The organism is Streptomyces sp. NPDC059499 (assembly GCF_042749285.1).
Lineage (GTDB): Bacteria > Actinomycetota > Actinomycetes > Streptomycetales > Streptomycetaceae > Streptomyces.
In genome coordinates, this window is record NZ_JBHYTT010000029.1 from 1 (window position 1) to 52,521 (window position 52,521).

Here is a 52,521-nt window from a genome sequence, read left to right on the forward strand (position 1 = left end):
ATGGCAGATTCAGATTGTCCCGCCGGGCGCGGCCGTTCGCGTGTCCGGGTGGCCGCCTCTCCGGTCCCTCTCGGCCCGCCCGCCACGGAGCCGCCGCCGGCGTGTCGGGCCGGAGGCCGGTGCGGCCTCCGGCCGAAAGCCGCTGCGGGTGACCCGCCGGGGCTGCGATGATCACCCGCATGACCGGCATCAACCACCCCGCGCAGTCGACGCGTTCTCCTCGGATAGCCGGCCTCGAATGGGGCCTGATGGAGATCGAAGGCCTTGCCCCCGGCAAGGACTTCGTCCTGTATCCGGGCGGCGGACACCCTTGGGACTGGGCCGAGCACGGCACCCGGCACATCCCGGGGATCCAGCCCGGGGACGTCCAGGAGCTTCTCGGACGAGGCGTCGAGGTCGTCGTCCTCGGCCTGGGTATGGAGCGGCGGCTGCAGGTCGCCCCACCGGCCCTCGAACTGCTCCGGCAGTCCGGGGCGGAGGTGCACATGGACGCGACCCGGGCTGCCGTCGAGCTCTACCACGCGCTGACAGCCGGGGACCGGCCCGTGGGCGGCCTCTTCCACTCGACCTGCTGAGGCCGGGCGCACGGCCGCGACCGCTGACCGGCCGCGCCCCCGGCATGCTCGTCCCGGTGCCCAGGACTCACAGCCGCGCCGCCTTCAGCGACATGTGCAGCAGCAGCCGGTCCTCGCCGTCGTTCAGGTCGAGCCCGGTGAGCTCCTGGACCCGGGCGAGGCGGTAGTAGAGCGTCTGGCGGTGGATGCCCAGCTCGCCCGCCGTACGGCTCGCCTGGCCCGCGCAGTCGAGGAACACCTCGGCGGTGCGGGCCAGTTCCGCGTGCGGCGGGGTCAGCAGGGTGCGGACCGTGTGGTCCGGGTCGGCGTCCCGGTCCGGGGGCAGCGAGGCCAGCAGCCGGTACGGGCCGATGGCCCGCCAGTCGGCGACCGGACCGAAGCGGGACTCCGCGGAGGCCGCGCGGGCCGCTGACAGGGCCTCGTGCCAGGAGTCGGCCAGCTCCGCCAGACCCCGGCGGGCGACCGCGATCCCGCCCGTGGCGGTGGCCCCCGCGGTGGCGCGCAGGCGGTCGGCTGCCGTCGTCGCCGGGTCCAGGGTGTCGGGGGAGCGCAGCCGTACCAGCGCGGCCAGCGAGTGCGTGCCCGCCACGGCGACCGTGGCGAGGGCCGCCGCTGAGGGCACCGTACGGACCGAGGGTGCCTCGTCCGGCCACGGGGTCACGCACACCACGGTGTGCAGCCCGTCCGCGTCCGGGCCCAGCGCCTCGTGCAGCGCCGCCACCGCCATGTCGCGCTGCCATCCCCGCCCTGCCGCGAGCACGGCGCCGAACTCCCGGGACAGGTCGGCCCCCGCCCGCGCCTCGTCGGAGAGCAGCCCCCCGATCCGGGCCGCCACCTCCATCGCCGCCGTCAGCCGGCCGGAGGTCGGCCGGGGGTCGGCGTCGAGCAGCCATACGTATCCGAGTACGACACCCCTATGGCGTACCGGAAGGCAGATCCGGTCCCGGAACACTCCGGCCTCCGGGGCCGCCGGAATGTGGACCGGGCCGGTCGCGCGGGCGATGCCGAAGCCCTCGAACCAGGCACGGACCGCGGGGGTGGAGCGCCGGGTGAGGATCGAGCGCGTACGGACGGGGTCCATCGCCTTGTCGTCGTCGCTGTCGTGGGCCCCGAAGGCCACCAGGACGAAATCCCGGTTCTCCAGGATCGCGGGGGCGCCGAGCAGCGCGGAGATCTCGTCGACCAGCTCCTGGTAATCGCCCTTCACCCGGCCAGTCTCCCACCTCCTCAGACATATGTCTGAAGTAGTGACCACAGATGCGTGACAGGTGTCGATGGCACACGATCGGAAGGATCCTTAGATTTCACGGTGGTTCTCCGTGCCGTCCCGGTCTGTTCACATGCATGCCGGTACGGCCCTCGTTCGTACATTTCCGTGGAGGTGCCCCGTGCTGGGTCCCGTGATTCTCGCCGCGTCCCGCAGCGACAAGATGCGTCGTTTCATCTCGGCCGCCCCGGGCACCAAGCAGGTCGTCGCCCGGTTCATCGCCGGTGAGGCCGTCGACCAGGTGGTCCAGGTGGTCCAGGACTCGGCCGACCACGGCCTCGAGGTCACCCTGGACGTCGTGGGTGAGGACATCACCACCCCCGAGCAGGCCGCCGCCGCGCGCGACGCCTACCTGGAGCTGATCGGCCGCCTCGAGCAGCTCGGGCTCGGCACCAAGGCCGAGATGTCGGTCAAGCTGTCGATGTTCGGCCAGTCCCTCGACGGCGGCCACGAGCTGGCGCTGGCCAACATCCGGCCGGTCGTCGAGGCCGCCGCCGCGATCGGCACCACGGTCACGCTGGACGCCGAGGACCACACCACCCTCGACTCGATGTTCGCCATCCACGAGGAGCTGCGGAAGGACTTCCCGCAGACCGGCTGCGTGATCCAGGCCTACCTGTTCCGCACCGAGGACGACGCCCGCCGCCTCGCCGACGCCGGCAGCCGGGTCCGCCTGGTGAAGGGCGCGTACAAGGAGCCCGCCTCCGTCGCGTACCAGCAGAAGCCGGAGATCGACAAGGCGTTCGTCCGGATCCTGAAGATCCTCATGGTGGGCGACGGCTACCCGATGATCGGCTCCCACGACCCGCGTCTCATCGCGATCGGCCAGGAGCTCGCCCGCCAGGCCGGGCGCAAACTGGACGAGTACGAGTTCCAGATGCTGTACGGCATTCGCAGCGACGAGCAGATCCGGCTCGCGGCCGAGGGCCACCGGATGCGCGTCTACACGGCGTACGGCACCGACTGGTACGGCTACTTCATGCGCCGCCTCGCGGAGAAGCCGGCCAACCTGCTGTTCTTCGCCCGCTCCATCCTCACCAAGGGCTGAACCAAGGGCTGACCTGCCCGGCCGACCACCCACCCCAACCAAGGAGACAAGGCACTCATGGACGCTGTCACCCAGGTCCCCGCGCCGGTCAACGAGCCGGTCCACTCCTACGCCCCGGGTTCCCCCGAGCGGGCCCGCCTCGAGGCGAAGCTCAAGGAGCTCGCCGAGAACCCCATCGACCTGCCGATGACCATCGGCGGCGAGAAGCGGATGGGTGGCGGCGAGCGCTTCGACGTCGTACAGCCGCACAACCACAAGGCCGTCATCGGCACCTCCGCCGGCGCCACGGAGCAGGACGCCCAGGACGCGATCGACGCCGCCCTCGCCGCCGCCCCGGCCTGGCGCGCGATGTCCTTCGACGACCGCGCCGCGATCATCCTGCGCGCCGCCGAGCTGCTGTCCGGCCCCTGGCGCGAGACGCTGGCCGCGTCCACGATGCTCGGCCAGTCCAAGACCGCCCAGCAGGCCGAGATCGACTGTCCCTGCGAGCTCGTCGACTTCTGGCGCTTCAACGTGCACTACGCCCGCCAGATCCTCGCCGAGCAGCCCCCGGCGAACTCTCCCGGCGTGTGGAACCGCATGGACCACCGCCCGCTCGAGGGCTTCGTCTACGCGATCACGCCCTTCAACTTCACCGCCATCGCGGGCAACCTGCCCACCGCGCCCGCCCTCATGGGCAACGTCGTGGTGTGGAAGCCGTCCCCGACGCAGACCCACGCCGCCGTGCTGCTGATGCAGCTCCTGGAAGAGGCGGGTCTGCCCAAGGGCGTCATCAACCTGGTCACGGGCGACGGCAAGGCCGTCTCCGAGGTGGCGCTGAACCACCGCGACCTGGCCGGCATCCACTTCACCGGCTCGACCCCGACCTTCCAGCACCTGTGGAAGACGGTCGGCAACAACATCGCCAACTACCGCACCTACCCGCGGCTCGTCGGCGAGACCGGTGGCAAGGACTTCGTCGTCGCGCACCCGAGCGCGGACCGCGCCGTCCTGAAGACCGCGCTGACCCGTGGCTCCTTCGAGTACCAGGGCCAGAAGTGCTCCGCGTCCTCCCGTGCGTACGTCCCGGCCTCCATCTGGAACTCCGGTTTCAAGGAGGAGTTCGCGGCCGAGGTCGACTCCATCACCCAGGGTGACGTCACCGACCTGTCGCACTTCATCGGTGCCGTCATCGACGAGCGCTCGTTCGCGAAGAACAAGGCCGCGATCGACCGCGCGAAGGCCGACCCGACCTGCACGATCGTCGCGGGCGGTACGTACGACGACTCCGTCGGCTACTTCGTCCGCCCGACCGTCATCGCGTGCGACGACCCGGCCAACGAGGTCTTCACGACCGAGTACTTCGGCCCGATCCTCGCCGTGCACGTCTACGAGGACGAGAAGTACGACGCCATGCTGGAGCAGATGGAGTCGGTCTCCGACTACGCGCTCACCGGCGCCGTCATCTCCAACGACCGTGCGGCGGCCGCGTACACGATGGACAAGCTCCGCTACGCCGCGGGCAACTTCTACATCAACGACAAGTCGACCGGAGCCGTCGTCGGCCAGCAGCCCTTCGGTGGCGGCCGTGCCTCGGGCACCAACGACAAGGCGGGCGCCCCGCAGAACCTGCAGCGCTGGACGCTGACCCGCGCCATCAAGGAGACGCTGGTCCCGCCGACCGACTACACCTACCCCCACCAGGGCTGACGCCCTCCGGGGCGCCCACCGCGGCGCCCCGCCCCGTACACCGCCTCCCGACCGGCCCCCCTGCCGGCCGGGAGGCGGTTTCCATTTCCCGGTGCCGTGGTCTCAGTCCTTCACGGTGAAGCCCGCCCGCAGGAGGGCGTCCTCGCGCGAGGACGGGCCGACGAGCAGCTCGAAGTCGCCCGCCTCGACGACCCGGGCGCCCTCGGCGTCCACGAGCGTGCACGCGGCGACGGGCAGCTCGACGAGGACCTCGCGCGATTCGCCCGGGGCGAGCTCCACCTGCCGGTACGCCTTCAGCTCCTTCTCGGCCCAGGTCACCGAGGTCACCGTGTCGCTCACGTACACCTGCACGGTCTCCCGCACGGGCCGGTCACCGGTGTTGCTGACCGTGACCCGGGCCTGCACCGTGTCGGACGCGCCGACGCTCGTCGTGAGCACCTCCAGATCCGCGTACGTGACGGTCGTGTAGCTCAGGCCCTCGCCGAAGACGAACTCGGGACTCTGGGTGAGATCGGCGTACCGCGTGCCGTGCTGGCCGCGGATCTGGTTGTAGTACGTCGGCTGCTGGCCCGCGTGCCGGGCGAAGGAGACAGGCAGTCGCCCCGACGGCTCGATGAGCCCGAGCACCAGCTCGGCCACGGCCCGGCCGCCCTGCATACCCGGGTTGAAGGCGTGCACGATCGCCGCCGCACCGAGCGCGGACGGCGGCAGCACCAGCGGCTTGGAGCTGATGACGACGACGACCAGCGGCTTGCCGGTCGCGGCGAGGGCGTCGAGCAGCGCGACCTGGTCGCCGACCAGCTCCAGGGTCGCGGTCGAGCGCCCCTCGCCGACCAGCTCGATGCGGTCGCCCACGACCGCGACGACGTGGTCGGCGGCCTCGGCGGCCGCCACCGCCTCGGCGACCAGGGCGGCGGAGGGCTGTGCCGGGACGACGACATGGGGCCGGGGCTGTCCGTCGGGGAAGAACTCCCCGTCCGGGTCGGGACCCACCGTGAGGATCTCGGCGCCACGGGCGTACGAGACGGTCCAGCTCTCGGGGGCCTGCTCGCGGAACCCGTCGAGCACCGTACGGATCATCGCGCGCGGTTGGCCGTCCGGCAGCCAGTCCGCCTGGCCCGAAGAGCCCGCCCAGTCGCCGAGCTGGGTCTGGGCGTCGTCGGCGTTGGGCCCGATCACGGCGACCGTGCGCGGAGCCGAGCCGGGGGCGGCGAGAGCGCGGCCGTCCGGTCCCGGCTCGAAGCCGCCGGCCAGCGGCAGGGTGCCGTCGTTCGTGAGCAGGACCAGCGAGCGGCGGGCGGCCTCCAGGTTCAGCGCGGCGTGCTCGGCGCTGCCGATGACCGCGGCCTGCCGCTCGGCGTCGGGGTGGCGCGGGTTCTCGAAGAGGCCGAGTTCGAACTTCAGCGTCAGGATGCGCCGGACCGCCGCGTCGATCTCCGCCTCGTCGAGGGTGCCCCGGGCGACCGCCTCCTGCGCGCCCTCGAAGAACTTAGGCGTCGCCATCACCATGTCGTTGCCGGCGCGGACCGCCGCGGCGGCGGCCTGGGCGTAGTCGGCGTGGATCCGCTGCTCCCACACCATGCGGCCGACGTTGTCCCAGTCGGTCACCAGGGTGCCGGTGTAGCCCCACTCGCCGCGCAGCACCTCGTTCAGCAGCCAGTTGTTCACCGTGACCGGCACACCGTCCATGGACTGGTAGCCGAGCATGAACGTGCGGCAGCCCTCCCGGGCGACCCGCTCGAACGGGGGAAGGAACCAGGAGCGCAGTTTGCGCCGCGAGATGTCGGCCTCGCTCGCGTCACGGCCGCCCTGCGTCTCGGAGTAGCCCGCGAAGTGCTTGGCGCACGCGAGGATCGCCGTCGGGTCGCTCAGGCCCTCGCCCTGGTAGCCGCGCACCATCGCCGAGGCGAGCTCGCCGATGAGGAAGGGGTCCTCGCCGAAGGTCTCGCTGACCCGGCCCCAGCGCAGATCGCGCGTGATGCAGAGCACCGGGGAGAACGTCCAGTGGACCCCGCTCGCCGCGACCTCCACGGCGGTCGCCCTGGCGATGCGCTGTACGAGCTCCGGGTCCCACGTCGCGGCCATGCCGAGCTGGGTCGGATAGATCGTGGCCCCCTCCCAGAAGGAGTGCCCGTGGATGCAGTCCTCGGCGACCAGCAGCGGGATGCGCAGCCGGGTGCGTTCGGTGAGCTCCGCCGCCTCGAGGACGCGGTCGGGCGAGGCGTGGAGGATCGAACCCGCGTGCAGGTCCTCGATGAGGTGCCGCACCCCGTCCTTGGCGTTCAGCTGGAGCATCTGGCCGGTCTTCTCCGCCAGCGTCATGCGGCCGAGGAGGTCACCGACCCGCTCCGCGACGGACAGCGCGGGGTCGAGGTAGGGCGGGGTGGGTGTGGGGGACACGAGGGGGTCCTTTCGCGACGCGGTTCGGGTTCACCATAGAGTGAATACCGACCACCTGGTAAGTAACTACAGGTGATCGAATCCGATCGTCGATTCCGGCCGGCCAGATCCGGCCGCAAGGACCGGGAGGTGGCACGTGACCGCTGAAGTGCGGCGTGGTTACGCGAAAGGCCGCGCGAAGCGTCGCGAGATCCTCGACCAGGCCATGTCCCTGTTCGGCGAGGCCGGGTACCGGGGGGCATCGCTGCGGGTCATCGCGACCCGGTGCGGAATCTCGCACACCGGTCTGATGCACCACTTCCCGACCAAGGAGAACCTGCTGCTCGCGGTGCTCGAACACCGCGACGAAGTGGACGGCGAGTGGCTCTCGTCCTCCGCGGTCACCGGCGTCGACCGGCTCCGCAGGTTCGTCGATCTGGCCGAGCTGAACGCCACGCGCCGCGGGATCGTCGAGCTGTTCACGGTGGTCTCCGCGGAGGCGACCTCGGCCGAGCACCCGGCCCACGGCTACTTCGTACGGCGGTACAGGGACTCGGTGTCGGGGGCGGAGGACGCCTACGCCCAGGTGCGCACGGAGGGCGCGCTGCGCGAGGGCATCGACCCCGCGGCTGCCGGACAGCAGCTGATCGCCCTGATGGACGGGCTCCAGGTGCAGTGGCTCCTGGCCGACGGCGGGACGGACATGGCGGCCGTCCTGCGCGCCCATGTCCGGGCGCAGCTCACCGTGCCCTTCTGAGGCCGCCCGCAGGGGTGCCCGTAGCACGTTCCGCTCGCGTGCCCGTCTCAGATAGTAGGAAGTCCGAGTATCTGTAGAGACAGATGGGCCGGGCTGTCCTAACTTTGTAGAAGCCGAACGACTCGCACGATCCAGCGACTGGCGGTCGCGAGCACGTGCCCCGAAGCAGGCAACCCCTGCGGCACCTCTCCCCGCCCCTTCCGGCGCCTCGAAATCCTGATCTCGACATCGCATTTTCCGAAGTCCCGATCTCGAAATCCACGCGATCTCAAGGAGTCGATCCACCATGGCCGAGACCACTGTCCGCCGCGTCCGTCACACCTCCCGCCCGGCCGATTCGGACCGGAAGAACGCTGCCGCCGCTCTGCAGCGCGCCCTCGACCGCCGTGACAACGGCGGCTCCACCGGCCACTGACGGTCCTTGGCCCACCCTCCGTCCGTGCTCGGCGCGCGCCCGCGCCATCCGTTCCAGGTGTCCGTATCGTGGACAACGGATGTCATTGGGTGGGACGGAGGGCTAGGGTGCCGTTATGTCTCGCAGCCTCAATCTCGCAGTGATCCCCGGCGACGGTATCGGCCAGGAGGTCGTCACCCAGGGCCTCAAGGTCCTCAACGCTGTTCTCCCGCAGGATGTGAAGCTGGAGACCAAGGAGTACGACCTCGGCGCCCAGCGCTGGCACCGCACCGGTGAAACCCTCCCGGACGCGGAGCTGGAGGCCCTCAAGGGCCACGACGCCATCCTGCTCGGCGCCATCGGAGACCCCTCCGTGCCGTCGGGCGTGCTGGAGCGCGGGCTGCTGCTGAAACTGCGCTTCGAGTTCGACCACTACATCAACCTGCGGCCGTCGAAGCTCTTCCCGAACACCGCGACGCCGCTGGCCGGCAGCCCCGAGATCGACTTCGTCGTCGTCCGCGAGGGCACCGAGGGTCCGTACACGGGCAACGGTGGTTCCCTGCGCACCGGTACGGAGCACGAGGTCGCCACCGAGGTCAGCGTCAACACGGCCTACGGTGTCGAGCGCGTCGTCCGGGACGCCTTCGCGCGTGCCGCCGCCCGTCCGCGCAAGAAGCTGACGCTGGTCCACAAGAACAACGTCCTCGTGTACGCGGGCCACCTGTGGAAGAACACCTTCGACAAGGTCGCGGCCGAGTACCCCGAGATCACCACCGACTACCTGCACGTCGACGCCGCGACGATCTTCTTCGTCACCCAGCCGGAGCGCTTCGACGTCATCGTCACCGACAACCTCTTCGGTGACATCCTCACGGACCTCGCCGCAGCCGTTACCGGCGGTATCGGCCTGGCCGCGTCCGGCAACATCAACCCGACGGGCGCGTTCCCGTCGATGTTCGAGCCGGTCCACGGCACTGCCCCCGACATCGCGGGCCAGGGCAAGGCCGACCCGACCGCCACGATCCTGTCCGTCGCTCTCCTGCTGCGCCACCTCGGTCACGAGGCCGAGGCCGTGCGCATCGAGGAGGCCGTCTCCGCCGACCTCGCGGAGCGCGACGGGAAGACGACGCGCACCACCGACGAGATCGGTGACGCGCTCGCGGTACGCGTAGCGAGCTGACCCGACGCCTCCACTTCGAAGCCGCCGGGTCGCATCCGCACCCGGCGGCTTCACCTTGCGGTCACCGGGTGCCACCATCGACCCCGGACCGCAATCACGCCACCGCAAGCGCCTCATTTCGTGCACGGCCACCCGCGAGAGATAATCGAACGCGGGGCCGTGGCTTGCGGGAGAGCTCGGACGTCCTACAACCTGTCTGAGATGTCGGACGGGGAGCGGGCGTGAGCGCGGTCCATCACACACAAGACCGGTGAAGGACACGCACTCATGACGACGCCCACGATCGAGCTCAAGCCCTCCTCGAACCCGCTGTCCGACGCGGAGCGCGAGGCGATCCTGGCCAGCCCCGGATTCGGCCGCCACTTCACCGATCACATGGTGACGATCAGCTGGACCGAGGGGCGCGGCTGGCACGACGCCCAGCTCGTCCCCTACGGACCGCTGTCGATCGACCCGGCCAACATGACACTGCACTACGCGCAGGAGATCTTCGAGGGTCTCAAGGCCTACCGCCAGAGCGACGGAACGGTCGCCACGTTCCGCCCGGAGGCCAACGCCGCGCGCTTCCAGCGGTCCGCCGCCCGGCTCGCCATGCCCGAGCTGCCCGCCGAGACGTTCATCGCGGCGTGCGACGCCCTGGTCCAGCAGGACAAGGACTGGGTTCCGGCGCACGGCGGCGAGGAGTCCCTCTACCTGCGCCCGTTCATGATCGCTTCCGAGGTCGGTCTGGGTGTGCGGCCCGCCAACTCGTACCTCTTCCTCGTCATCGCCTCGCCCGCCGGCGCCTACTTCCCCGGTGGCGTGAAGCCGGTCTCCATCTGGCTCTCCCAGGACAGGGTGCGTGCCGTCCCCGGCGGCATGGGCGACGCCAAGACCGGCGGCAACTACGCCGCTTCCCTCCTCGCCCAGGCCGAGGCCGCCGCGAAGGGCTGCGACCAGGTCGCCTACCTTGACGCCGTCGAACACACGTGGGTCGAGGAACTGGGCGGCATGAACCTCTACTTCGTGTACGACCAGGAGGACGGCGGCAAGCGGATCGTCACCCCCTCCCTCACCGGCTCGCTGCTCGCCGGCGTCACGCGTGACTCGCTCCTCACCGTCGCCCGGGACCTCGGTTACGCCTCCGAGGAGGGCCGCGTCTCCATCGACCAGTGGCGGGACGACACCGCGAACGGCACCCTGACCGAGGTGTTCGCCTGCGGCACCGCCGCCGTCATCACGCCCGTCGGAACCGTGAAGTCCGCGGACGGCGAGTGGATCCAGGGCGACGGCACGCCCGGCGAGGTCACCCTCAGGCTGCGCGAGCGCCTCCTGGACATCCAGCGCGGCATCGCCGAGGACACCCACGGCTGGATGCACCCCCTCGGCTAGGCGCCCGCACGCGCGAGTGGCCGCGCCCCGTACAGAGGGCGCGGCCACTCGCGCGAGCCCGCCCCTGCACAGAGGGCGCGGCCACTCGCGCGAACCGCCCCCGTACAGGGGCCGCGGCCGCCCGTGCGTTCCACCCCTCGCACCCCTTCGGTGCGGCGGACGTCACGACCGCATCCTGAGACGGGGCGGGGCACGAACGGGGTGCTGTGCAAGACTGCGTGCGTGTCCTCGTTCGCCATGATTATCGGCAGCAGGCGCGCCGGTCCGCAGTGACCGTCCCGTACCACCTCGTACGGCACGGCCATCGTGCCCCAGACCCGCGCGCAGACCTCTCGCACCCGCGAGGGGTTTTTTCGTTTTCCGGCCCCCACCACGGCCGGGGCGAGGCACGCGAGATGATGGGGGCAAGTGGAGCCGATTCGTCCGGATCCGCTCACCCGACAGGAGTCAGACAGCATGACCACCAAGGCCACGGCCCCCGACGACAGTTTCCATGTCTTCGACACCACGCTGCGCGACGGTGCGCAGCGTGAAGGCATCAACCTGACGGTTGCGGACAAGCTGACCATCGCCCGGCATCTGGACGACTTCGGTGTGGGCTTCATCGAGGGCGGCTGGCCGGGTGCCAACCCCCGCGACACCGAGTTCTTCGCCCGCGCGCAGCAGGAGATCGAGTTCCGGCACGCCCAGCTCGTCGCCTTCGGCGCCACCCGCAGAGCGGGCGGCAAGGCCGCCGAGGACCCTCAGGTCCAGGCGCTCCTCGCATCGGGCGCCCCGGTGATCACGCTGGTCGCCAAGTCCCATGACCGCCATGTGGAACTGGCCCTGCGCACCACCCTCGAGGAGAACCTGGAGATGGTCAGCGACACCGTCTCCCACCTCCGCGAACAGGGCCGCCGGGTCTTCGTCGACTGCGAGCACTTCTTCGACGGCTACCGCGCCAACCCCGAGTACGCCAAGTCGGTCGTGCGCACCGCCTACGAGGCCGGCGCCGACGTGGTCATCCTCTGCGACACCAACGGCGGCATGCTCCCCGCGCAGGTCCAGGCGGTCGTCGCCACCGTCCTCGCCGACACCGGGGCCCGCCTCGGCATCCACGCCCAGGACGACACCGGCTGTGCGGTCGCCAACACCCTTGCCGCCGTGGACGCGGGCGCCACCCACGTCCAGTGCACCGCCAACGGCTACGGCGAGCGGGTCGGCAACGCCAACCTCTTCCCCGTCGTGGCCGCCCTGGAACTCAAGTACGGCAAGACCGTCCTGCCCGCGGGCGCGCTCGCCGACATGACCCGCATCTCGCACGCGATCGCCGAGGTCGTCAACCTCACCCCCTCCACCCACCAGCCCTACGTGGGTGTCTCGGCCTTCGCGCACAAGGCCGGGCTGCACGCCTCCGCGATCAAGGTCGACCCGGACCTGTACCAGCACATCGATCCGGAACTCGTCGGCAACACCATGCGGATGCTCGTCTCCGACATGGCGGGCCGTGCGTCCATCGAGCTCAAGGGCAAGGAGCTCGGGATCGACCTGGGCGACGACCGCGCGCTCGTCGGACGGGTCGTCGAGCGGGTCAAGGAGCGCGAACTCAGGGGCTACACCTACGAGGCGGCCGACGCGTCCTTCGAGCTGCTGCTGCGTGCGGAGGTCGAAGGCAGGCCCCGCCGCTACTTCCGCGTCGAGTCCTGGCGGGCGATCGTCGAGAACCGTCCCGACGGCACCCACGCCAACGAGGCGACCGTGAAGCTCTGGGCGAAGGGCGAGCGGATCGTCGCCACGGCCGAGGGCAACGGCCCCGTCAACGCCCTGGACCGGGCGCTGCGCGTCGGCCTGGAGCGGATCTACCCGCAGCTGGCCAAGCTGGAACTGGTCGACTACAAGGTCCGCATCCTGGAGGGCCGCACCGGCACCGAATCCACCACCCGGGTGCTGATCACCACGGGCGACGGATCCGGCGACTGGGCGACGGTCGGCGTGGCCGAGAACGTCATCGCCGCGTCCTGGCAGGCACTGGAGGACGCGTACACCTACGGCCTGCTGCGGGCCGGCGTCGAGCCCACCGACTAGTACGGGTCCCTACTGGAGCCGCCACTTCTGGTTGGCGGCTCCGGTGCAGGTCCAGATCTGGGCGCGAGCACCGTTCGCCGAGGACTGGCCGGTCACGTCGAGGCACTTGTCCGCGGCCGTGTTCACCACGTCCCCGGTCGAGGAGTTGTACGTCCAGCGCTGCGCTCCCGACCCGTTGCAGGTGTACAGCTGGACCTTTGCTCCGTCGGCCGTGGACCCCGAGGTCACGTCCAGGCAGGCGCCGAGAACCTTGATCGAACCGTCGCCGGAGACCGTCCAGCGCTGGTTGGCCGCGCCCGTGCAGTCCCAGATCTGGACCGGCGTGCCGTCCGCCCCGGTGTTGCCGGTCGCGTCCAGGCACTTGCCCCCGATGCCGGCGAGGGCTCCCGAGCTTCCGGAGGAGCCGGACTGGGTGCCCGCCCAGGTGAACGTCGCCGAGGTGCGGCCGGGCAGCGAGTAGGTGAACTTCTGCCCGCCCCAGTTGACCGTGACCTGCTGCGCCGACGCCGAACCGTTGTAGGCGATCAGGGCCTTGGAGCCGTCCGGGTTGCGCCAGGCCACGTTGGGCACGGTGGAGCTCGCGGTGGAGGAGATGCGGGCGGCGCCCGGCCGGACGTACTTCGTCAGGTGGCCCATCGTGTAGTACTCGACGGTGTAGTCGACCTGGCCGTGCCTGCTGTCCCCGTTGTGCACGGTGACCAGCCCGTCGCAGGTGCCGCAACCGCCATTGTGCGGGCCGCGGTTCTGGTCCACGGCGAGCGACCACTTGGTCACCGACTTCGCCCAGTTGCGGGTGTAGTCGATGATGTTGAGCATGTCCTCGCGCTGCTGGTCGGCGATCCAGGTGCCGCCCGAGTGCTCGGTCTGGAAGGCGTCCAGCTCCGGGTACCGGTTGTGCACGGCGGTCTGCTTCGCGATGTCTCCGCCGTATCCGTGCCAGGCGATCCCGCCGAAGTTGGGGTGGCTGCGCACCGCGGCGTCGTCGACCGTCGCGGCGGCGTACGCGTCGTAGGTGTCCCAGTTCCAGTCGTGGGCCAGCACCTTGGTGGGGAGGCCGGCGGCCTGGAGCCTGGGCAGCAGCTCGCTCTTGGTGAAGTACGCGAGCCCCGAGCCGTTCCAGCTCATCGAGGGGTAGCCCGAGCAGCATGTCGGCTCGTTCTGCGCGGTGACGTAGTCGACCGGGACGCCCTGGTCACGGTAGGCCTGGAGGTACTTCACGAAGTAGCCGGCGTACGCGCCGTAGTTCTCGGCCTTCAGCCAGCCCCCGTTCAGCTGCCCGTTGTCCTTCATCCAGGCCGGCGCGGTCCACGGGGAGGCGACCGTCGTGAGGGCCGGGTTGAGCTGCTTGGCCTGCCTGGTGAGCGGCAGCACGTCCTGCAGATCGTGTGCGATCGAGAAGTTGTCGAGATTCGGGTCCGTCTGCCCGGCCGGCATGTCGTCGTACGTGTAGCCGAACCGCGCGAGGTCGGAACCGCCCATCGGATTGCGTACGAACGAGAGCCCGATGCCGTCCGTGGGGGAGAACAGCTTCCTCATCGTCTCGTCGCGGGTCGCCTGACTGAGCGCGCCGCTGCCCTTCATCAGCCACGCCGCCGTGTCCGTGAACGAGGCGCCGCCGCCGGTGAAGGTCTGGTACCGGGTGTTCTCGTCGACCGTGATGTTCGTGCCCGAGCCGCCGTTTCCGGCGGCGAAGGCGACCGGTGTCTGTGCCTGGAGGCCGCGGGTCACATGGCGGCCACCGGCGTCGTCCGTCGTGGTCAGCACGATGTTCACGGTCTCGCCGGCCGCCTGTGCGGTGCCGGAGGAGAGCCCGGCCAGGCCTGTGGTCGCGAGCGCCGTGGCGACGATGACTCTCGCCGCTCTGCTTGTTCGAATCATGGGCTGCTGCCTTTCTCGGCAGGGGCGTGGGGGAAGTGCCGTCGAACGAGGCGTGAGTGAACTGCTCTTACGTGTTCGCGTCAAGAGGTAGGCGCGTTCAAGAAGTGAACGAATGGCCTGTCGGACCTGCTTCGACGATGGGTACGGACCAATCTCGGTGTGAAGTATTGACGGCCCTGTTCCGGCGGGGTTAACTCCAGCCGCAACGCCGGTACCGGTTCCGGTACCGGTTGCGGAACCGGTACCGAAGTCGTGGTCCACCGCTTGCCCTGCCCTGTCCTGCCTTGTCCCCGGAGGCCCCGTTGCGTGTCACCATCGCCGATGTCGCCCGTGAGGCCGGCGTCAGCAAGACGACCGTGTCCCGGGTCATCAACACCAAGGGCGAGGTCGACGGTTCAACGGCAGCCCGCGTTCGTGAAGTGATCGCCAACCTCGGCTATGTGCCCAGCTCGGGCGCCGTCGGACTGGCCCGCGGCAGCAGCCGCACGGTCGGGATGCTGGTGCCCTCGCTGACCTGGCCGTGGATGGGCGAAGTGCTCCAGGGCGTCGTCGACACGGTGGAGGCCGCCGACTACGGACTGCTGCTCTTCACCTGCAACCGGGGTGCCGAGTCCGTGGAGCGCTTCACCAGCCAGGTGTCGGCGCGCGCCTTCGACGGACTCGTCGTCGTCGAACCGGAGAACACCCTGGCCCACCTCACCGAGCTGCACCGGTCCGGTCTGCCGATCGTGCTCATCGACGATCGCGGCCACCACCCCGAATTCCCCTCCGTCGTGACCACCAACCACGAGGGGGGCGCGTCCGCCGCCCGCCATCTGCAGGCAGCCGGACGCACCAGGCCCCTGGTCCTCACCGGACCCGAGCACTTCGGCTGCGTCCGCGAACGGCTCGCGGGGTTCCGGTCGGTCCTGCCCACCGATCTGGTCGTGAGCGGAGACTTCACCGAACGCTGCGGCCGACTGGCGGTGGAACAACTCCTCGCCTCCGGCATGGAGTTCGACTCGGTCTTCGCCCACAACGACATCAGTGCCGCAGGCGTCCTGCGGGCCCTGCGGGCCGCGGGACGCCGCGTGCCGGAAGACATCGCCGTGGTCGGCTTCGACGACATCCCGATGGCCGAACACACCGAACCGCCTCTCACCACCGTGCACCAGCCCACCCGGCAGATGGGCGAGACGGCGGCACGGCTGCTGCTCTCCCACCTCGGCGGCACCGCCGTACCGGACGGACCGGTTGTGCTGCCCACCGAACTGGTCGTGCGCCAGTCGGCGCCGTAACGGGCAGGGCCCCGACGGGCCCCGTCCGTTCCTGAAGTCCTCCACGACGCACCACCCGTAAGTCGCACCGCCCGTCACCGGCGCGCCGAGCGCTGTCCGTTTCCCGGATCTCCCAGACCCGCAGTCTTCCTGGAGTCGCCATGTCCGCACGCCGTCACACCACGCTCAGAGCGGTCGCTGTCGCCACCGCCGTGGTCGCACTCGCCACCGGTTGCTCGTCCGCCAACTCGGGCGCCAACAAAGGGGGCGGCGCCGGTGCCTCCGGCGTACTGACCCTCGGAAAGCCGGACGGACCGCAGACGAACAACAGCAACCCGTTCCTCGCGACCTCGGCGAGCGCCACCCTCGGCTACCGGTACATGATCTACGAGCCGCTGGCGATGACGAACCAGATCCGCCCCACGGACAAGGCGGACGCGTGGCTGGCGACCGCGTGGGACTGGGAGTCCAACTTCACCAAGCTCACCTTCACCCTGGACGAGCGGGCGAAGTGGGCCGACGGCAAGCCGCTGACCGCCGCGGACGTCGCGTTCACCTTCGAACTGCTCAAGAAGCACCCGGCGCTCAACGGCAACGGCATCCCGTACGACGGCATCACCGTCGAGGGCAAGAAGGTCGTCCTGACCTTCAAGGACTCCCAGTTCGTCAACCAGAACAAGATCATCACGACCTATGTCGTGCCCAAGCACATCTGGGAGAAGGTCGAGAACCCGGAGACCTGGCCCAACCGCACCCCGGTCGGCTCGGGTCCGTACAAGCTGAAGACGTTCACCCCGCAGACCACCACCCTGACCGCCACGCCCACCTACTGGAAGGGCGAGACCAAGGTCAAGGAGCTGCGCTACACCGCGTACAACGACAACAGCGCGGCGACCACGGCCCTGGCGAGCGGCAAGGTCGAGTGGTCGTTCGTCTTCATGCCGAACTACAAGCAGCTGTACGTGGCCAAGGACCCGAAGAACCACAAGCTGTGGTTCCCCTCCGGGCTCGGCATCCACGGCCTGTGGTTCAACACCGCCCGCAAGCCGTTCGACAACCCGGCGCTTCGCAAGGCGATGGCCATGGTCGTCGACCGCAGGGCGATCCACGTCCAGGCCCAGGCGACGCTCTACCCGGAGATCACCAACCCGACCGGCATCCCGCTGCCCGCGGGTGAGTCGTTCCTCGCGCCCGAGTACAAGGACGCCACCACCAAGCCCGATGTCGCCGGGGCCAAGAAGATCCTCGACGAGGCGGGATTCAAGCTCAGCGGGGGAGTCCTGAAGGACCCGAGCGGCAAGCCCGTGAAGCTGACCTTCACCGACCCGGCCGGCTGGAACGACTACATCACCGGGCTGTCGATCATCAAGGACAGCATCAAGCAGCTGGGCATCGAGGCGAAGGTCAAGACGCAGACCGCCGAGGCCTGGGGCACCGACGTGGCCACCGGCAACTTCGACGCCACCCTGCACTGGACCAACAGCGGTGCCACGCCGTACGACATGTACCAGAACATCATGGACGGGGCGATTCTCCAGCCCATCGGCAAGACCGCCCAGCTCGGCAACTTCGGCCGCTTCAAGAGCCCCGAGGCCACCGCCGCGCTCAAGGAGTACGCCAACGCCACCGACGACGCCACGCGCACCAAGGCCATCCACGCGCTCCAGAAGATCATGGTCGAGCAGGTGCCGATGATCCCGACGGCCGCGGCCCCCATCGGTGCGGAGTACTCCACGAAGAACTGGGTGGGCTGGCCGACCGAGTCCTCCCCGTACGCCGCCCCGCAGCACACTCAGCCCGACGCGCTGGAAGTCGTGCTGAACCTCAGGCCCGCCAAGTAACCACGGGGAAGAACCGGCCATGACCACCGAACCGTCCGAAGACGTGCGCACCGCGACCGATGTGGTGCTCGAAGCACGCGGAGTCACCAAGCACTTCCCCGTGCGGCGCACCGCGGGAGACCTCCTCGCCCGCAGACGCCGTACAGTCCACGCCGTCGACGATGTCTCGCTGAAGCTCCGGCGCGGTACCGTCACGGCCCTGGTGGGGGAGTCCGGCTCCGGGAAGTCCACCGTCGCACGCCTGCTCACCCAGCTGTATCCGCTCACCGAGGGCGAGATACACCTGGGCGGCAGGGTGGTGAAGGCGGGACGTGGCCGGTCCTTCCGCGCGTATGTGAAACAGGTCCAGCTGATATTCCAGGACCCGTTCGCCTCCCTGAACCCGGTGCACACCGTGCGCTACCACCTCACCCGGGCGCTGAAGATCCACGGCCGGGCGGGGAAGGGCGACGGGGATCTGGAGAAGAACCTGACCGCTCTGCTGGAGCGGGTCCAGCTGACCCCTCCGCACCAGTTCCTGGAGAAGTTCCCGCACGAACTGTCGGGAGGGCAGCGCCAGCGCGTCGCGATCGCGCGCGCCCTCGGCGCCGACCCGAAGGTCCTGCTGGCCGACGAGCCGGTGTCGATGCTCGACGTGTCGATCCGGCTGGGTGTCCTCAACCTGCTGCGCGACCTCAAGGAGCGCCTGCACCTCGCGATCCTCTATATCACCCACGACATCGCCTCCGCCCGCTACTTCGCGGACACGACCCTGGTGATGTACGCGGGCCGGATCGTCGAGGGCGGAGACAGCGAGACCGTCACCCAGCGCCCCGCGCACCCCTACACGCAGCTGCTGATCGCCTCCGCGCCGGACCCCGACCGGGTGGCGCACGAGGAGGCGCAGGAGGAGACCGGAAGCGGTGAGCCGCCCTCACTGATCGCCCCGCCGGACGGCTGCCGCTTCCACCCCCGCTGCCCGAAGGCCATGGAACGCTGCCGCACCGAGCTGCCGCCGCGCTTCGACCTGGCGAACGGCCAGTGGGCCGCCTGCTGGCTGTACGACGGCACCACCGCCGAGGGAGCAGCGAAGTGAAGTACATCCTCCAGCGGTTCGCCTTCTACGCGGTCACCGCGTGGGCCGCCATCACCATCAACTTCCTGATCCCGCGCCTGATGCCGGGAGACCCCGTCGAGGCTCTGATGAGCCGCTACCAGGGGCAGCTCGACACCTCGGCGATCGCCTCGCTGAAGGCCCTGTTCGGGCTCGACGAGAACAAGTCCCTCTGGTCGCAGTACACCGACTACTGGTCGAGTCTGCTGGACGGCGACCTGGGACTCTCCTTCACCTACTTCCCGACCCCGGTGGGCGAGGTGCTCTCGGACGCGCTGCCCTGGACGCTCGCGCTCGTCGGGATCACCACCCTGATCAGCTTCCTGCTCGGCACCGGCATCGGCGTCTACAGCGGCTGGCGGCGCGGCTCGTGGCTGGACGGGCTGCTGCCCGTCACCACCTTCATCTCGTCCGTCCCCTACTTCTGGCTGGGACTCATCGCCATCTCACTGTTCGCGGTGAAGTGGCCTCTGTTCCCCTTCGAGGGCGGCTACGACAACTCGCTGGTCCCGGCCTTCGACTGGCCCTTCATCTCCAGCGCCCTCTACCACGGGGTGCTGCCCGGCATCACGATCGTGCTCAGCGCCGTCGCCGGCTGGATCCTCGGCATGCGCAACATGATGGTGACCGTCTCCTCCGAGGACTACGTCATGGTGGCGCAGGCCAAGGGGCTCTCCGAGCGGCGGGTGATGTTCTCCTACGCCGCCCGCAACGCGGTCCTGCCCAACATCTCCGGCTTCGCCCTCTCACTGGGCTTCATCGTCAGCGGCACGCTGCTGGTCGAAATGGTCTTCAACTACCCCGGCATCGGATTCCGGCTGCTCCAGGCGGTCGGTGCGAAGGACTACCCCTTGATGCAGGGCGTCTTCCTGGTCATCACACTCTCCGTGCTCGCCGCGAACCTGCTGGCCGACATGGCCTACGCCCTCCTCGACCCCCGCACCCGGAAGGAGGCCTGATCACCATGGCCGTCACCGCCACCGACGTCGCCGTTCTTGACGACCCTCCCGTCCCGGCCGCGGCCGGCCGGGCGAGGTTGCGATTCCTGCGCGGCGGGAAGGCCCGCACCGGGCTGCTGATCCTCGTGTTCTTCCTGATCTTCGCCGTCATCGGTCCCTGGATCGCTCCGTACGATCCCGACGCGATGAGCGACCAGTTGCTGCAACCGCCGTCTTCCGAGCACTGGTTCGGCACGACCCACACCGGGCAGGACGTCCTCTCCCAGATCCTGGTCGGCACGCGCGGCGTGCTGGTCGTCGGGTTGCTGGCCGGTTTCCTCGCGACCGTGCTCTCCGTGCTCATCGGGGTCACCTCGGGATTCCTCGGCGGGGCCGCCGACGAGGTCCTCTCCATGCTCTCCAACATCTTCCTGGTCATCCCCGGACTGCCGCTGATCATCATCATCGCGAGTTTCGTCGAGGACACCGGGGACCTGCTGATCGCCGCCGTCATCGCCCTCACCTCGTGGGCCTGGGGCTCGCGGGTCCTGCGGGCGCAGACCCTGTCGCTCAGACGGCGCGACTACGTGGAGGCGGCCCGCGCCACGGGCGAGTCGACCTGGCGGATCATCCTCTTCGAGATCATGCCCAACCTGACCGCCGTCATCGCGTCCGGCTTCGTCGGCACCGTCATCTTCGCCATCCTCTCGGAGATCACCCTCGCCTTCATCGGCGTCGCCGACATCTCCCACTGGAACTGGGGCACCGTGCTCTTCTGGGCCCAGTCCAACCAGGCCCTGGCCCAGGGCGCCTGGTGGTGGTTCGTCCCCGCCGGCCTGTGCATCGCCCTCCTGGGCACCGCCCTGGCCCTGATCAACTTCGGCATCGACGAGTTCGTCAACCCGCGGCTGCGTACGGCGACCGGCGCCTCGCGGAAGGTCAAGATGCGGGTCGGATTCACCCCGGTGGCCCGCCGCACCGGCACCCACGCCGCCCGCCCCGGCACGCGCACCAAGGAGCAGAGCGAATGACCGGCGAGCCGATCCTCACCATCAGCGGACTGAACGTCGACTACGGCACCGGTGCCGACGGGGTCCAGGCCCTGCGCGACATCGACCTCACCCTGCACCGCGGCGAAGTCCTCGGCCTGGCGGGCGAGTCGGGATCGGGGAAGTCCACCCTCGCGTACGCGGTCACCCGGCTGCTGTCCCCGCCCGGGGTGATCACCGGCGGCGACGTCCACTACCACCGGCCGGGCGCCGGGCCCGTCGACATCCTCTCCCTGTCTCCGGACGAGCTGCGCGCCTTCCGCTGGCAGGAACTGTCGATCGTGTTCCAGGGGGCGATGAACTCCCTCAATCCCGTGCACACCGTCCACAGTCAGCTCACCGATGTCCTCAAGGCGCACCGGCCCGACATGCGGTCCCGCGAACGGACCGCCCGAGCTGAGGAGTTGCTGACCCTGGTCGGCATCTCCTCCGACCGGCTCGCCGCCTACCCGCACCAGCTCTCCGGCGGAATGCGCCAGCGCGTGATGATCGCCATGGCGCTCGCCCTGGAACCCGAGATCGTCATCATGGACGAGCCGACCACCGCGCTCGACGTCGTGATGCAGCGCCAGATCCTGCGCCGGCTGGTCCAGCTGAGGGAACAGCTCTCCTTCTCCGTCGTGTTCATCACCCACGACATCTCCCTGCTGATCGAGTTCTCGGACCGGATCGCGATCATGTACGGGGGCCGCATCGTGGAACAGGCGGGCGCGAACGAGATCTACCGCGACCCCCGCCACCCCTACAGCGACGGGCTGCTGCACTCCTTTCCCGCGCTGCACGGCCCCCGGCGCGAGCTCACCGGCATCCCCGGCGTTCCCCCGCACCTCAGCGCGATGCCCACCGGCTGCGCCTTCCACCCCCGCTGCGGCAAGGCCTTCGAGCCGTGCGCCCAGCGGGTCCCGGTCCTGGCCGCTCCGGACGCCGGCCAGGACCGTGAGGTCGCCTGCTGGCTGCACACCAGGCCGGCCTGACCCGCGACCCACGTCCCACCGCACCCCACAAAGGACTTACGGAGACCCATGAATCTCGCCACGCCCCGCAGCCTGCAGCCCGCCGCCGTCCAGGGACTCCCGGCCGACTTCCGCTGGGGCGTCGCCACCTCCTCGTACCAGATCGAAGGGGCCCCGCGTGAGGACGGCCGCACCCCTTCGATCTGGGACACCTTCTGCGATGTACCGGGCGCCGTGCACAACGCGGAGAACGGTGACGTGGCCTGCGACCACTACCACCGGATGCCCCAGGACGTGGAGCTCATCGCGGGCCTCGGCGTCGACACGTACCGCTTCTCGCTCGCCTGGCCGCGCATCCAGCCGGGCGGTCGGGGACCCGTCAACGCCAAGGGGATGGACTTCTACAAGCGGCTGGTCGACGAGCTGCAGGACAGGAACGTCACCCCGTGGATCACCCTCTACCACTGGGACCTGCCGCAGGAGCTGGAGGACGCGGGCGGCTGGCCCGAGCGTGACACCGCGTTCCGCTTCGCCGACTACGCGATGCTCGCCTACGAGGCGCTCGGCGACCGGGTCGAGCACTGGACGACGCTGAACGAGCCGTGGTGCTCGGCGATGCTCGGGTACGCCTACGGGGCCCACGCCCCCGGCCGGAGCGACATGGGTGACGCCATGGGCGCCGTCCACCACCTCCTGCTGGGCCACGGCCTCGCGGCGCAGCGGATGCGGGCGGCCGCCGGCGACAACCCGCTCGAGCTCGGCATCACCCTCAACCTCGGTACCGCCACCCCGGAGGCCGACAGCGAGGCCGACCGCGAGGCCTGCCGCCGTGCCGACGGCATGGGCACCCGCCTCTACCTCGACCCGATCGTCCGCGGCAGCTACCCGCAGGACATCGTCGACGACCTCGCGGCCCAGGGCATCGAACTGCCCGTCCAGGACGGCGACCTGGACACCATCGCCACCCCCCTCGACGTCCTCGGCGTCAACTTCTACCGAGGCGCCCTGTTCTCCGGAGTCACCGAGGACGGATCGCCCACCGACGCCGACGGCCTCCCCGTCACCCGTGGTGTGGAGCGCGACCTGCCCCGCACGGCGATGGACTGGGAGATCACCCCGACCGAACTCACCGATCTGCTGCTGCGGCTCCAGCGGGACTACGCGCTGCCGACGGTCATCACGGAGAACGGGGCGGCCTTCGACGACACCGTCGCCGCCGACGGCTCCGTCCCCGACGCGGACCGCACCGCCTATCTGGCCGACCACATCGCAGCCGTGTCCGAAGCCCGTACCCAGGGCGCCGACGTCCGGGGCTACTTCGCCTGGTCGCTGATGGACAACTTCGAGTGGGCCTACGGCTACGACAAGCGGTTCGGGATCGTCCGGGTCGACTACGACACGCAGGAGCGGACGCTCAAGGACAGCGCCAAGTGGTACCGCGACACGGTCCACCTCACCCGGAACGCTCTTCACGACTGACCCGTATAGGAGCACCCCCACATGCCCTCTCGTACGACGTTGATCGCCACCGCCACCGCCGCCCTGGTGGCGCTGGCGGCCCCCATCGCCCTGGCCGCACCCGCACCCGACCCGGCCGTCAAGGCCGCCGCAGCCGCCTGGGACACGGACAGAGCGGCGGCCGCGTACACCGCGAACCCCGGCGCGGTCACCGCGTCCGGCAGTGAGAACGGCGCCTCGGGACCCGGAGCCGCCGCCGACGGCGACGCCGCCACCCGCTGGTCCAGCAACTTCGCCGACGACGCCTGGATACGGATCGACCTCGGCTCCACCGTCCGCATCAACCAGGTCAAGCTGGAGTGGGAGGCCGCGTACGGCAAGCGGTACGTCCTGGAGGTCTCCAGGAACGGCACCGACTGGACGAGCTTCTACACCGAGACCGAAGGCACCGGCGGCACCGTCACCGCCCACACCTACCCGCAGGAAGTCACCGGCCGCTACGTCCGGATGCGAGGAGTGGAGCGAGCCACCCCCTGGGGCTACTCCCTCTTCTCCTTCCAGGTGTACGGAGGTGAGCCGGCCCCCGCCTCGACGACCCGCGCCAACCTCGCACTGAACCACCCCGCCTCCGGCAACCTGTACCAGCACGCCGGCAACTCGCCCGCCTACGTCACCGACGGCGGCTGGCCCGCCGACCTGAAGGCGGACCGGTCCCGCTGGTCCTCCGACTGGAACGCGGACCGCTGGGTCGGCGTCGACCTCGGCGCCACCTCCACGATCAGCAGCGTCGACCTGTACTGGGAGGCGGCCTACGCCGTCGACTACGAGATCCAGGTCTCCGACGACAACAGGAACTGGCGCACCGTCCACCGCCCGTCCGCCGCCGAGGTCGCCGCCAGGCGCGCCGACGTGAAGTCCCCGGGCGACGCCGTCGGGCGCCACGACACGATCAACCTGGCCGCCCCGGCGACCGGTCGCTACGTCCGGATGCTCGGCAAGGAGCGCCGCTCCTTCTACAACCCGGCGCCCTCCACCGCCCAGTTCGGCTACTCCCTCTACGAGTTCCAGGTCTGGGGCACCGGCGGCACCGCCGCTGCCGCCTACCCGGCCCTTCCCAAGGACCCGGGCGGCGCGTACAACACCACCTTCTTCGACGACTTCACCGGCTCGGGCCTGGACCGCTCCAAGTGGCGTGTGGTGCGCACCGGTACGGAGATGGGCCCGGTCAACGGCGAGTCGCAGGCCTACGTCGACTCGACGAACAACATCCGCACCGAGAACGGCGCTCTGGTCCTGGAGTCCAGGTACTGCAAGGGCTGCACCTCCACGCCCAACGGCACCTTCGACTTCACCTCGGGCCGGGTCGACACGAACACCAAGTTCGACTTCACCTACGGCAGGGTCAGCGCCCGTATGAAGCTGCCCGTCGGCGACGGCTACTGGCCCGCCTTCTGGATGCTGGGCAGCGACGTGGACGACCCGGCGGTCTCCTGGCCGGGCTCCGGTGAGACGGACATCATGGAGAACATCGGCTACGGGGACTGGACCAGCTCCGCCCTGCACGGCCCCGGCTACTCCGCCGACGGCAACATCGGCAAGCAGCAGACTTTCCCGAACGGCGGGCGCGCCGACCAGTGGCACACCTACGGCGTCGAGTGGACGCCCGAGGGCATGACGTTCACCGTCGACGACCGCGTCGTCCAGCAGACCTCCCGCCAGAAGCTGGAGTCGACCCGCGGCAAGTGGGTCTTCGACCACAACCAGTACGTGATCCTCAATCTTGCCCTCGGCGGCGCCTACCCCGCCGGGTGGAACAAGGTCACCCAGCCCTACTGGGGTCTCCCGCAGTCCAGCGTCGACCGTGTCGCGCAGGGTGGCATCAAGGCGGAGATCGACTGGGTGCGGGTCGAGCAGAAGTAGCCGACACCGGAGCACGACCGAACAAGGGACGAGCAGCAATGCCACGCATACCGCACACCCGCCCACTCAACCGGGCGAGACCGGCCACCGCCGCGCTCGCCGCGGTAACGGTCCTCGCCGGACTGCTCGCCGGGGCCGTCCCCAGCGCGGCCGCCGCGGCGGACGACCCCGCCCCGGTGCTCGTCGACCGCTTCGAGGGCGAGGTCCCGCTCGGCAACCCGCCCGCCGACGCCCTCTTCACCTGGGGCGGCGACGCCGACGACCACCCGGCCCTGGAACTCAAGGAGCGCGCCGACGCCCCCGAGGGCGCCAAGGTCCTCGAGGGCACGTACGACATCAGCGCCTGGGGCGGACTCAGCCACGAGTTCGCCGTCGACCAGCCCCCGAAGGACTGGACCGCCCACAAGGGCATCCGCTTCTGGTGGTACGGGCAGAACAAGGCGCCGCTGCCGCCCGGTTCGGGCAAGCGCATCAACTTCGAGATCAAGGACGGCGGCGCCAACGGCGGCGCCTCCGAGCTCTGGACCACCTCCTTCACCGACGACTGGGAGGGCTGGCACCAGATCGAGATCCCGTTCGCGGACTTCGTCTACCGGGCCGACTACCAGCCCGTCGGCGGCATCGACCAGGTCCTCGGCCTCAACGAGATGTGGGGCTACGCCCTCACCCTGCCGACCGGCGCCCCCGGTGCGTTCGCCATGGACGCCGTCGAGCTGTACGGCAAGGCCGAGCCCGCACTGAAGACGAGCGTCGTCATCGACTCGGCCGTGCACCCGGTCAAGGAGGGCGGCACGGCGGACGTCAGGATCTCCGTCGCCACCACCGGCTCCGCCCCCATCGAGGAGCCCGTCACGGTCGCGTACACGACCCAGGGCGGCAGCGCCGAGTCCGGCAAGGACTACACCCCGGTCACCGGCACCCACACCTTCCCCGCGGGCACCGCCTCCGGCACCGGCCACACGGTCTCGGTGGCCACACGGAAGGACGGCGGCGCCGAGTCGGCCGAGACGGTCCCGCTCGAACTCACCGTCACCGGCGCCAAGGCGCCCAAGGAGAACCCGCAGGTCGTCATCGACGCCCACGGACTCCCGTACCAGAACGCGAAGCTTCCGGTGAAGAAGCGCGTCGAGGACCTGCTGTCGAGGATGTCGCCGGCCGAGAAGGCCGGCCAGATGACCCAGGCCGAGCGCAACGCGCTCAGGTCCCAGGGCGACATCGCCGCGTACGACCTCGGCTCGCTGCTCTCCGGCGGCGGTTCCGTACCCACCCCGAACACGGCCGCTGCCTGGGCGAAGATGGTCGACGCCTACCAGCTGCGCGCCCAGGCGACCCGCTTCCAGATCCCGCTGATCTACGGCGTGGACGCGGTGCACGGCCACAACAACGTGATCGGCTCGACGATCATGCCGCACAACATCGGTATCGGCGCGGGCCGCGACCCGAAGCTCGCCGAGAAGACCGGTGCCGTCACCGCGAGCGAGGTGCGCGCCACCGGCATCCCGTGGGACTTCGCCCCCTGCGTGTGCGTGACCCGCGACGAGCGCTGGGGCCGTTCCTACGAGGCCTACGGCGAGGACCCGGCCCTGGTGGAAGCCATGGAGACGGTCATCACCGGAATGCAGGGCCACGCCTCCGGCAAGGACCTGGACCGCGACGACAAGGTGCTGGCCAGCGCCAAGCACTTCGTCGGTGACGGCGGTACGGAGTTCGGCTCGTCCACCACCGGCTCGTACACCATCGACCAGGGCGTCACGAAGGTGACCCGCGAGGAGCTCGAAGCGGTCCACCTCTCGCCGTTCGCCGAGTCCGTGAAGCGGGGGGTCGGCACGGTCATGCCGTCGTACTCCTCGCTGGACATCCTCGGTGACGACGTGGGCCCGGTGAAGATGCACGCCAACGCCGAGATGATCAACGGCGTCCTCAAGGACCGGATGGGCTTCGAGGGCTTCGTCATCAGCGACTGGCAGGCCATCGACCAGATCCCCGGTGACTACGCCAGCGACGTGCGGACGTCCGTCAACGCCGGACTCGACATGATCATGGTCCCGACGGCGTACCAGGACTTCACGAAGACCCTCCAGGAGGAGGTCACCGCCGGCCGGATCGGCCAGGCCCGGATCGACGACGCGGTGTCGCGGATCCTGACCCAGAAGTTCCGTCTCGGCCTCTTCGAGAAGCCGTACGCGGACCCCTCCAACCTGGACAAGGTCGGCTCGGCCGCACACCGTACGGTCGCCCGTGAGGCAGCCGCCAAGTCCCAGGTCCTCCTGAAGAACGACGGCGCGGTCCTCCCGCTCAAGCCGTCCCAGAAGGTCTACGTCGCCGGATCCAACGCCGACGACCTCGGCAACCAGGCCGGTGGCTGGACCGTCAGCTGGCAGGGCGCCTCGGGCCGGACCACCACGGGCACGACGATCCTCGAGGGCATCAAGAAGAACACGGACTCGGCCACGTACTCCAAGGACGCCTCGGCCGCCACGGACGGCTACGACGTCGGTGTCGTCGTGGTCGGCGAGACCCCGTACGCCGAAGGCATCGGTGACGTCGGCAACGGCCACGACCTGGAGCTCACGGCCGCCGACAAGGCAGCCGTCGACAAGGTCTGCGCGGCGATGAAGTGCGCGGTCCTGGTCGTCTCCGGCCGTCCGCAGCTCATCGGCGACAAGCTCGGTGACATCGACGCCCTGGTGGCCTCCTGGCTGCCGGGCACCGAGGGTGACGGCGTCGCCGACGTCCTCTACGGCAAGAAGGCCTTCACCGGACAGCTCCCGGTGACCTGGCCGAAGTCCGAGTCGCAGCTGCCGATCAACGTCGGCGACGCGGCGTACGACCCGCAGTTCCCGTACGGATGGGGACTGACCACCCTGAAGAAGGTCCCCGGAGGCGGCGAGCTCACCCTCACCGCCCTCGCCGCGGCCGCGAACCTCGCCGAGCAGGCGCACCTCGGGAAGACCCCGGCGGGCAAGGCGATCGTGGACCAGGCCAGGCTGCTGGTCCAGCAGAAGGCCGGCGGGAAGCTGACAGCGGCGGTGTCCAAGCCGTTCGCCGAGGCCGACCACCTGCTGCTCACCGGTGACCTGACCGGGGCGGTGGCGAAGCTGCGCACGGCGTACCGCGCCGCGTAACACCACGGAGGAAGCCCGGGTGGGCGACGCATTTGTCGCCCACTTGGGTTACTTTCGGAGTATGCGGAAGAGGCTGTTCGCCCCCCTTTGGGCCTGCCTGCTGCTGATACTCACGGCGGCCGTGCTGGCGCTGACCCCCGCTGCGCCGGCCGTGTCCGCCGCCCCCGCCACCGTCGACGAGGCGGGTCAGGCCCTGCGGCAGGACCCGGTGTACGTGGACCCGGCAGCCAGGGGCATGCTCTCCGCCACCCAGGAGAAGGCGCTGGAGGAGACGATCCTCGACGCCGACAAGCCGGTCTTCGTCGCCGTGCTCCCGGCGACGTCCGAATTCCCCGAGCAGAACCTCCTCCAGAACCTCCGTACCACCACCGGAATCACCGGTGTCTACGCGGTCAGGCTCGGCGACGGGTTCGACGCGGGTGCCGACCCGCAGGTCATGCCGGTCCGGGCGGTGGACAACCTCACCACGGCCGTCGAGGCGCCCGGCACGGACGTGAACGCCGCCACCCAGCTCAACGCCTTCGTCGACCGCGCCGTCGAACAGGCCAGGGGCAGCGCCCCCGCGTCGTGGTCCGGCGCCGACGGTGACGAGAACGGTGCGGCCGGCGCGGCCGGCCTGATCGCGCTGGGCGCGGTGGCGGTGGCAGGCGGCGCCGGCGCGTACGCCATCGTCCGCCGCAACAGGAAGCGCAGGGAGGAAGAGGAGCAGGCCTCTCTCGAAAAGCTCCGGGTCGTCGTGGACGAGGACATCACCGCGTACGGCGAAACCCTGGACCGGCTCGACTTCCACCCCTCGGAGAAGGGTGCCGACGACGCGATGCGCACGGACTACGAGCACGCGCTCGACTCCTACGAGGACGCCAAGTCCCGCATGGGCCATGCCCGCCACCCCTCCGACGTGCGCGGGGTCACCCAGGCCCTGGAGGACGGCCGCTTCTCCCTCGCCGTCCTGGAGGCCCGCCGCAAAGGCACCGCTGTCCCGGCCCGCCGTCCACCCTGCTTCTTCGACCCGCGCCACGGCCCGTCGGTCGCCGACGTGCTGTGGAGCCCCTCCGGCGGTGCGGCCCGGGAGGTCCCGGTCTGCGGTGCGGACGAGGTGCGGCTGCGCGAGGGCGAGGACCCGATGAGCCGTACGGTCGACGTGGGCGACGGCCGCCGCCGCCCGTACTGGGAGGCGGGCCCGGCGTACGGCCCCTGGGCGGGCGGCTACTTCGGCGGCGGTCTGCTGCCCGGCCTGCTGGTCGGGACCATGCTCGGCTCGATGCTCGCCACTCCGGCCTACGCGTCGGAGTACGGCGGCGGTGACTTCGGCGGGGGCGGCGGGGAGTGGGGCGGCGGCGACTCCTCCGGCTCCGACTTCGACTCCTCCGGATTCGGCGGCGGCGGCTTCGGCGACGGCGGAGGGTTCGGTGACGGGGGCGGCTTCGGCGGTGGTGACTTCGGCGGCGGAGGCTTCTGACCCAAGGCCCGGGAGGCCTTTCAGGCCCGGGAGGCCTTTCAGGCCCGGGAGGCCTGAACCGCTCCCTCCCACGTGTCCGGGGCCCAGACCCCGGAGCGGCGCAGGGAAGCCGGGCAGTGCAGGTAGATCTCGTCGATCTCGACGACCAGGGCGAGATCCGGACGCCTGCCCTTGACCGTCATGTCGTCGAAGAACGGCGCGTCCGTGAGGATCCGGGCGCGGCCGTTGATCCGCAGCACGGTCATCGCCCCGGGTATGAGGTACAGCAGGCCGACGTGCGGGTTGGACAGGATGTTGTGGAAGCTGTCGCCGCGCCGGTTGCCGGGAAGGTCGGGCAGCGCGAGGGTGCGAGCGTCCAGGACCCGGGTGAAGCCCGGCTCGCCGCCGCGCGGGGAGGTGTCGCAGTTGCCGTCCGCGTCCGAGGTGGACACGGCGCAGAACGGCGCACGGGCCAGCAGGTCGAAGTCGTCGTCGGTGAGCGTGTCGTGGACCTTCTCGATGACGAGGGGCCACGGAACGCCGAGGATCTCGCGCAGTTGCTCCGCGGACCGCAGGGGAACGGCTCCGGCCAGCGGATCCCCGGTACGGGAGGGCGCGGCGGGCGCGGCGTTCGACAAGGGTTTCTCCGTACCTCGTGGGATGCGGCAGCTCATCGCCGACCTGCCGTTATTAGGGTTACCTTACTTAACCCTCCACGGGCGCCCCGAGCCGGGGAGACGTGTGCGCGTCGTGTCCGCCATCCGGTGGCACCGGGCGCGAACGGGTGCCAGGCTGGGCAGGGTGGACCGCGATGAGGTGGGCAAGCAACTCCTGGACGGGCTGACCGTCGACACCAGCAGGCCGGAGCAGCCGGTCCTGCTCGACGAGGCGGGCAAGCCGATCAAGACCTGGCGGCAGAACTACCCGTACGACCGCAAGATCCGCCGCAAGGAGTACGACCGGACCAAGCGCATCCTGCAGATCGAGCTGCTCAAGCTCCAGCGGTGGACGAAGGACGCCGGTGCGCGCGTCGTCGTGGTGTGCGAGGGGCGGGACGCGGCCGGCAAGGGTGGCACCATCCAGCGCTTCACCGAACGCCTCAACCCCCGTGGCGCCCGCATCGTCGCCCTGGACAAGCCCACGGAGCGTGAGCGGGGCCAGTGGTACTTCCAGCGCTACGTGGCCCATCTGCCCGCGCCGGGCGAGCTCGTCTTCTTCGACCGCTCCTGGTACAACCGGGCCGGTGTCGAGCGGGTCATGGGCTTCTGTTCCGAGTCGGAGTACGAGCTGTTCCTCGAGCAGTGCCCGGCCTTCGAGGACATGCTCGTCGCGGACGGCATCATCGTCGTGAAGTTCTGGTTCTCCGTCTCCCGGGCCGAGCAGCGCACCCGCTTCGCCATCCGCCAGGTCGACCCGGTGCGTCAGTGGAAGCTGTCGCCGACGGACATCGACTCCCTCGACCGCTGGGACGACTACACCACGGCGAAGGTCGAAATGTTCCGTGTCACCGACACCGCGCACGCGCCGTGGACCGTCGTGAAGAGCAACGACAAGCGCCGCGCCCGCATCGAGGCCATGCGCAGCCTCCTGGCCCGCATCGACTACGCGGCGAAGGATGTCGAGGCCGTCGGCAGGCCGGACCCGCTCATCGTGGGCGCCGCCGCCACCCTGCTGGAACCGGGCGAGGAGGACACCGCCCTCTCGCCCACCCGTTTCGCTCCGAACGCGGAAGGCCCGGGCAGGCACCCGTAGGGCGTACGGAACCGAGGGCGGCACACCCATGTGTGCCGCCCTTCTTCGCGTTTCCCGGCCGGTTCCGTTGACAGACCAGAGGTCGCTAGAGTCCTATAGTGCTAGGAACCTAGATGAATAGAGGAGACGGTGATCGAGTTTCACCTCGACTCCCGGTCCGGCGTCGCGCCGTACCTGCAGCTCGTCCACCAGGTGCGCCAGGCCATGCGACTGGGCCTGCTGTTCGAGGGCGACAGGCTGCCCACGGTCAAGGACGTCGCAGCCAAGGTGGCGATCAACCCCAACACCGTGCTCAAGGCGTACCGGGAGCTCGAGTACGAGGGCCTGGTCGCCAAGAAGCCCGGCGTCGGCACGTTCGTGTCCAGCACCCTCAGTGACGCCTCGCTGTCCGAACACGAGCCGCTGCGCCAGGAGTTGCGCGGCTGGCTGGAGCGGGCGCGAGCGGCGGGGCTGAACGAGGAGAGCATCGAGGCCCTGTTCCTGAGCACCTTCCGCACCTCCACCGAAGAGGAGAAATGACCCCAATTCTGGAAGCGAGAGGCCTGGGCAAGCGGTACGGCCGCCGCCAGGCGCTGGACGACTGCACCCTGAGCGTGCCGGCCGGCCGGGTCGTCGGCCTGGTCGGCCCCAACGGGGCCGGAAAATCAACTCTGTTACAGCTGGCCTGCGGGCTCATCACCCCGACCTCGGGCACCATCGAGGTCCTCGGCGGACGCCCCGCATCCGGGCCGGGACAGCTGGCCAAGGTCGGCTTCGTCGCCCAGGACACCCCGACGTACACCGGGCTGTCCATCGCCGATCACCTGCGCCTCGGCGCACGGCTCAACCCTGCCTGGGACGAGAAGCTGGCCCGGACCCGGATCCAGGACCTCGGCCTGGACCCCGCTCAGCGGGTCGGCAAGCTCTCCGGCGGCCAGCGCGCCCAGGTCGCCCTGACCCTCGCCGTGGCCAAGCGGCCCGAACTGCTCATCCTGGACGAGCCGGTCGCCGCCCTGGACCCGCTGGCCCGGCGCGAGTTCCTGCAGGGACTCATGGAGTACGTCGCCGAGCACGGCACCACCGTCATCCTCTCCTCGCACCTGGTCTCCGACCTGGAGCGGGTCTGCGACCACCTGATCTCCCTGGTCGCCTCCCGCGTGCAGATCGCCGGCGACGTCGACGACCTCCTGGGCACGCACTTCCGGCTCACGACGGCCCGCCGCGACGCGGAGGACCTGCCGGACGGGATGCGGGTCCTGACGGCCACGCACACCGAACGGCAGAGCACCTTCATCGTCCGGGCAGCCGCCCCGGTCCACGACCCCGCCTGGGTCCTGGAACCCCTCGACCTGGAGGACCTGGTCCTCACGTACATGGCCGACGGCAGGGCCCGCCCGGCCGGCCGTTCCGCACTGGAGGCACAGCGATGATCTGGCTCACCTGGCGCCAGTACCGTGTCCAGACCCTGGTGGCCCTCGCGGCCCTCGTCGTGATCGCGGCGGCCCTTCTGATCACCGGGATCCAGATCCGGGACACCTACGACAGCAACATCCTCGGCTGCGGTGCGGACTGCGGAGCGGCCAAGAACGCGTTCATCACCGAGTACGAGTCCCTGTACTTCCTCGCCACCGGTCTCGTCATCGCCGTCCCCGGTGTCTTCGGGATCTTCTGGGGCGCGCCGCTGATCGCCCGGGAGCTGGAGACCGGCACCCACCGGCTGGTCTGGAACCAGAGCATCAGCCGCACCCACTGGCTCGCGGTCAAACTCTCGGCGGTCGGCCTGAGCGCCGTGGCGGTCTCGGGACTGCTCAGCCTCATGGTGACCTGGTGGGCGTCCCCGCTCGACGAGATCTACAGCGAACGCTTCACGCCCGTCCTCTTCGACGGGCGGGGCATCGTCCCGCTCGCCTACGCGGCCTTCGCCTTCACCGCCGGTGCCTGCGCCGGACTGCTGATCCGCAGAACGGTCCCCGCGATGGCGGCCACACTCGCCCTGTTCGTCGCGGTCCAGGTCCTCATGCCCTTCGCCGTCCGCCCGCATCTCATCGCGCCCGAACACGCCGTCGTGTCCCTCAAGTCGATCACCATGCCCGGAGGCGAGGGCGGCGCCGAAGCGTCCGCCACGCCGCCCGAGTGGACCGCGACGAACATCCTGCTGTCCGGCGACGGCGACGTCGCCGGCCTGGACGTGGGCGTGTCCAAGCCGGGCGCCTGGGTGGTGTCCGGTACCGGGCCGGTGCTCGATTCGGCGGGCCGGGAGGTACGGGGAGCCGAGGGCTGCGCGAGCCGTGACATCGACGCCGTCAAGTGCTTCGCCGAGTCCGACCTCCACGTCGAGGTGTCCTACCACCCGGCCGACCGCTACTGGCCGTTCCAGTGGATCGAGACGGCGATCTTCCTCGCCCTGGCCGGACTGCTGACAGGCTTCTGCGCCTGGTGGCTGCGCCGCCGTCTGAACTGACGGGGGAACCGCCGAGGCGGCCGAAGCCGACGCAACTGGCTTCGGCCGCCCTTGCGACTCTACGACCTGTCAGCAGCCGAGGGGAGCGGAGCCGACGGTCACATCGTCGAACCACAGGGTGTCGTCGCCCGTCCCGTAGCTCTCCCATCCCAGTCGCAGGGCCGTGGGCCGGGGCGGTGTGGTGCGGGCGAGCCACTGCTGGTCGATGTCCTGTGTGGGGACACCGTCGGCGTGCAGGCCCGGAATCTGCTCGTCGCCGAGCCAGGTGTCGAGACCCGGGGCCGTCGTGTCGATCGCGAACCGCAGGCACTGCCAACTTCCCGTCGGCAGCGGCCTGCTCAGCGCCACGCCGACCGGGCTCTGAGCCGGCAGGGTGGCGTCGTCGCTCTCCCGGTTCCACTGCAGGGCGCCGTTCTGGCCTCCGACGCGCAGGCTCCGCCCGGCCTGGGAGCTGTCGGGCAGGGAGACGAACGTGACGTGGGCGGCGGGGAGCGCGGTGGTGTGCCTCACCCACATGCGTACGTGCATCACCGGACCCACCGAGGACAGGTCCGCGGTGGAGGCGACGAAGGCGTGGTTGCAGTACCCGGTCCCGCCGTCGATCCGCAGGGATCTGCTGCCGCTGTGCGCGACCGCGGTGTCGACAGCGGCCGTGCCGGTGCCCTGGCAGTCGGGTGCGGTGAACTGCCAGGCGCCGGACGGGGCAGGGCCGGTCTGGTCCTCGAAATCGGAACAGATCACCGCGTTCCCGCAGTCCTCGCCGGGCGGAGTGGTGGGCGGTGGGGTCGTCGGGGGAGTGGTCGGTGGCGGGGTGGTGGGGGGTGTGGTCGGCGGCGGGGTGCCGTCACCCCCGCAGGGCGTGCCGTTGAGGCTGAAGTCGACGGGTGCGGGGTCGGACGACCGCCAGGTCCCCTGCAGGCCGAAGTCGGCCGCGCCACCCGTGGCCAGCGTGCCGTTCCAGCCGGAACCCACGGCGACGACGGAGCTGCCGGTCTGGGTGACGCTCGCGTTCCACGCCGAGGTCACCTGCTGGTCGCCGGCGTAGGTCCAGTTCAGACGCCAGCCGTTGAGCGCCGGGCCGAGATTGGTGACCTTGATCTGGGCGGTGTAGCCGCCCGTCCACCTGTTCACGGTGTAGTCGACCCGGCAGCCGGACTCCGCGCCGCTCGCGGACACCGCGGTGAAACCGGACGCCAGCAGCACGACGGCCGTGAGGACCGCCGTCCACGGCCTGTGAAGTCTGTGCAGTAATCGAGGGAGAAGGACGCGCACGTGTGCCTCCGAGGCAGGGGGTGAGGGAGTGCGGAAGGGCGACGGGAGCGGTTCCCGTCATCGGGGCGGGGCTCCGGCCCGCCGGAGCCCCGTCGGACATCAGCTGGTGGGGAAGCTGTCGGGAGAGCTGATCCGGTTCTTGAGCAGCGCTCCGGACTCGGTCAGCACACCGCTGCTGCTGTAGTCGCTGCCGGCGCAGGTGCCCGGCCGCAGCGCCGCGCTGCTCTCGGGGGCGTCGGAGTAGGTCCAGTTCGCGTAGCTGATCTTCAGCTGATCGAGCAGGTTCAGCCAGGCCGTGGTGCTCGCCGAGTCCATCGCTCCACCGCCGGTGGCGCTGACCGTGCCGAACTCGGTCACGAACAGAGGCAGTTGCGAAGCGGCTCGGCTCACCGTGGTGCGGTAGTTGTCCTTGTGGCTCGCGGCGTAGAAGTGGAACGCGTACATGAGGTTGGTGGCGTTGACGGGATTGTTGACGACCTCGCTCTCGTTGGAGCCGTCCGAGACGCCCAGCGAGGACCAGCCGCGGGTGCCGACGATGACGACGGCGTCCGGGTCGGCTGCCCGGATCACCGGGATGACCTGCTCGGCGTAGTTCTTGATCGCCGACCAGCTCACGCCGTTGGGCTCATTGGCGATCTCGTAGATCACGTTCTTCTTGTCGGCGTTCCGGGCCGCGACGGAGGCGAAGAACGTCTTCGCGCGTGCGAGGTTGAAGTTCGGGTCGCCGGGCGTCAGGGTGTGGAAATCGATCAAGGCGTACATGCCACGGGCCTCGGCCATGTCGACGAGGGTGTTCACGCGGCTGGTGAAGCCGGCCGGATCGGTCTCGTAGCCGTCCTCCTGCACATACATGGCGATACGCAGCAGGTCCGACTTCCAGTCCTTCGCCAACGCGTCCAGGGACGCCGCGTTGTAGCACTCGCTGAACCACTGGATGCCGTGCGTGCTCATGCCCCGCAGCTGTACGGGCCGGTTGTACTGGTTGCACAGGTTCACGCCGCAGACGTGGAGCGGGCCGTTGATGTCCACGGGGGTGCCGTCGGCAGGGACGGGCGGGGGTTCCTCGGTGGCACCCGTGCAGGCGACGCCGTTGAGGGTGAACGCCGTGGGCTTCGGGTTGGCGCCCGTGAAGGAACCCGTGAATCCCACGTCGGCCGCCGCGCCGGTGGCCAGTGTGCGGTTCCAGTCGACGCCGACGGCGGTGACCGCGGAGCCGGACTGCGACCAGGTGGCGTTCCAGCCCTGTGCGACCTTCTGTCCCGCGTCCGGCATGGCGAACCCGAGTGTCCATCCCGTGACGGGGGCGCCCAGGTTGGTGATCTTCACAGCGGCCTGGAAGCCGCCCGTCCACTGGCTGGCGACGGTGTAGTCGACCTTGCAGCCGGCTGCGGCCGCCGCCTGGGGGCCGATTGCCGCCGTAAGGCCCAGGACGGTCGCGCAGGTCGCCAGTAAGGCGAGCAGGCGTTTCATAGCGTTCCTCCTCGTGCGGAGCGGGAAGAGCGTGATGGGAGCGCTCCCATCACCCATCGGCCCGAGAACGTACACCGCGTGCCGATGCGCGTACAGACATTCGACGAGTTTCGGTAAAGAGGGGTGCGGGAACGCGGCTCGGCTCAGCTTCCGGCGTCCGGTCCGGGTCGTCTGCGGCGGATCTGCACACCGTGTCCGCAGGTGGCGAGGCGCGACCTGCGGCGCTTCGCGTGCGGACCTGATCCCGCGCATCGGCGGCCGACAATGTCCCATTCGTGGCGGATCACTTAGAGGGCCGGCGGAAAGTCCGTCGGTCGGTCGGGTGAAGAATCTGTACCGGTCCATGGAGCAATGTGACCGTGCCGGTTCTTCGGTGCCGGAGTGACTATTCACGGGACTGCTGATGGCTGGCCCCGCAACGCCCTCACGTGCTTACATCCCTCACATCGCGGAAGCCGTAGGGAAATTCGCCGCCTTCGGGCGGTGAGGACTTCGGTATCCGTGACAGCGGCAAGGGCCTTTCGCTCCTGCGGAGTCGGCTCCGGCCATTCGGAATTAATGCGAAGGGAATTCACATCATGAGCTCCGCCCCCCAGATGCAGACCCAGGAAATCTCCGACGCGGACCTGGACGGCGTGTCCGGCGGCATCGCCGGCGCGGCTGCGATCGAGGCGCCGCTCGTCGGTGGCATCGCGGGTGCGGTCGACGCCGACCTGCTGGGCGCGCTGCCGCTCTCCGGCAGCCTCTCGGGTTCCGTCGGCGGCAGCCTGCTCGGCGTCGCCGGGCTCGGCTCCGCCGCCACGCTCTCGGTCTGATCCGGCGCCGAGCCCGTATGCCCCGAGACCTGCCGGGTCGCGGGGCATAGGGGCTGTGGGGCGCTATGACCGACGCACACCGGACCGGAGACCATGGACCAGAGGCTGCGACCGTGAGCGTCCCGCGTACCGTCGGTCGTCCAGGTGGCCCGGGCAACCGGTGGGAGCTCATCTGGAGCCACCGGGACGAACTGCTGGAGATCGCGCGCAGCCACTCGTCGAACGCCGAAGAGGCCGAGGACGCCGTTCAGGAAGCGATGATCCGGGCGGCGGAGGACCCTGACGTCCCGTACGGCCGGGTGCGCCCGTGGCTCAGGCTCGCGACCCTGCGCGCCTGCGCCGACCGGCACCGCCAGGTCGCCCGCGACCGGGAGTTGAGCCAGAGCCCTTACGCCGCCGCTCCGGTCGAGCCCTTCCCGGTCGAGGACGCGGCCTGCGACCGGGCGGAGGCCAGATGGCTGGCCGACCGCACCGCGGAGCTGCTGCCCGCCCGCCAGGTACAGGCGCTGCGGCTCCAGGCGCAGGATCTCGACGTCGGACAGGTGGCCCGGACCATGGGGCTGAGCTACCGCGCCACCGAGTCACTGCTCGCCAGAGCCAGGCGCTCGTTGCGCAACGCCCTGGCCGGTTGCATCGCACTGGCCACGGCCCTGTGGATGTGCGCACGCAGGTTTCCCCGTACGGGCATCGCTCAGTCCGCGGGGGCGACATCGGCGGCGATGACGCTGGCCGTGGCGGGAGCGGTTCTGCCGGCCGGACCCCTCGACCGGCCGGACAGCCGGCCCCCTTCCGGGAGCGGGCCCGAAACGGTGGTGGCGCGTGCCGCGTCGGCCGCGGACCTCCCCGCTCCCCGTGTCCGGTCACGTCCTCACGGGGCCTCGCCCTCCTCGGATCCGCATCGCGTGGACCGGGCGCCTCAGGGCACCTCGCGGTCCGTTCCGGGGCCGCCGAGGACCCACGAGCTGCCGGACACGGTGACCGTGGAGGTATCGATCGAATCCGGTGCGCCGGTGCCGGTAGTGCCGCCGGTGGCCACGCCCACGACAATGCCGTCGCTGCCGGTGGACGCGTCCGATGCCTTTCGTCCTGAAGGGCCCTCGGCACCGTCCGGCGCCGGCGCCGCCAGGTTGGGCGGCACGTTCGATCTGCGCCGAAGTGCTAGGCCGCGGCGCTGACGAACGCGGCCCAGGCGGCCGGGCGCACGGTGAGGACCGGGCCTTCGGCGACCTTGGAGTCGCGGATGTGTACGGCGGCGGGGTGGGCGGAGACCTCGACGCACGCGCCGCCCTGGTCGCTGCTGTAGCTGGACTTGTGCCAGTCGTAGGCGACTTCGAGGCAGTCGCCGCCTTGGTCGCTGCTGTGACTGGACTTGAACCACATGAGGGCTGTGCCGCGTGCTGCGCGATTCATGACTCTCCAAGCAGGTCGTCCAGTAGGCGCGCGCTGATTTCGACGGAAAGCGCCTGCGAACGCAGCATCCCATATTTCTGCTGGAGCACACTGACGTCGTCCGGGTCATCGTGAAGCACACTGGCCAACTGGGCCTCGACGTAGGCGAGATGGTCATGATCGGGGGTCTCCAGCAAGACCATGGGGCCTGCAAGGCCGGCGTGTTTGGGCAACTTCATGGGCATGACCTGGAGTCCCAGAAAGGGGAGTTCCATGCACTGTCGAAGGTGGTGGATCTGCCCCCGTCGTACCTGAGGATCTCCGATCACGCCGCGCAGGATGCTCTCCTCCAGCACGAAGTGCAGCATCGGGCGCGGCCTGCGTGCGAGGAGTCGCTGTCGGTCGATGCGGGCGGTGACCCATTCCTCCCGCTGGTCCTCTTCGAGCGGCGGGTAGAGGCAGGAGAAGAGGAACCGTGCGTACTCCTCCGTCTGAAGCAGCCCAGGCACCACCTGGTTCTCGTACCAGAGCAGCGTCACCGCCTCCTGCTCGTACTCCACAAAATCCTGCGCGAACGCCGGGAACCGCTCCCTCTGCGGCACCTTCGCCACCGCAACCCGTAACACCCCCTTGGTGTCCAGCAGTTCGTCCAGCTGCGCAGCGAAGTCCGGCTGGAGCGGCCGGCGGCCCTGTTCGATCGAGGCGATCGTGTCCTCGCCCACGCAGAAGCGGTCGGCCAGCGACGCCTGCGTCAGCCGGGCCGCCTTGCGGAACGTGGCCAGCTGCGCGCCGATCACGTGCCAGGACGTGACCCGCTTGTTCCTCTTTGCCGAGTGCATGCTGTGCCTCTCCCCGTACGCGACCCCGCCGGACCCGTCAGCACCCGTACAAACGCGATGTACGACCTGACGCGCTGATCAACCCTAGTGACGTTCTGTGACAGTCGTCCCGTGAATGAATCAACTCAACTCCTCTGCCTCCGCGAGGCGTTCTACCGCCGCGAGCGCAGGTCGATCCCCCTCGCACGGCAGTTCGTGCGTGCGACGCTGCTCGACTGGGCGTGCGGGGTGCCCGTCGACGACGTGCTGCTCTGCGTGAGCGAGCTCGCCACCAACGCACTGGTCCACGGCGTCCCGCCCGGCCGCGGATTCCGCGTACGCCTCTCCTGGGAGCGGGTGCTCAGGGTCGAGATCCACGACAGCGGGGGCGGCGAGGTCCAGGAAGGGTCCGACCCCGCCCCGTACCAGGAATACGGGCGCGGTCTGGTCCTCGTCGGGGCGCTTGCCGACGCGTGGGGGGTGGGGGAGCGGGATCCGGGGAAGGCCGTCTGGTGCGAGTTTGCCGCTTCGGCAAGCAAGCTTGTCGAAACGGGGCGGGGCGCGCACCATCTCCCGTAGATGGAGGTGTTTCGCATGAGTGACAAGAATCAGCGCTACGACGCGGTCGTGGTGGGCGGTGGGGCCGCCGGGCTGAGCGGGGCTCTCGCCCTGGCCAGGGCGCGGCGTTCCGTGCTCGTGATCGACGCGGGCAGTCCGCGCAACGCGCCCGCGTCCCACGTGCACAACTACCTGGGCCGCGAGGGCACCCCGCCCTCGGAGCTGCTGGCCATCGGCCGGGCGGAGGCGTCCGCGTACGGGGCCGAGATCGTCGAGGGCGAGGTCGTGGCGGCCGAGAAGCTCCCGGACGGCGGATTCCGTGTCGTACGGGAGGACGGGAGCGCCGTCGAGGCCCGCCGGCTGCTGGTGACCACCGGGCTGGTCGATGAACTGCCGCAGGTGGAAGGCCTGGCCGAGCGCTGGGGTCACGATCTGCTGCACTGCCCGTACTGCCACGGCTGGGAGGTGCGGGACCGGGCGATCGGCATCCTGGCCGTGAGCCCGATGGCGGTGCACCAGGCACTGCTCTGGCGGCAGTGGAGCGATGACGTGGTGCTGTTCCGGCACCTCCGGTCCGACTTCACCGACGAGGAGTACGAGCAGCTGGCCGCGCGGGGCATCGCCGTGGTGGACGGCGAGGTCGCAGGGACGGTCGTGGAGAACGACCGGCTCACCGGGGTACGGGTGACCGGCGGCACGGTGATCCCGCGCGAGGTGCTCGTGGTCCAGCCGCGCTTCACCGCGCGTTCCGGGGTCCTGGAGAGCCTCGGCCTGGTGCCCGCGCCGATGGAGATGGGCGACCATCTCGTCGGCACGTACTTCGAGGCCGATCCGACCGGTGCGACGGCGGTACCCGGGGTGTGGGTGGCCGGTAACGTCGCCAACCTCATGGAGCAGGTCATCGGTGCCGCCGCCGCGGGGCTGAAGGCGGGGGCGGCCATGAACGCGGACCTCGTCACCGAGGACACCCGCCGCGCGGTCGCCGCCCGGCAGGAACCCTTCTCGGCCGAGGCCGAGCGACATGTCACCGAGCGCGTGCTCGGAAACCGCCGTCATGGACTGCAGGAGACCCGATGACCGACGACACCACCCGGACCGACGCCGAACTCTGGGACGACCGGTACCGCGAGAGCGACCGGATCTGGAGCGGGAACCCCAACGCCGCGCTGGTCCGTGAAGTGGAGGGACTGAAGCCGGGGCGCGCCCTCGACCTCGGCTGCGGCGAGGGCGCCGACGCGGTCTGGCTCGCCCGGTGGGGCTGGACGGTCACCGCCACCGACATCTCGCGGGTCGCCCTGGAGCGGGCGGCGGGGCACGCGGCCGACGCGGGCGTGGCGGACCGGATCGACTGGCAGTGGCACGACCTGGGCGCCTCGTTCCCGGAAGGGGAGTACGACCTGGTCTCCGCCCAGTTCCTGCACTCCATGGGCGATCTGCCGCGCGAGCGGATCCTGCGGCAGGCGGCCTCGGCGGTCGCGCCCGGCGGCGTACTCCTGATCGTCGGGCACGCGGGCTTCCCCTCCTGGGAGCATGACCACCCGGACGTGGAGTTGCCGACCACGGACGAGGTGCTCGCCTCCCTCGAACTCCCGGCCGGGGAGTGGGAGGTGCTGGTCAGCGCGGAGCACGAGCGGATCCAGAACGACCCGGACGGGAACCCCACCACCCGCACGGACAACGCTCTGAAGGTGCGCCGCACCGTGTGACCGGGAGTCCCCGGACGCCGAGCGCCCGCCTTCCTCCCCGGTGGGGGAGCGAAGGCGGGCGCGCTCGGTTCAGGATCTCCGTACGGTTCAGGCCTGCGGGGCGGCCTTGATCGCGGAGATGTCGAAGTTCAGCTTGACCTTGTCGCTGACCATCACGCCGCCGGTCTCCAGCGCCGCGTTCCAGGTCAGGCCCCAGTCGGAGCGCAGGATGTCGGTGCTGCCCTCGAAGCCCACGCGCTCGTTGCCGTAGACGTCGGTGGCGGAGCCGTTGAACTCCAGGTCGATGGCGAGCGGGCGCGTCACGTCCTTGATGGTGAGGTCGCCGGTGACGCGGTACTTGTCGCCCCCGAGCTGCTCGGCCGTGGTGGACCGGAAGGTCATGAGGGGGAACTTCTCGGCCTCGAAGAAGTCGCCGCTGACCAGGTGACCGTCACGGTCGGCGATGCCGGTGTCGACACTGGCGATCTTGACGTCGATGGAGGCGGAGGAGTTCGCCGGGTCGGCGCCGTCCAGCCGCAGGGTGCCCTCGTGCTCACCGAAGGAGCCGCGCACGTTGGTGACCATGGCGTGGCGCACGGTGAAACCGATGCTGCTGTGCGCCGGGTCGATCGCGTAGGTGCCGGTCAGGGCGGCCAGTGCGGGGTCCACCGCGAGGGTGGCGGTGGTGGACGGGGCGTCGTTGTTCTTGCGGTTGAACAGAGCCATGGCTCCTCCTCGGGGACGTGTTCAGACGAGTGACTGTCGAAGTTCTTGTTTAACCTTCAACGAGATTGACTGTAGACCAATGTGGTTCGAAATTCAACAACAAGGGTCCAGGCCCTTCCGAAAGCCGCTCCGTGACGTCGATCGATCACGCGGCACCTCTGGCGGACGCGCGTAGAACCGGGCAGGATCTCCCTGCTCGGCCCCGCACGACAGCTCGCTCATCCCCCGTTTTGTCATGAGCAGGAGGATTTCCCCCATGCTGACCCGTCCTGTACTCCGCTCGGCCCTGACCGCCCTCGCCCTCGTCCTCGGGGTGCTCTTCGCGCCCGGTGTCGGCGTGATCAGCAGCGCGACCGAGGCCAATGCCGTGACCAAGCTGACCCACTCCCAGGCCACCTCCCGCTTCAGCTCCTCCGGGATCACTTGGTCGTCGTCCGGCGGCTGCTCCAACCGGAACGTCTCCACCTGTACGTCCTTCGACCAGCTCAACCTCACCAGTGCCCAGGGAGCCCAGACGCTCAAGAGCGCCACGGGATGCGGGCTCAACATCACCGGCGGCACCGAGACCGGGCACGCCAGTGGCACGTACTCGCACTGGAACGGCTACAAGCTCGACTTCGGCAAGACCACCTGCCTGACGAACTACGTGAAGAGCGCGTTCACCTACATCGGTGTGCGCGGCGACGGAGCACCCCAGTACCGCTCCGGATCCGGCAACGTCTACGCGGACGAGGGCAACCACTGGGACGTGACGTACTACAACTGCGGCGGCTGCTGACTCCGCACACACAGGTGCCCCCGTCCGGCGGGACGGGGGCACCGTGGGTCCGGGGACGCTCAGGCGTCGGCGGGGTGTGCGGTGAGGAACGCGGCCAGGGCGTCCAGCAGCCGGTCGGCGTCCTCGGCGCTGCTGTACGGCGCGAGGCCGATCCGCAGCCCGCCCCCGTCGCCCAGACCCAGATGGCGCGAGGCCTCCAGGGCGTAGAAGGAGCCGGCCGGAGCGTCGACTCCGTGCTCGGCCAGATACCGCGAGGCGAGCGCGGCGGAGCGGCCCGGGAACGTCAGCAGCAGCGTCGGTGTGCGCCGGGCGGCCCGCGAGTGCACGGTGATCCCGTCGAGGGCGGCCAGCCCGGTCTCGATGCGGGCCCGCAGGGCGTCCTCATGCGCCTCGATCTCCTCGAAGGCGGCGAGGAGCCGCTCCCGCCGGGTGCCCTCCGTGCCGGGAGCCAGCGAGGCGATGAAGTCCACCGCGGCGCGGGCGGCGGCCAGCAGCTCGTACGGGAGGGTGCCCAGCTCCAGGCGCTCCGGGATCGCGTCGGTGGACGGCAGGAGCTTGTCGGGCCGCAGGGTCTCCAGCAGCTCGGGCCTGCTCGCCAGCACGCCCATGTGCGGACCGAGGAACTTGTACGGGGAGCAGACCAGGAAGTCCGCGCCGACGGCGGTCAGGTCGACGGCCGCGTGAGCCGTGTAGTGCACGGCGTCGACGTGCAGCAGGGCGCCGGCGGCGTGGACGAGCCCGGCGATGGCGGGCAGGTCGGGGCGGGTGCCGACGAGGTTGGACGCGCCGGTGACGGCGACCAGCCGGGTCCGCGCGCCGAGGACGGCGGCGACGTGGCCGGGTGTCAGCTCAGCGGTCGCGGGGTCGAACTCGGCCCAGCGGACCGTCGCGCCCACCGCCTCGGCGGCCTGGATCCAGGGGCGGATGTTGGCGTCGTGGTCGAGACGGCTGACCACCACCTCGTCGCCGGGCCCCCAGTCCTTGGCGAGGGTCCGTGCGAGGTCGTAGGTGAGCTGCGTCGAACTGCGGCCGAACACGATGCCGCGCGGCTCGGCCCCCAGCAGGTCGGCCAGGGCGGACCGGGCCCCGGCCACGATGGCCTCGGCGTTGCGCTCGCCCTCGTTCTGCGTGCCCCGGACGGCGAGCGGATTCGCCAGTGCGTCGGTGATCGCGTCGATGACCGGCTGGGGTGTCTGGGTGCCGCCGGGCGCGTCGAAGCGGGCCGACCCGGACTTCAGGGCCGGAATCTGCGCGCGGACTGCGTGGACGTCGAAGGGCATGCGTTCTCCTGGAACATCGCTGCGGACCAGCTGGGGAGGCGGCGCACGGGTACGGGCCCCCGGACAGGATCCTGCCCCTCGCCGGAACGCGACGCGCAGCCGGGTGCCGGGACCGCCCGGGCCGACGCGGACGCGGCAGGGCCGCCCGCCGTGTGGGAACGGCGGGCGGCCCTGGTCCTGACGCAGGCTTCCGGTCAGGAACCGACGCTCACCGTGAAGCGCCGCGGGTTGCCGTCGTGGGCAGCCCCGGAGACGTCCGGCTGGCCGTCCGGGCGTACGTCGTCGTACGGGAACGCGTACCCGATCGGGGAGTTCGCGTGGACGACGCGCGACCAGTGGTTGGTCACCGCGCCCTTGTAGTAGTCCGCCACCGTCGTGCCGTTGGGCTGCTGGGGGTGGCTCAGCATGATCGAGCGGTTGAAGCCCGCCGCGATCCTCGCCAGCAGTGCCTTCTTGTCGTCGGAGTCACCCGGGTTGTTCGTGAAGGGCCCGTGGTTGCACGTGAAGATGTCCTTCGACGTCGGCTTGACGAAGGTGTGACCACCCTCGAACGTCAGGGTGTCGCCGCTGACCCGGCCCGCGAGCGTGCCCCGGCCGCCCTGGAGGTCGATCCGGAGGTCGGTGGAGCGGTACCTCTCCCAGACCTCGTCGATCTGCGCCGTGAACAGATCCCGGAACGGCATCTCGTTCGGCCGGTCGAAGAACGGCGCCATCAGGTTCTGCGGCGAGACGACCCGCAGGACCTTCCCGTCCGGACCGCGCGTCACCAGCTTGTCCCAGGGCTGCCCGTCAGCGGCGGCCTGGGCCGTCAGGTCGTCGGCGATGCGCTGCACCGCCCCGTCCGGGAGCGGCGCCACGGTGTGCGTGGTGTCGCCCTCCAGCGTCAGGCCGATCGGCAGCGCCGTCACCAGGTCGACGTAGCTGATGTTCGCGTAGATCTGCTGCGGGTTGAACGTGAACTCGCAGAACGACCAGGTCCGCCCGTAGTTCGGGTCGGTGGGCGTGGCGAAGGCCGGCTCGACCAGGGAGGGGCCCGGGTTCAGGTAGAAGTCCAGCTTGTCGTCGCGTACGAAGTAGACCCGGGCCCCGTACATCTGAGGCAGCGTCAGCACGACCGGCCCGGCGCCGGCGGCCTTCAGCGGGATGGCGCAGTCCACCGGAAGCGGGGTCTGCGGGGCACCCGGGGAGTCCGGGCGGTAGACGCTGCCGTCGGCCCGCAGCAGTACCCAGCGGTCGGTGCCCTGCTCGTGGCCGGTGACGTACGCATGGACGGTGCCCGGCAACGAACGGTTCTCCAGGGCGAGTTCGCACGTCGCCGGTGCGGCCGACGTGCGCGGGCTCAGGGCGGTGCCCCAGAGCGGGTAGGTGAGCGCGGTCGCGGAGGCGGCTGCGCCCGTCAGGAACATTCTGCGCGAAATCATGAAGAACTCCCGAGATGTGGGGGGCCGCAGGCGGAGTCATGGGTGGTCGAGCGGGGAGGCGGTGCGGTGGGGGCCGCCTGCGGTGCGAACCACTCTCACCACGGGTGCCGCGAGCGTCAAGAGTTAGGACTGAGAGCGCTCTCAAGAATCGAAATTCTTCACAACTCGACGTCTCGGAGCGGCATTTCGCGACCCTCGGTCGGTGATCGCGTGCGCGCGGTGAACAGGAACTGAACGCGCGACCCGGCCTGACGTGTCCCACCGCTCTTGGACTAACCGACCGCGGTTGTTGGACTGGTAAGTCCCTCGGGACGGTATGACGTTGACCCTGTCGAGGCCGTGGGATTACTCAGTCCTCATGTCGTCAAGATTCCGTTCGGCGGGCGCAGTCGCCGCCGCCTCAGCCGCCGTCCTGGCCCTCGTGGGTACCGCGCTCCCCGCATCGGCCGCCGACCCGCCGCCTGCCGCGGCGGCCGACTCCGCCGCAGCCGGTGCCGTCATCGCCTCGGAGCAGCTCTCCGTCTCCGTCGCCGAGGACTTCCCGCGCGTCCTGACGTACACCGACCGGGCCGGTGGGGCGCGGCTGGCCGGCAGTACGCGGCCGGTCACCGCCGTCACGCTCAACGGTGCCGCCCACCCCGTGCGGCTCAAGGGCGCACCGGAGTTCACCGCGACGGAGGCCCGCTACACCCTCGCCTTCGAGGACCTGCCCGGCGTGGAGATCGACACCACGCTCTCCGTGGCCGGACGCGCCACCACCTTCAAGGTGACCGCCGTGCGCGACACCGAGGCCTTCCGCGTCGGCACCATCGACATACCCGGCCACGACCTGGTCTCCGTAGGCTCCGCCGAGACAGGCGCCGCCACGGCATTCACCCGGCTGGACCCGGACTCCACGAAGACCGCCGACGTGTTCGCGGAGGTCACCGAGGAGACGGCCGCGGACAGCGCGCCGCTCGGTGCCTCGTACGCCATCGTCAGCACGGGCACCCTGGCCGCCGCCATCGAGTCCAACTCCACCTACGACAAGCCCTCGGGCGCCACGGGCGGCGACGACGCCCGCTTCTGGCACCAGGCCCGCAAGGAAGCCGACGGCAGTGTCCGGGTCGGGGTGTGGTCCGGTCAGTGGACCTACCGCGGCGAGGGCGCGCCGAAGCCGGAGAGCGGGGCGGACCTGCCCTGGGCGAAGGTCGTCGTCACACCCGACGCCAACGGCGACAAGGCCGTGAACTGGCAGGACGGCGCGGTGGCCTTCCGGTCCATCGGGATCAAGGCACCGGGTTCCGAGGACACCGCGAACCGGGTCATCACCCACATCCCGTTCAACTTCGCCAGCCAGGCCACCCACCCCTTCCTGCGCACCCTCGACGACGTCAAGCGGGTCTCGCTCGCCACCGACGGCCTCGGCCAGCTCGCGGTGCTCAAGGGCTACGGCTCCGAGGGCCACGACTCCGCCCACCCCGACTACGGCGGCAACTACAACAAGCGGGCCGGCGGCCTGAAGGACCTCAACGCACTGCTCGAGGACGGCAGGAAGTGGGGCGCCACCTTCGGCGTCCACGTCAACGCCACCGAGTCCTACCCCGAGGCCGACGCGTTCGACGAGAAGCTCGTCGACAAAACGAAGCCCGGCTGGAACTGGCTCAACCAGAGCTACTACATCGACCAGCGCCGCGACATCAACAGCGGAGACCTCGCGAAGCGCTTCCAGCAGCTGCGCGACGAGACCGACGACAACCTCGGCTTCCTCTACATCGACGTCTACTACTCGCACGGCTGGATCGCGGACAAGACCCTCCGGGCCGTGCAGCAGCAGGGCTGGAACGTCGGGACCGAATGGGCCGACAAGTTCGAGCGCGGCTCGCTCTGGTCCCACTGGGCCAACGACCTCGACTACGGCGGTGCCACCAACAAGGGCCTCAACTCGAAGATCATCCGCTTCATCCGCAACGACGAGAAGGACATCTGGAACAACGACCCGGTCCTCGGCCAGACCGCGCTGGAGGACTTCGAGGGCTGGACCGGCGAGACCGACTGGAACGCCTTCTACGCCAACATCTGGGAGAGGAACCTCCCCGCCAAGTACCTCCAGCAGCAGAGGATCACCCGCTGGGACGGCAACGACGTCACACTCACCGGCGGGGTGCGCGGCACGGTCGAGAACGGCAGCCGGACCTTCTACGACCACGGTCGCAAGGTCCTCAGCGGCACCGGCTACCTGCTGCCCTGGGACGGCGGCAAGAAGCTCTACCACTACAACAAGGCCGGTGGCAGCAGCAGTTGGGCCGTTCCCGGCACGGGCGCGTACACCGTCTACAAGCTCACCGACAACGGCCGCGTCAGGACCGGCACCGTCCGGCCCGTCGGCGGGAGGATCACACTGGAGGCCACCGCCGGACAGCCCTACGTCCTCTACCCGGACCGGGCGCCGCAGGCCGCCGACCCGCGGTGGGGCGAGGGCACCCCGGTCGACGACCCCGGCTTCAACGACAGCGGGCTGGACGACTGGACGCGGACCGGCACCGTCACCCGAGACACCGACGAACAGGGACGCAACAGCGCCGAGCTCTCCGGCTCCGGTACGGCCGCGCTCTCCCAGCGCATCACCGGACTGAAGCCCGGCACGCGCTACACCGCCTCCGCGTTCATCGAGGTCGAACCGGGCAGGAGCCGGCACACGACCCTCTCGGCCGGCAGGACATCCGTCGCCGTGGACCGGTCCACCGCCGAGGACCAGGTCGCCGCGTCCGACCGGCACGGCACGTACTTCCAGCGGGCCAAGGTCAACTTCACCGCACCCGCCGACGGCCGCACCACCCTGCGCATCGAGGCGGCCCGCGGCAGCACGGCGACCGTGCGGGCCGACGACGTACGCATCGTCGCCAACGCCCCGGCGACGAAACCCGGCACCGTCGCGTACGAGGACTTCGAGGACGTCGACCAGGGCTGGGGACCCTTCCTCAAGGGCGACGCGGGCGGCTCCACCGATCCCCGCACCAGCGTCTCCCAGCTGCACGCCCCCTACACCCAGGCCGGCTGGAACGGGAAACTCGTCGACGACGTGCTCGGCGGCAAGGAGTCCCTCAAGGCCCACGAGGAGAACACCGGCCTCGTCTACCGGACCGCACCCTGGACCGTCCCGATGACCGACGGCCGCCGCTACAAGGTCGAGTACGACTACCAGTCCAGCCACGCCGGTGCCTACGAGTGGGTCGACGGGTACGACCGGATCGACGCCGACGGCGCCCCCGCATCGACCGAGACGCGGGCCACGCCGATCGGCCGGCAGCTCACCACCGGTCACTTCACCGAGACCGTCACCGCCGGCTGCGGAGACACCTGGACCGGGCTGCGCAAGCGCGGCGACGCTCCCGAGGGCGCCGACCTCGTGCTCGACGGATTCACGGTGACCGACCTGGGACCCGCCCCCGCGGGCGAGCGGTCCGCCTGCGCCACGCTCGCCGTCACGGCCGGAACCCAGGCACTGGAGCCCGGAGCGGCCACCACGGTGAAGGCCGCCTTCACCAACCACGAGGCGGCGGAGGCCACCGGCGTCGAGGTCGGCCTCACCCTCCCGGCGGGCTGGACGGCACAGCCCGCCGGAGCCGTCACCTTCGACAGGGTCCCACCCGGCGCGAGGACCGAGGCGAGCTGGCAGGTCACCCCGCCCGCGGACGCAGCGTACAAGGCGTACGACCTGGGCGCCGCCGCCTCGTACACGGTGGACGGCACCCCACGCACGCTGGGCGCGAACACCACCGTGCGGACCCTGCCCCCGCCGCCCGTCACCGACAGCTGGGCCAGTGACCTGGACTGGACGAGCTCGGAGAACGGCTGGGGTCCGGTCGAGCGCGACCTCTCCAACGGGGGAACGGGCGCCGGCGACGGCACCCCGCTGAACATCGGGGGCACCGTGTACGAGAAGGGCCTCGGCACCCACGCACCGGCGAAGGTCCGCTACTACCTGGGCGGGAAGTGCACCTCGTTCACCGCCGAGGTCGGGGTCGACGACGCGCAGACCTCGCGGGGGAGTGTGCTGTTCTCCGTCACGGCGGACGGCACCGAGAAGGCCGCCTCGCCCGTGCTGAGGGCGGCGGACACCGCGTGGCGGCTGGAGGCGGACGTCACCGGCGCGAAGTACGTCGAGCTGGCCGTCGCGGACGGCGGCGACGGCAACGGCAACGACCACGCCGACTGGGGGAGCGCCCGCTTCCACTGCGGAAGCTGAACCCGGGCTTGTGGCGAGGGGGCGGTTCCGATTCCGGTTCCGCCCCCTGCCATTCTGGGTACGAGGTCCGCCGGGCCGGTGGATCCGCGGCGTGGCGCGCATTCGCCGATGTGCCCCACACCACAGACCCCGCTTTGTGGAAGACCCACAACGGGAGAGCCCCACGGGCTGGCAGATGGGCTGCATGGTGCGTCGGTTCTGTCAGGTGCCACCAGGAAACCGGGCAGGAGACTGTCCGGAGTCGACGGCACGAATCCCTGGGTCGGGTTCGTAGGGTCGATGCATGACCGTTGTGGACGAAATCCCGGGCGAGCCGAGTGACACGCGTGGCCGGGTGGCCGAACTGCTGGACCTGCGCGAGCAGGCACGGCGCGGACCGAGCGACCGGGCGACCGAGGCACAGCACGCCAAGGGCAAGCTGACCGCACGGGAGCGCATCGAGCTCCTGCTCGACCCCGGTACGTTCAAGGAGGTCGAGCAGCTCCGCCGTCACCGGGCGACCGGATTCGGGCTGGAGACCAAGAAGCCGTACACCGACGGTGTCATCACCGGCTGGGGCACGGTCGAGGGCCGCACGGTCTTCGTCTACGCGCACGACTTCCGGATCTTCGGCGGCGCACTGGGCGAGGCCCACGCCACCAAGATCCACAAGATCATGGACATGGCCATCTCGGCCGGTGCTCCGCTGGTCTCGCTGAACGACGGCGCCGGCGCCCGTATCCAGGAGGGCGTGAGCGCGCTCGCCGGGTACGGCGGGATCTTCCAGCGCAACACCCGCGCCTCCGGTGTCATCCCGCAGATCAGCGTGATGCTCGGCCCGTGCGCGGGCGGCGCGGCCTACAGCCCCGCCCTCACCGACTTCGTGTTCATGGTCCGTGAGACCTCGCAGATGTTCATCACCGGACCGGACGTCGTCAAGGCCGTCACCGGCGAGGAGATCACCCAGAACGGGCTCGGCGGCGCGGATGTGCACGCCGAGACCTCGGGCGTCGCGCACTTCGCGTACGACGACGAGGAGACCTGCATCGCCGAGGTCCGCTACCTGATCGGGATGCTGCCGTCCAACAACCGGGAGAACCCGCCCGTCACGGCGACGGACGACCCGGCAGACCGCCGCGGCGATGTCCTGCTGGACCTGGTCCCGGCCGACGGGAACCGCCCGTACGACATGCACAAGGTGATCGAGGAGCTCGTCGACGACGGCGACTTCCTGGAGATCCACGAGCGCTGGGCCCGCAACATCATCTGCGCCCTGGCCCGGCTCGACGGCCAGGTCGTCGGCATCGTGGCCAACCAGCCGCAGTCGCTGGCCGGTGTCCTGGACATCGAGGCGTCCGAGAAGGCCGCTCGATTCGTCCAGATGTGCGACGCTTTCAACATCCCCATCGTCACTCTGCTGGACGTACCCGGCTTCCTGCCCGGCGTCGATCAGGAGCACGGTGGAATCATTCGGCACGGCGCGAAGCTCCTGTACGCGTACTGCAACGCCACCGTGCCGAGGATCTCGCTGATCCTGCGCAAGGCATACGGAGGCGCGTACATCGTCATGGACAGCCAGTCCATCGGTGCCGACCTCACGTACGCCTGGCCCACCAACGAGATCGCGGTGATGGGCGCCGAAGGTGCCGCCAACGTCATCTTCCGCCGTCAGATCGCGGACGCCGAGGACCCCGAAGCCATGCGGGCCCGCATGGTCAAGGAGTACAAGGCCGAGCTGATGCACCCCTACTACGCCGCGGAGCGCGGCCTGGTCGACGACGTCATCGACCCCGCCGAGACGCGTGAGGTCCTGATCGCCTCTCTCGCGATGCTCCGCAACAAGCACGCGGATCTGCCGTCCCGCAAGCACGGCAACCCCCCGCAGTAGTCGCAGCCGCCCCGGCAACCCCGGATGCGTGAACGACCAGCTGCCCAGAACGTCCAGAAGACGGAGACACCATGAGCGTCACTCCCGCCGAGTCCGTGCTGCGCGTCGAGAAGGGCCAGGCCGGCCCCGAGGAGCTCGCGGCCATCACCGCGGTCCTGCTCGCACGCGCAGCCGCCCAGCCCGACGCGCCCGCCCACCGGGGCCGCAACCACGCCGGATGGCGCCGACTGGAGCGCACCCCCGGTTTCCGTGCTCCGCACAGCTGGCAGGGCTGAGAAGGGCCCTGCAGGCCCCTTCAGGGCCCCTTCGGTCCCGGACACACGGAAAGGCCCCGCACTCCCTCGGGAGC

General features: G+C 70.1%; 42 protein-coding genes. 31 read left to right on the forward strand and 11 right to left on the reverse strand.

Annotated elements, in window-relative coordinates; all coding sequences use genetic code 11:
- Positions 1-179 precede the first annotated feature (179 nt).
- Entirely contained in the window at positions 180-575 is a 396-nt protein-coding gene (locus ACFW9O_RS36040) for an Mth938-like domain-containing protein (protein ID WP_351181991.1), read from the forward strand.
- Positions 576-642: 67 nt separating this feature from the next.
- Here ACFW9O_RS36040 and ACFW9O_RS36045 read toward each other — a convergent pair whose 3' ends face one another.
- A complete protein-coding gene (locus tag ACFW9O_RS36045) occupies positions 643-1,782 on the reverse strand; it encodes a PucR family transcriptional regulator (RefSeq protein WP_384615344.1) in 1,140 nt (379 codons plus the stop codon).
- Between the two features lie 181 nt (positions 1,783-1,963).
- Here ACFW9O_RS36045 and ACFW9O_RS36050 point away from each other — a divergent pair, with 181 nt between their 5' ends.
- Together ACFW9O_RS36050 and pruA are read left to right on the forward strand one after the other, a co-directional pair.
- Positions 1,964-2,890, forward strand: coding sequence for a proline dehydrogenase family protein (locus ACFW9O_RS36050; RefSeq protein ID WP_384615346.1), 927 nt, complete (start codon positions 1,964-1,966; stop codon positions 2,888-2,890).
- A gap of 57 nt (positions 2,891-2,947) precedes the next feature.
- Entirely contained in the window at positions 2,948-4,579 is a 1,632-nt protein-coding gene (gene pruA / locus ACFW9O_RS36055; RefSeq protein WP_384615347.1) for an L-glutamate gamma-semialdehyde dehydrogenase, read from the forward strand.
- 102 nt (positions 4,580-4,681) lie between these two features.
- On the opposite strand, the gene ACFW9O_RS36060 is transcribed toward pruA, so the two are convergent.
- Positions 4,682-6,979, reverse strand: coding sequence for a glycoside hydrolase family 3 N-terminal domain-containing protein (locus tag ACFW9O_RS36060; RefSeq protein WP_384615349.1), 2,298 nt, complete (start codon positions 6,977-6,979; stop codon positions 4,682-4,684).
- A 136-nt stretch (positions 6,980-7,115) separates the two neighbouring features.
- On the opposite strand from ACFW9O_RS36060, the gene ACFW9O_RS36065 reads away from it, so the two are divergent.
- From ACFW9O_RS36065 to cimA, 5 genes are all read left to right on the forward strand, one after another.
- Entirely contained in the window at positions 7,116-7,715 is a 600-nt protein-coding gene (locus ACFW9O_RS36065; protein ID WP_384615351.1) for a TetR/AcrR family transcriptional regulator, read from the forward strand.
- A gap of 286 nt (positions 7,716-8,001) precedes the next feature.
- Complete coding sequence (locus tag ACFW9O_RS36070; RefSeq protein ID WP_327114238.1) at positions 8,002-8,130, forward strand: hypothetical protein; 129 nt, start codon at positions 8,002-8,004, stop codon at positions 8,128-8,130.
- A 115-nt stretch (positions 8,131-8,245) separates the two neighbouring features.
- The gene (locus ACFW9O_RS36075; protein WP_351169555.1) at positions 8,246-9,289 is read left to right on the forward strand and encodes a 3-isopropylmalate dehydrogenase; all 1,044 of its coding nucleotides are present in this window, start codon (positions 8,246-8,248) and stop codon (positions 9,287-9,289) included.
- 267 nt (positions 9,290-9,556) lie between these two features.
- Complete coding sequence (locus tag ACFW9O_RS36080; protein WP_351169558.1) at positions 9,557-10,660, forward strand: branched-chain amino acid aminotransferase; 1,104 nt, start codon at positions 9,557-9,559, stop codon at positions 10,658-10,660.
- A 456-nt stretch (positions 10,661-11,116) separates the two neighbouring features.
- Positions 11,117-12,724, forward strand: coding sequence for a citramalate synthase (gene cimA / locus ACFW9O_RS36085; RefSeq protein ID WP_351169561.1), 1,608 nt, complete (start codon positions 11,117-11,119; stop codon positions 12,722-12,724).
- Between the two features lie 9 nt (positions 12,725-12,733).
- Here the strand turns inward: cimA and ACFW9O_RS36090 are convergent, their stop codons facing one another.
- Positions 12,734-14,602, reverse strand: coding sequence for a ricin-type beta-trefoil lectin domain protein (locus ACFW9O_RS36090; RefSeq protein ID WP_384615355.1), 1,869 nt, complete (start codon positions 14,600-14,602; stop codon positions 12,734-12,736).
- A 302-nt stretch (positions 14,603-14,904) separates the two neighbouring features.
- On the opposite strand from ACFW9O_RS36090, the gene ACFW9O_RS36095 reads away from it, so the two are divergent.
- From ACFW9O_RS36095 to ACFW9O_RS36140, 10 genes are all read left to right on the forward strand, one after another.
- Positions 14,905-15,879, forward strand: coding sequence for a LacI family DNA-binding transcriptional regulator (locus ACFW9O_RS36095; protein WP_384615357.1), 975 nt, complete (start codon positions 14,905-14,907; stop codon positions 15,877-15,879).
- Positions 15,880-16,019: 140 nt separating this feature from the next.
- Positions 16,020-17,699 (forward strand): ABC transporter substrate-binding protein, encoded by a 1,680-nt coding sequence (locus ACFW9O_RS36100; RefSeq protein ID WP_351169591.1) that lies wholly within the window; start codon positions 16,020-16,022, stop codon positions 17,697-17,699.
- A gap of 19 nt (positions 17,700-17,718) precedes the next feature.
- Positions 17,719-18,774: an ABC transporter ATP-binding protein gene (locus tag ACFW9O_RS36105; protein ID WP_384615359.1), complete on the forward strand. Its 1,056-nt coding sequence runs from the start codon at positions 17,719-17,721 to the stop codon at positions 18,772-18,774.
- The gene (locus ACFW9O_RS36110; protein WP_351169597.1) at positions 18,771-19,751 is read left to right on the forward strand and encodes an ABC transporter permease; all 981 of its coding nucleotides are present in this window, start codon (positions 18,771-18,773) and stop codon (positions 19,749-19,751) included. The genes ACFW9O_RS36105 and ACFW9O_RS36110 overlap by 4 nt, the downstream gene beginning before the upstream one ends.
- A gap of 5 nt (positions 19,752-19,756) precedes the next feature.
- Positions 19,757-20,761 (forward strand): ABC transporter permease, encoded by a 1,005-nt coding sequence (locus tag ACFW9O_RS36115; protein ID WP_384615361.1) that lies wholly within the window; start codon positions 19,757-19,759, stop codon positions 20,759-20,761.
- On the forward strand, positions 20,758-21,753 hold the full coding sequence (locus ACFW9O_RS36120) for an ABC transporter ATP-binding protein (protein WP_351169603.1): 996 nt from the start codon (positions 20,758-20,760) through the stop codon (positions 21,751-21,753). The genes ACFW9O_RS36115 and ACFW9O_RS36120 overlap by 4 nt, the downstream gene beginning before the upstream one ends.
- A gap of 48 nt (positions 21,754-21,801) precedes the next feature.
- On the forward strand, positions 21,802-23,211 hold the full coding sequence (locus ACFW9O_RS36125) for a GH1 family beta-glucosidase (RefSeq protein ID WP_384615363.1): 1,410 nt from the start codon (positions 21,802-21,804) through the stop codon (positions 23,209-23,211).
- A 21-nt stretch (positions 23,212-23,232) separates the two neighbouring features.
- Entirely contained in the window at positions 23,233-25,110 is a 1,878-nt protein-coding gene (locus tag ACFW9O_RS36130; protein ID WP_351169609.1) for a discoidin domain-containing protein, read from the forward strand.
- A 38-nt stretch (positions 25,111-25,148) separates the two neighbouring features.
- Entirely contained in the window at positions 25,149-28,235 is a 3,087-nt protein-coding gene (locus ACFW9O_RS36135; RefSeq protein WP_384615365.1) for a glycoside hydrolase family 3 N-terminal domain-containing protein, read from the forward strand.
- 61 nt (positions 28,236-28,296) lie between these two features.
- Positions 28,297-29,694 carry a hypothetical protein gene (locus tag ACFW9O_RS36140; protein WP_384615367.1) on the forward strand — a complete coding sequence of 466 codons (1,398 nt, stop codon included), beginning with the start codon at positions 28,297-28,299 and terminating at the stop codon, positions 29,692-29,694.
- A 38-nt stretch (positions 29,695-29,732) separates the two neighbouring features.
- Here the strand turns inward: ACFW9O_RS36140 and ACFW9O_RS36145 are convergent, their stop codons facing one another.
- Positions 29,733-30,311 (reverse strand): MSMEG_1061 family FMN-dependent PPOX-type flavoprotein, encoded by a 579-nt coding sequence (locus ACFW9O_RS36145; RefSeq protein WP_384615369.1) that lies wholly within the window; start codon positions 30,309-30,311, stop codon positions 29,733-29,735.
- A 163-nt stretch (positions 30,312-30,474) separates the two neighbouring features.
- On the opposite strand from ACFW9O_RS36145, the gene ppk2 reads away from it, so the two are divergent.
- The 4 genes from ppk2 to ACFW9O_RS36165 all read left to right on the forward strand — a co-directional run bounded on the left by ppk2 (position 30,475) and on the right by ACFW9O_RS36165 (position 33,865).
- Positions 30,475-31,425 (forward strand): polyphosphate kinase 2, encoded by a 951-nt coding sequence (gene ppk2, locus ACFW9O_RS36150; RefSeq protein ID WP_351169621.1) that lies wholly within the window; start codon positions 30,475-30,477, stop codon positions 31,423-31,425.
- Between the two features lie 129 nt (positions 31,426-31,554).
- Complete coding sequence (locus ACFW9O_RS36155; protein ID WP_329207062.1) at positions 31,555-31,944, forward strand: GntR family transcriptional regulator; 390 nt, start codon at positions 31,555-31,557, stop codon at positions 31,942-31,944.
- A complete protein-coding gene (locus ACFW9O_RS36160) occupies positions 31,941-32,834 on the forward strand; it encodes an ABC transporter ATP-binding protein (RefSeq protein ID WP_351169625.1) in 894 nt (297 codons plus the stop codon). Before ACFW9O_RS36155 ends, ACFW9O_RS36160 begins: the two co-directional genes overlap by 4 nt.
- On the forward strand, positions 32,831-33,865 hold the full coding sequence (locus ACFW9O_RS36165) for an ABC transporter permease subunit (protein WP_384615372.1): 1,035 nt from the start codon (positions 32,831-32,833) through the stop codon (positions 33,863-33,865). The genes ACFW9O_RS36160 and ACFW9O_RS36165 overlap by 4 nt, the downstream gene beginning before the upstream one ends.
- Positions 33,866-33,934: 69 nt before the next feature.
- On the opposite strand, the gene ACFW9O_RS36170 is transcribed toward ACFW9O_RS36165, so the two are convergent.
- Positions 33,935-35,137: a cellulose-binding domain-containing protein gene (locus ACFW9O_RS36170; RefSeq protein WP_384615373.1), complete on the reverse strand. Its 1,203-nt coding sequence runs from the start codon at positions 35,135-35,137 to the stop codon at positions 33,935-33,937.
- A 99-nt stretch (positions 35,138-35,236) separates the two neighbouring features.
- Positions 35,237-36,607, reverse strand: coding sequence for a cellulase family glycosylhydrolase (locus ACFW9O_RS36175; RefSeq protein ID WP_384615374.1), 1,371 nt, complete (start codon positions 36,605-36,607; stop codon positions 35,237-35,239).
- A 578-nt stretch (positions 36,608-37,185) separates the two neighbouring features.
- Between ACFW9O_RS36175 and ACFW9O_RS36180 the strand changes: the two genes are divergently transcribed.
- Together ACFW9O_RS36180 and ACFW9O_RS36185 are read left to right on the forward strand one after the other, a co-directional pair.
- Positions 37,186-37,422, forward strand: a complete 237-nt coding sequence (locus ACFW9O_RS36180) for a hypothetical protein (RefSeq protein WP_384615376.1) — start codon at positions 37,186-37,188, stop codon at positions 37,420-37,422.
- Between the two features lie 113 nt (positions 37,423-37,535).
- Complete coding sequence (locus ACFW9O_RS36185) at positions 37,536-38,597, forward strand: sigma-70 family RNA polymerase sigma factor (RefSeq protein ID WP_384615377.1); 1,062 nt, start codon at positions 37,536-37,538, stop codon at positions 38,595-38,597.
- Here ACFW9O_RS36185 and ACFW9O_RS36190 read toward each other — a convergent pair.
- Together ACFW9O_RS36190 and ACFW9O_RS36195 are read right to left on the reverse strand one after the other, a co-directional pair.
- The gene (locus tag ACFW9O_RS36190) at positions 38,581-38,832 is read right to left on the reverse strand and encodes a DUF397 domain-containing protein (protein WP_384615378.1); all 252 of its coding nucleotides are present in this window, start codon (positions 38,830-38,832) and stop codon (positions 38,581-38,583) included. The genes ACFW9O_RS36185 and ACFW9O_RS36190 overlap by 17 nt on opposite strands.
- Entirely contained in the window at positions 38,829-39,608 is a 780-nt protein-coding gene (locus tag ACFW9O_RS36195) for a helix-turn-helix domain-containing protein (RefSeq protein ID WP_384615380.1), read from the reverse strand. The genes ACFW9O_RS36190 and ACFW9O_RS36195 overlap by 4 nt, the downstream gene beginning before the upstream one ends.
- 153 nt (positions 39,609-39,761) lie before the next feature.
- On the opposite strand from ACFW9O_RS36195, the gene ACFW9O_RS36200 reads away from it, so the two are divergent.
- The 3 genes from ACFW9O_RS36200 to ACFW9O_RS36210 are packed head-to-tail and all read left to right on the forward strand — an operon-like array spanning position 39,762 to position 41,893.
- Entirely contained in the window at positions 39,762-40,208 is a 447-nt protein-coding gene (locus ACFW9O_RS36200) for an ATP-binding protein (RefSeq protein WP_384615381.1), read from the forward strand.
- Between the two features lie 15 nt (positions 40,209-40,223).
- Entirely contained in the window at positions 40,224-41,264 is a 1,041-nt protein-coding gene (locus ACFW9O_RS36205; RefSeq protein ID WP_384615383.1) for an NAD(P)/FAD-dependent oxidoreductase, read from the forward strand.
- Positions 41,261-41,893, forward strand: coding sequence for an SAM-dependent methyltransferase (locus ACFW9O_RS36210; RefSeq protein ID WP_384615385.1), 633 nt, complete (start codon positions 41,261-41,263; stop codon positions 41,891-41,893). Before ACFW9O_RS36205 ends, ACFW9O_RS36210 begins: the two co-directional genes overlap by 4 nt.
- A gap of 87 nt (positions 41,894-41,980) precedes the next feature.
- Here ACFW9O_RS36210 and ACFW9O_RS36215 read toward each other — a convergent pair whose 3' ends face one another.
- A complete protein-coding gene (locus tag ACFW9O_RS36215) occupies positions 41,981-42,598 on the reverse strand; it encodes a YceI family protein (RefSeq protein ID WP_384615387.1) in 618 nt (205 codons plus the stop codon).
- A 256-nt stretch (positions 42,599-42,854) separates the two neighbouring features.
- Between ACFW9O_RS36215 and ACFW9O_RS36220 the strand changes: the two genes are divergently transcribed.
- A complete protein-coding gene (locus tag ACFW9O_RS36220; RefSeq protein WP_351169661.1) occupies positions 42,855-43,376 on the forward strand; it encodes a hypothetical protein in 522 nt (173 codons plus the stop codon).
- Between the two features lie 59 nt (positions 43,377-43,435).
- Here the strand turns inward: ACFW9O_RS36220 and ACFW9O_RS36225 are convergent, their stop codons facing one another.
- Entirely contained in the window at positions 43,436-44,656 is a 1,221-nt protein-coding gene (locus ACFW9O_RS36225; protein ID WP_384615390.1) for a cysteine desulfurase-like protein, read from the reverse strand.
- Between the two features lie 194 nt (positions 44,657-44,850).
- Positions 44,851-46,077 (reverse strand): glycoside hydrolase family 64 protein, encoded by a 1,227-nt coding sequence (locus ACFW9O_RS36230; protein WP_384615391.1) that lies wholly within the window; start codon positions 46,075-46,077, stop codon positions 44,851-44,853.
- A gap of 358 nt (positions 46,078-46,435) precedes the next feature.
- On the opposite strand from ACFW9O_RS36230, the gene ACFW9O_RS36235 reads away from it, so the two are divergent.
- From ACFW9O_RS36235 to ACFW9O_RS36245, 3 genes are all read left to right on the forward strand, one after another.
- Positions 46,436-50,305, forward strand: coding sequence for an endo-alpha-N-acetylgalactosaminidase family protein (locus ACFW9O_RS36235; RefSeq protein ID WP_384615394.1), 3,870 nt, complete (start codon positions 46,436-46,438; stop codon positions 50,303-50,305).
- Positions 50,306-50,588: 283 nt separating this feature from the next.
- Positions 50,589-52,172 carry an acyl-CoA carboxylase subunit beta gene (locus ACFW9O_RS36240; protein WP_351169673.1) on the forward strand — a complete coding sequence of 528 codons (1,584 nt, stop codon included), beginning with the start codon at positions 50,589-50,591 and terminating at the stop codon, positions 52,170-52,172.
- A 71-nt stretch (positions 52,173-52,243) separates the two neighbouring features.
- Positions 52,244-52,447, forward strand: coding sequence for an acyl-CoA carboxylase subunit epsilon (locus ACFW9O_RS36245; RefSeq protein ID WP_329207026.1), 204 nt, complete (start codon positions 52,244-52,246; stop codon positions 52,445-52,447).
- Positions 52,448-52,521 lie beyond the last annotated feature (74 nt).

Bases quoted from the DNA above. Each gene is read 5' to 3' on its own strand.
- ACFW9O_RS36105 (WP_384615359.1), top strand. From the start codon at position 17,719: ATGACCACCGAACCGTCCGAAGACGTGCGCACCGCGACCGATGTGGTG.
- ACFW9O_RS36040 (WP_351181991.1), top strand. From the start codon at position 180: ATGACCGGCATCAACCACCCCGCGCAGTCGACGCGTTCTCCTCGGATA.
- ACFW9O_RS36190 (WP_384615378.1), bottom strand. From the start codon at position 38,832: ATGAATCGCGCAGCACGCGGCACAGCCCTCATGTGGTTCAAGTCCAGT.
- ACFW9O_RS36205 (WP_384615383.1), top strand. From the start codon at position 40,224: ATGAGTGACAAGAATCAGCGCTACGACGCGGTCGTGGTGGGCGGTGGG.
- pruA (WP_384615347.1), top strand. From the start codon at position 2,948: ATGGACGCTGTCACCCAGGTCCCCGCGCCGGTCAACGAGCCGGTCCAC.
- ACFW9O_RS36220 (WP_351169661.1), top strand. From the start codon at position 42,855: ATGCTGACCCGTCCTGTACTCCGCTCGGCCCTGACCGCCCTCGCCCTC.
- ACFW9O_RS36245 (WP_329207026.1), top strand. From the start codon at position 52,244: ATGAGCGTCACTCCCGCCGAGTCCGTGCTGCGCGTCGAGAAGGGCCAG.
- ACFW9O_RS36225 (WP_384615390.1), bottom strand. From the start codon at position 44,656: ATGCCCTTCGACGTCCACGCAGTCCGCGCGCAGATTCCGGCCCTGAAG.
- ACFW9O_RS36135 (WP_384615365.1), top strand. From the start codon at position 25,149: ATGCCACGCATACCGCACACCCGCCCACTCAACCGGGCGAGACCGGCC.
- ACFW9O_RS36180 (WP_384615376.1), top strand. From the start codon at position 37,186: ATGAGCTCCGCCCCCCAGATGCAGACCCAGGAAATCTCCGACGCGGAC.
- ACFW9O_RS36115 (WP_384615361.1), top strand. From the start codon at position 19,757: ATGGCCGTCACCGCCACCGACGTCGCCGTTCTTGACGACCCTCCCGTC.
- ACFW9O_RS36120 (WP_351169603.1), top strand. From the start codon at position 20,758: ATGACCGGCGAGCCGATCCTCACCATCAGCGGACTGAACGTCGACTAC.
- ACFW9O_RS36100 (WP_351169591.1), top strand. From the start codon at position 16,020: ATGTCCGCACGCCGTCACACCACGCTCAGAGCGGTCGCTGTCGCCACC.
- ACFW9O_RS36080 (WP_351169558.1), top strand. From the start codon at position 9,557: ATGACGACGCCCACGATCGAGCTCAAGCCCTCCTCGAACCCGCTGTCC.
- ACFW9O_RS36175 (WP_384615374.1), bottom strand. From the start codon at position 36,607: ATGAAACGCCTGCTCGCCTTACTGGCGACCTGCGCGACCGTCCTGGGC.
- ACFW9O_RS36130 (WP_351169609.1), top strand. From the start codon at position 23,233: ATGCCCTCTCGTACGACGTTGATCGCCACCGCCACCGCCGCCCTGGTG.
- ACFW9O_RS36165 (WP_384615372.1), top strand. From the start codon at position 32,831: ATGATCTGGCTCACCTGGCGCCAGTACCGTGTCCAGACCCTGGTGGCC.
- ACFW9O_RS36160 (WP_351169625.1), top strand. From the start codon at position 31,941: ATGACCCCAATTCTGGAAGCGAGAGGCCTGGGCAAGCGGTACGGCCGC.
- ACFW9O_RS36070 (WP_327114238.1), top strand. From the start codon at position 8,002: ATGGCCGAGACCACTGTCCGCCGCGTCCGTCACACCTCCCGCCCGGCC.
- ACFW9O_RS36240 (WP_351169673.1), top strand. From the start codon at position 50,589: ATGACCGTTGTGGACGAAATCCCGGGCGAGCCGAGTGACACGCGTGGC.
- ACFW9O_RS36210 (WP_384615385.1), top strand. From the start codon at position 41,261: ATGACCGACGACACCACCCGGACCGACGCCGAACTCTGGGACGACCGG.
- cimA (WP_351169561.1), top strand. From the start codon at position 11,117: ATGACCACCAAGGCCACGGCCCCCGACGACAGTTTCCATGTCTTCGAC.
- ACFW9O_RS36125 (WP_384615363.1), top strand. From the start codon at position 21,802: ATGAATCTCGCCACGCCCCGCAGCCTGCAGCCCGCCGCCGTCCAGGGA.
- ACFW9O_RS36215 (WP_384615387.1), bottom strand. From the start codon at position 42,598: ATGGCTCTGTTCAACCGCAAGAACAACGACGCCCCGTCCACCACCGCC.
- ACFW9O_RS36075 (WP_351169555.1), top strand. From the start codon at position 8,246: ATGTCTCGCAGCCTCAATCTCGCAGTGATCCCCGGCGACGGTATCGGC.
- ACFW9O_RS36235 (WP_384615394.1), top strand. From the start codon at position 46,436: ATGTCGTCAAGATTCCGTTCGGCGGGCGCAGTCGCCGCCGCCTCAGCC.
- ACFW9O_RS36230 (WP_384615391.1), bottom strand. From the start codon at position 46,077: ATGATTTCGCGCAGAATGTTCCTGACGGGCGCAGCCGCCTCCGCGACC.
- ACFW9O_RS36090 (WP_384615355.1), bottom strand. From the start codon at position 14,602: ATGATTCGAACAAGCAGAGCGGCGAGAGTCATCGTCGCCACGGCGCTC.
- ACFW9O_RS36140 (WP_384615367.1), top strand. From the start codon at position 28,297: ATGCGGAAGAGGCTGTTCGCCCCCCTTTGGGCCTGCCTGCTGCTGATA.